Source organism: Arthrobacter sp. UYEF20, from assembly GCF_040546335.1.
Taxonomy (GTDB): Bacteria; Actinomycetota; Actinomycetes; order Actinomycetales; family Micrococcaceae; genus Arthrobacter.
The window spans coordinates 171,678-226,751 of sequence record NZ_JBEPNP010000004.1; the positions used below are offsets into that span (position 1 = coordinate 171,678).

A 55,074-nucleotide genomic window follows, 5' to 3' on the forward strand; every position below is an offset into this window, starting at 1 on the left:
CGCGTTTCCGGTCTGAAGGCTCTCGAAGGCGACCCGGTGTGGGTCAAGTCCGTCGAGGACCTCATGGAAGCTGTCGACAACTCCGTGCCGGACCCGGTACGTGACCGTGACAAGCCGTTCCTGATGCCGATCGAAGATGTCTTCACGATCACCGGCCGTGGCACCGTTGTAACGGGCCGCGCCGAGCGTGGAACCCTCGCCATCAACTCGGAGGTCGAGATCGTCGGCATCCGCCCGGTCCAGAAGACCACGGTTACCGGTATCGAGATGTTCCACAAGCAGCTCGACGAAGCATGGGCCGGCGAGAACTGTGGCCTCCTGCTCCGCGGCCTGAAGCGCGATGACGTAGAGCGTGGCCAGGTTGTCGTCAAGCCGGGTTCCATTACCCCGCACACCGACTTCGAGGCCAACGTCTACATCCTGTCCAAGGACGAAGGCGGGCGTCACAACCCGTTCTACTCCAACTACCGCCCGCAGTTCTACTTCCGCACCACGGACGTAACCGGCGTTATCACCCTGCCGGAAGGCACGGAAATGGTTATGCCTGGCGACAACACTGAGATGACCGTTGCGCTCATCCAGCCCATCGCCATGGAAGAGGGCCTCGGCTTCGCTATCCGCGAAGGCGGCCGCACCGTTGGTTCGGGACGCGTTACCAAGATCCTCAAGTAACAACTTGCTGATCTGTGTTTAGATCTCCGATCGGTTTGGCCGCCAGACGGTCGCCGTGAAGTGTGGAACAGCCCCGCTGCATTGCAGCGGGGCTGTTCTTTTTTCGTTGTGCCCATGCCGGTTCATTCTTGGCTGTATTTTCTTGTTACGGTTGCAAGATCAGCCGTGTTCGAGATGGAAGGGAGTCCGGCATGGAATGGCTAATTTTCCTCGTGCTGGCGGTGGCCGTCGTCGCAGGTGTCTTCTGGGCAAGAAAGCATTTCCGCAAGGAAATTGAGCGTGCCAAGCGCATCAACCGCGCGAATAAGAACCAGTAGCCCCGCGCGTCCGGCGGCCCACGGCTGCCGGCGCGTCAGGCCTGCCGGGCCCGGCTGAGCGCCTGGTACCAGTAGTACGAATCCTTGGGCGTGCGCTTGAGGGTCTCAAAATCGACGTGCACCAGGCCGAAGCGCTGCGAGTAGCCGGCCGCCCACTCGAAGTTGTCCATCAGGGTCCACACGTAGTAGCCCAGCAGTTCAACGTCCTCGGCGATCCCGCCCGGGCCGGTCGCTTCGAGGGCCTGGCTGAGGTGGGCCGCAATGTAGCTGATCCGCTGGGTGTCCGGGATGGGCCCCGTGACATGGTCCGGTTCCGGGAAGCTGGCGCCGCTTTCCGTGATGTACACCGGAGGCAGGGCCTCCTGGTACCGGTCTTTGAGTTCCCGCAGCAGAATCCCCAGGTGATGGGGGGCCACCGGCCAACCGAATCCGGTGGTTCCATTTTCAGGGTAGCCCACCTCGTGGAAGGGCAACCGCGCAACGTCCTTGTGGGTATTCGCCGGGATGGCAATGGCTCCGTGCCCCCAAGCGACCTTGACCGGGAAGTAGTAGTTGAGGCCGTAGAAGTCCAGGGGCTGGTGGATGGTCCTCAGGTCATCGTCGGAAATCCTGCCGAGTGTACGGAGCCACGGACGCGCCACTACGGGCAAGGAGGGATAGCGCCCCAGTAACACCGGATCCGCGTAGATCCTGTTCATGAGCAGGTCATAAAGCTTTGCCACGATCCTGTCCCGGGGCTTTCGGCTGGCCGGGCGGACGGGGGAGTGCAGGTTCGTAACCCCCACGGCACCCTTGACCCCTGCAGCACGCAGGGCCTGTACGGCCAGACCGTGGGCCAGGAGCTGATGGTGGACTGACGGGACGGCGTCGAACATCAGGGCCTTCCCCGGCGCGTGGGTTCCCAAGGCATAGCCGTTGAGGGTCACCGAGACAGGTTCGTTGAGAGTCACCCACTGGGCAACGCGGTCGCCGAAGCGTTTGCCGGCCGCCGCGCTGTACTCGGCGAAGCGTTCCGCCGTCGAGCGGTTCATCCAGCCGCCGCGGTGTTCCAGGGGGAGCGGCGTGTCCCAATGGTAGAGGGTGGCCATGGGGGAGATGCCCGCCGCGAGCAGCTGGTCAATCAGCCGGTCGTAGAAATCGAGCCCCTCCGGGTTGAACGGACCGGTACCATCCGGCTGGATCCGCGGCCAGGAGATGGAGAAACGGTAGGAGTCGATGCCGAGGTCACGCATCAGCTCGACGTCTTCCGGCGCACGGTTGTAGTGGTCGCAGGCCACCGCGGGGGAATGCCCGTCCACGATGCTGCCGGGCTTCTCGGCGAAGGCGTCCCAGCCGGAGGGGCCGCGGCCGCCTGCCGAGAGGGCGCCCTCGATCTGGAAGGCGGCGGAAGCCACTCCGAGCTTGAAGCCGGGGCTCAGGCGCGCGGCAAGGGCCTGCACTGCTACAGAATCCTGCACAGTCATCCCTCTATCATCCATTCGATAGTTGCTGAAGGCAATGAGCGGGCACTTTCGCCGCGCGATTCCCGCAGCGGCCCGGGGGCCGCCGAGGGCCTTCGTGCAGGCCCTGATTCGCTTCTGTCCGTTATTTCCGGCATACTAGATGAGTTGTTCAAGCGCTCCTTCGCGTCCCGATCCGGATAATGCCGGGTGTCAGGGTCCAGGTAGGAGACCAAACATAACCCTCCCCATGGAACTGCGGGCGAGTACGCGTGCAAAAGCGCGACACGCCCGACCGCGGGGGTCGGTTACGCCGGCAGGTTGAGGAACCCGGATTCTTCCGGATTCAGGTTGTGCGGCGGGTGGCAGTTACGACTTCAATTGCTTCGGCAGCCACATGCAACACGCAAGTAAACAGAGCAGCCCGAACTGGAGCGGCACTAACTGAAAGAGAGTCAGGCGACATGGCGGGACAAAAAATCCGCATCCGGCTGAAGTCATACGACCACGAGGTCATTGACTCTTCAGCACGGAAGATCGTTGAGACGGTCACGCGCGCAGGCGCCACGGTGGTTGGCCCTGTGCCGCTGCCGACGGAGAAGAACATCTACTGCGTCATCCGCTCTCCGCACAAGTACAAGGACAGCCGTGAGCACTTCGAAATGCGTACTCACAAGCGTCTGATCGACATCATCGACCCCACGCCCAAGGCTGTTGATTCGCTGATGCGTCTCGACCTGCCGGCCGACGTGAACATCGAAATCAAGCTGTAGGGAGGTGCTGAGAGACTATGACCGCAACCCGTAACGTAAAGGGCCTGCTGGGCACGAAGCTCGGCATGACCCAGGTCTGGGACGAGAACAACAAGCTCATCCCCGTCACTGTGGTCCAGGCTGACTCGAACGTCATCACGCAGCTGCGCAATGCAGAGACTGATGGCTATGTCGCCGTTCAGATCGGCTACGGCCAGATCGATCCCCGCAAGGTCACCAAGCCGCTGGCTGGTCACTTTGAAAAGGCAGGCGTCACGCCTCGCCGCCACGTCGTAGAGCTGCGCACTGCAGATGCTGACTCTTACGAGCTGGGCCAGGAGCTCTCCGTTGAGCTCTTCGAAGCCGGCCAGAAGATCGACGTCGTTGGCACCACCAAGGGTAAGGGCTTCGCCGGTGTTATGAAGCGTCACGGCTTCCACGGCGTTGGAGCTTCCCACGGTGCCCACAAGAACCACCGTAAGCCCGGTTCTATCGGTGGCGCATCCACCCCGAGCCGCGTCTTCAAGGGCATGAAAATGGCCGGCCGCATGGGCGCCGTTCGTCACACCACGCTGAACCTCACGGTCCACGCGGTTGACGTCGAGAAGTCGCTGCTCCTGATCAAGGGCGCCGTTCCCGGCGCCCGCGGCCAGGTCGTACTCGTACGCACCGCCGTGAAGGGAGCCTAGTTCAATGACTAGCACTGTCAAGGTTGACCTGCCTGCAGAGATCTTCGACGTACAGACCAACGTGCCGCTGCTGCACCAGGTCGTCGTCGCCCAGCTCGCTGCTGCTCGCCAGGGTACCCACAAGACCAAGACCCGCGCCGAGGTTTCCGGTGCAGGTCGCAAGCCGTTCAAGCAGAAGGGCACCGGCCGCGCCCGTCAGGGTTCAATCCGTGCTCCTCACATGACCGGTGGTGGCGTTGTCCACGGCCCCACGCCGCGTGACTACAGCCAGCGCACCCCCAAGAAGATGATTGCTGCTGCACTGCGCGGCGCTCTCTCTGACCGCGCACGCAACGGCCGCATCCACGTTATTGCTGAACTGGTCGCCGGCACCAAGCCGTCCTCCAGCGCCGCGCTGGCAACTCTGCGAGGTGTCTCCGAGCGCAAGAACCTGCTCGTCGTCATCGAGCGCGCCAACGATGTTGCTGCACTCTCCGTGCGCAACCTCACGGATGTTCACGTTCTGTACGCAGACCAGCTGAACACCTACGACGTACTCGTTTCGGATGACGTCGTCTTCACCAAGGCTGCCTACGAAGCATTCGTTGCTGACCGGGCAGTGGCAAAGAACGAGGAGGATGCCAAGTGAGTGCAGCCACCATCAAAGACCCGCGCGACGTCGTGCTTGCACCGGTCGTCTCGGAAAAGAGCTACGGCCTGATCGATGAGGGCAAGTACACCTTCCTGGTGGACCCCCGCTCGAACAAGACCGAGATCAAGCTGGCCGTGGAGAAGATTTTCTCCGTCAAGGTCGACTCGATCAACACCATCAACCGTGCCGGTAAGCGCAAGCGCACCAAATTCGGATGGGGTACCCGCAAGAACACCAAGCGTGCAATTGTGAGCCTCAAAGAAGGCACTATCGACATCTTCGGCGGTCCGCTCTCGTAGCGGAGACCACTTTAACGAGGAAATAAATTATGGGAATCCGTAAATATAAGCCGACTACCCCGGGCCGTCGCGGCTCGAGCGTAGCGGACTTCACTGAAATCACGCGGTCGACGCCGGAAAAGTCGTTGGTTCGTCCCCTCCCGAAAAAGGGTGGACGTAACAACACCGGTAAGATCACGACCCGTCACAAGGGTGGTGGCCACAAGCGCCAGTACCGTCTGATCGACTTCCGTCGCCACGACAAAGACGGCGTCAACGCCCGCGTTGCCGAAATTGAGTACGATCCGAACCGTACGGCTCGCATCGCCCTCCTGCACTACATTGATGGCACCAAGCGGTACATCATTGCCCCGAACAAGCTGGCCCAGGGTGACACGGTAGAGGCAGGTGCCGACGCTGACATCAAGCCCGGCAACAACCTTCCGCTGCGCAACATCCCGGTCGGTACCGTAATCCACGCAGTCGAACTGCGTCCGGGTGGCGGCGCCAAGATGGGCCGCTCCGCCGGCGCATCGATCCAGCTCGTGGCAAAGGAAGGCCGTTTCGCCCAGCTGCGTCTGCCTTCCGGCGAAATCCGCAACGTTGACGTGCGCTGCCGAGCAACCGTCGGCGAGGTCGGCAACGCCGAGCAGTCGAACATCAACTGGGGCAAGGCCGGCCGCATGCGCTGGAAGGGCGTCCGCCCGACCGTCCGTGGTGTCGCGATGAACCCGGTCGACCACCCCCACGGTGGTGGCGAGGGTAAGACGTCCGGTGGACGTCACCCCGTCAACCCGAACGGTAAGCGCGAAGGCCGCACCCGCCGTCCCAACAAAGAGAGCGACAAGCTTATTGTTCGTCGCCGTCGTACTGGCAAGAACAAGCGATAGGAGCCTGGACACATGCCACGCAGCCTGAAAAAAGGTCCTTTCGTTGACCAGCACCTCTTTGTAAAGGTAGCCAGGGAAAACGAAAAGGGCACCAAGAACGTCATCAAGACCTGGTCCCGCCGCTCGATGATCGTCCCCGACATGCTCGGCCACACGATCGCCGTGCACGACGGACGCAAGCACATCCCGGTGTTTGTCACCGAGTCAATGGTCGGGCACAAGCTCGGCGAATTCGCTCAAACGCGGACATTCCGCGGCCATGTCAAGGACGACCGTAAGGGCAAGCGCCGCTAGGCGCCTGCACTTACGTCATAGACGAGAGAAGGAAAGCAATGGAAGCCAAGGCAATTGCGCGTCATATCCGCGTAACGCCTATGAAGGCCCGGCGCGTCGTCAACCTTGTTCGTGGTAAGCAAGCGAATGAGGCTCTGGCAATTCTGAAGTTTGCCCCCCAGGCAGCTTCGGAGCCGGTATTCAAGGTAGTACAGTCAGCAATCTCCAACGCCCGGGTCCTCGCGGACCGCGACGGTGTGGCGTTTGACGAAGGTGACCTCATCATCAGCGAAATGTATGTTGATGAAGGCCCGACCATGAAGCGGTTCCAGCCGCGAGCCCAGGGTCGTGCATTTCAGATCAAGAAGCGCACGAGCCACATCACCGTGGTAGTTGCTACCCCGGAGAAAGAGGAGGCTCGCTAAGTGGGACAGAAAGTTAACCCGCACGGGTTCCGACTCGGCATCACCACCGATCACGTATCGCACTGGTTTGCCGACAGCACCAAGGCCGGCCAGCGGTACAAGGACTTCGTCCGCGAAGACATCCGTATCCGCCAGCTCATGTCCACGGGCATGGAGCGCGCCGGTATCGCCAAGGTTGAAATCGAGCGCACCCGCGACCGTGTCCGTGTGGATATCCACACGGCACGTCCGGGCATCGTGATCGGCCGCCGCGGTGCAGAAGCAGACCGCATCCGCGGCGAGCTCGAAAAGCTCACCGGCAAGCAGGTGCAGCTGAACATCCTCGAGGTCAAGAACCCCGAGATGGAAGCCCAGCTTGTTGCCCAGGGCGTTGCTGAGCAGCTGACTTCCCGCGTGGCTTTCCGCCGTGCGATGAAGAAGGCCATGCAGTCCGCACAGCGTGCCGGGGCCAAGGGCATCCGGATCGCTTGCTCGGGTCGACTGGGCGGCGCAGAAATGTCCCGCTCGGAGTTCTACCGCGAAGGCCGTGTGCCCCTGCACACCCTCCGCGCGAACATCGACTACGGCTTCTACGAGGCCAAGACCACCTTCGGCCGCATCGGCGTGAAGGTCTGGATCTACAAGGGTGATGTCACCGCCAAGGAACTGGCGCAGCAGCAAGCTGCTGCTCCGTCCCGCGGCCGTGGTGCCAGCGACCGCCCGGGCCGCCCCGGTGGCGCCGGCGCTGACCGTGGTGACCGCCGTCGTCGCACCGACCGCCCGGCCGAGGCTGCACCCGCTGCTGCCGAAGCTCCGGCTGTTGAAGCCGCTGCCGCAGGCACGGCGCAGTCAGTAGAAGGAGGACAGGCTTAAATGCTTATCCCACGTCGAGTCAAGCACCGTAAGCAGCACCACCCGGGCCGTTCCGGCGCTGCTACGGGCGGCACCAAGGTCTCCTTCGGTGAGTGGGGTATCCAGGCTCTGAGCCCGGCATACGTCACGAACCGTCAGATCGAATCTGCCCGTATTGCGATGACCCGCCACATCAAGCGTGGCGGCAAGGTCTGGATCAACATCTACCCGGACCGTCCGCTGACGAAGAAGCCTGCTGAAACCCGCATGGGTTCCGGTAAGGGTTCTCCGGAATGGTGGGTATCCAACGTCAAGCCGGGCCGGGTTCTCTTTGAGATCTCCGGCGTCGAGGAATCGGTAGCTCGCGAGGCCCTGCGCCTGGCAATCCACAAGCTCCCGTTGAAGGCACGCATTCTGCGTCGCGAAGGTGGTGAATAGAAATGGCAATAGGATCCAAGGAACTGGCATCCGCACAGCTGGACGGTTTCGACAACGAGCGACTCGTTGAAGAACTCCGCAAGGCCAAGGAAGAGCTGTTCAACCTGCGTTTCCAGTCCGCCACCGGCCAGCTGGAGAACCACGGTCGCCTGCGCGCGGTAAAGAAGGACATCGCACGCATCTACACCGTTCTCCGTGAGCGCGAGCTGGGCATTCGTGCCGAGGTTGCCGCACCGGTTGTGGAAGCCAAGGAAGAAAAGAAGTCCAAGAAGTCCGCAGCCAAGGCTGAGAAGGCTGAAAAGCCGGCCGAGGCTGAGACTGAGGAGGACGCCAAGTGAGTGAAAAGGACGAGAACGTGACGGAATCTGTTTCCGGCGCAGCTACGGCTGACGAGCGCGGTGACCGTAAGACGAAGCGCGGCTACGTGGTCTCGGACAAGATGGAAAAGACCATCGTTGTCCAGGTCGAGGACCGTGTGAAGCACGCCCTCTACGGCAAGGTCCTGCGCCGCAACACGAAGATCAAGGCTCACGACGAAGAGAACAGCGCCGGCATCGGCGACCTCGTTCTCCTCGCCGAGACCCGCCCGCTCTCCGCTACCAAGCGGTGGCGTCTGGTGGAGATCCTCGAGAAGGCCAAGTAACACCTGCGGCCCCGCTGTAAGCGGATGCTGTCCAGAGTCCCCCGTTCCCTTCTGGGAGCGGGGGTTTCTGCGTTCCTGGCGGAGCCAGAAGACTTCGGGCTGACCGCAAAGCCCACGCCCGACGGCGGCCGGCCGGCACCGCCGTCGTCCCGGGGCTGTGATATGGGACTGCGCCTAAAACGTGCTAGGATTTTGAGTTTGTATGGCGCCGTTTGTGCGCCGTCAGTAAACCTCGTAAACAATCGTGCCACGGCATAGTGCCCCCTCGCGCCCCGACTCGTCGGAACCGCCTGGGAAGCAAATGTTTTTGGCACGGGCGTTTAGGCCTGGTCTGGCAAAATCCAGGCAGGTCAAGAGACACCCCGATCAACCGTTCCGCAAGGCTCATTCCGTAGGAAGATTTTCGGTCTGAGAACCAGCGCGACGCAAGGAGTAAATAGTGATTCAGCAGGAGTCGCGACTCAAGATCGCCGACAACACGGGTGCTAAGGAAATTCTTACCATTCGCGTTCTCGGTGGATCTGGCCGTCGCTACGCAGGCATTGGCGACGTTATCGTCGCTACCGTCAAGGACGCAATTCCGGGCGGCAACGTAAAGAAGGGCGACGTCGTCAAGGCTGTCATCGTCCGTACCAAGAAGGAACGCCGCCGTGCGGATGGTTCCTATATCAAGTTTGACGAGAACGCAGCTGTGATCCTGAAGGCTGACGGTGACCCCCGCGGTACCCGTATCTTCGGACCGGTTGGTCGTGAACTTCGTGACAAGAAGTTCATGAAGATCGTTTCTCTGGCTCCGGAGGTGCTTTAGTCCATGGCTAAAATCAAAAAGGGTGACCTGGTTCAGGTCATCACTGGCGCCAAGGCTGAGCGCGGCGGCGACCGTGGCAAGCAGGGCAAGGTTCTGCGCGTTTTCCCGGAGACCAACCGCTTGCTGGTCGAAGGCATTAACCGCGTAACCAAGCACACCAAGGTCGGTCAGTCGCAGCGCGGCACCAAGACCGGCGGCATCGAGGTCGTTGAGGCTACGATCCACATCTCCAACGTGGCTCTGGTTGACCCGTCCACCAAGAAGCCCACCCGCGTCGGTTTCCGCACCGAGACCGTTGAGCGCGATGGCGTGAAGCGCGAAGTGCGTGTCCGCGTGGCCAAGAGCTCAGGGAAGGACATCTAATGACTGAGACTCTCGAGACTCCGGCAAGCAAGATCGTTCCTCGTCTGAAGACCAAGTACGCGGATTCCATCAAGGGCTCGCTCGTTGAGGAATTCAAGTACCAGAACGTCAACCAGGTTCCCCGCCTGGTGAAGGTCGTTGTGAACATGGGTGTTGGAGATGCCGCCAAGGACTCCAAACTGATCGACGGCGCTGTCCGCGATCTGACCCTGATCACCGGCCAGAAGCCGCAGGTAACCAAGGCCCGCAAGTCGATCGCACAGTTCAAGCTGCGCGAAGGCATGCCGATCGGTGCACACGCAACTCTGCGTGGGGACCGCATGTGGGAATTCCTGGACCGTCTGGTCACGCTGGCTCTGCCGCGTATCCGTGACTTCCGTGGCCTCAGCGGCAAGCAGTTCGACGGCAACGGCAACTACACCTTCGGTCTGACCGAGCAGGTTATGTTCCACGAGATCGACCAGGATTCCATCGACCGCGTACGCGGCATGGACATCACTGTCGTGACCACTGCCAAGACCGACGACGAAGGCCGCGCGCTGCTCAAGGCGCTTGGCTTCCCGTTCAAGACCGAAGATTAATCTAGCTACGTAAAAGGTCCGTCCGCGCTGAGCCCGAATTATTTTCGGGACAAGCAGCACGGCGGAAACCGTTATGAGGAAGGGCAAGAGCCCACCATGACAATGACAGATCCCGTCGCAGACATGCTTACGCGTCTGCGCAACGCAAACTCGGCATACCACGATTCCGTGTCTATGCCGTACAGCAAGCTCAAGGCACGCGTTGCCGACATCCTGAAGGCTGAAGGTTACATCGCCTCCTGGAAAGAAGAAGACGCTGAAGTCGGCAAGAAGCTGACTCTCGAGCTCAAGTTCGGTCCGAACCGCGAGCGTTCAATCGCTGGTGTTCGTCGTATTTCCAAGCCGGGACTGCGCGTTTACGCAAAGTCCACCAACCTGCCGCACGTGCTCGGTGGCCTGGGTGTCGCAATCCTGTCCACCTCTTCCGGCCTCTTGACTGACAAGCAGGCCGGCAAGAAGGGCGTGGGCGGCGAAGTCCTCGCTTACGTCTGGTAACGGGAAAGGAAGAGAATAATGTCACGTATTGGACGTCTCCCCATCACCGTTCCTGCCGGCGTTGAGGTCAAGGTTGACGGCTCTGTCGTCAGCGTCAAGGGTTCCAAAGGCGAGCTGAGCCACACTGTGCCCAGCCCGATCGAGGTATCCCTGGAAGAAGGCACCCTGACTGTCGCCCGCCCGAACGACGAGCGCGCCTCACGTTCGCTGCACGGCCTGACCCGCACCCTGATCGCGAACATGATCCAGGGTGTCACCGCAGGCTACGAGAAGAAGCTTGAAATCGTCGGTACCGGTTACCGCGTTCAGGCTAAGGGTTCTGACCTGGAGTTCGCTCTCGGCTACAGCCACCCGGTCAACGTCTCGGCACCGAACGGCATCACCTTTGCAGTTGAGACCCCGACCAAGCTCTCTGTTTCAGGTATCTCCAAGCAGCAGGTCGGCGAGGTTGCTGCCAACATTCGCAAGCTGCGGAAGCCGGACCCCTACAAGGGCAAGGGCATCCGTTACGCAGGCGAAGTCATCCGCCGCAAGGTCGGAAAGGCTGGTAAGTAACCATGGCGATCGCAATTAACAAGAAGCGTACGAACAAGAGCAAGTCTGCCCAGCGCAGCCGCCGCCAGCTTCGTATCCGCAAGCGCATCTCCGGAACGGCTGTACGTCCTCGTCTGGTCGTCAACCGTTCCGCACGCCACATCTTCGTCCAGGTTGTCGATGACACCAAGGGCCTGACTGTAGCGAGCGCCTCCACCTTGGAAGCCGACCTTCGTGCCTTCGACGGTGACAAGACCGCCAAGGCCAAGCGCGTTGGCGAACTGGTTGCCGGGCGTGCCAAGGCTGCCGGTATCGAAGCAGTTGTCTTCGACCGCGGTGGTAACAAGTACCACGGCCGGATCGCCGCCGTCGCTGACGGCGCCCGTGAAGGTGGGCTGTCACTGTGACCGAAAATAACGAAAAGGACATTCAGGTGACTGAAGCTGTAGCTGCTCCGGCGACTGAGACCGCTGCGCCTGCTACCACCGACGGCGCCCGTGGTGGCGCTGCTCGTCGTGGCGAGCGCGGCGACCGCGGCCAGGGCCGTGGCGACCGTGGTGGCCGTGGTGGCCGCGATGGCGGCCGCGAAGCCGAAAAGAGCCAGTTCGTAGAGCGCGTCGTAACCATCAACCGTGTTTCCAAGGTCGTCAAGGGTGGTCGTCGCTTCAGCTTCACCGCCCTCGTCGTCGTCGGTGACGGCAACGGTATGGTCGGCGTCGGCTACGGCAAGGCCAAGGAAGTTCCTGCCGCCATCGCGAAGGGCGTCGAAGAGGCCAAGAAGTCCTTCTTCCGCGTTCCCCGCATCGGCAGCACCATCCCGCACCGTGTCCAGGGTGAAGCCGCCGCAGGCGTCGTCATGCTGCGTCCGGCTTCCGCCGGTACCGGTGTTATTGCCGGCGGTCCGGTCCGTGCAGTCCTGGAGTGCGTGGGCATCCACGACATCCTCTCCAAGTCGCTCGGTTCCTCCAACGCCATCAACATCGTTCACGCGACCGTTGACGCGCTGAAGCGCCTCGAAGAGCCGGCAGCAGTGGCAGCACGCCGCGGCCTCCCGCTCGACGAGATCGCCCCGCCGGCAATGGTGAAGGCGCTTTTGAACCAGAAGGCAGGTGTCTGAGTTATGGCTAAGAACGTGCTTGTCTCCGACGCGCAGTTGGAGATCACTCAGATCAAGTCCGCCATTGGCGGCAAGCAGAACCAGCGCGACACCCTGCGGTCCCTCGGCCTGAAGCGGATCGGGCACACCGTTGTCCGCACCGCCGACGCCGTGACCGTCGGAATGCTCAACACGGTTCCGCACCTGACAAAGGTAGAGGAGGCGAAGTAAATGGCAGAGAAGAACACCGCCGAAAAGGCACAGGGCGCCGCTGCTGAGAAGCAGAACGCACTGAAGGTTCACCACCTGCGTCCCGCCCCGGGTGCCAAGACCGCCAAGACCCGTGTTGGTCGTGGTGAAGGTTCCAAGGGTAAGACCGCCGGTCGCGGTACCAAGGGCACGAAGGCCCGTTACCAGATCAAGGCTGGCTTTGCCGGCGGCCAACTGCCGCTGCACATGCGCCTGCCGAAGCTGCGCGGCTTCAAGAACCCATTCCGGGTTGAGTACCAGGTTGTAAACCTGGACAAGCTCAACGAGCTGTTCCCGGAAGGTGGCGCAGTCACCGTGGAGAACCTTGTCGAAAAGGGTGCCGTTCGCAAGAACCAGCCCGTCAAGGTGCTGGGCACCGGCGACATCACCGTCAAGGTTGACGTCACCGTCCACAAATTCTCGGCCAGTGCCGCAGAAAAGATTGAAGCAGCAGGCGGAACCACCACCGCCCTCTAACGAGGCGGCGGGGCAACTGCCCGTTGTTGAAACTCCCGGTACCAGGGGCCTAGGCCCCGGGGCCGGGAGTTTTTTTGATTTTCGGGCCCTGCCGATTGCCCGCAGGGCGCATCCACCCGTTAGACTCGGTTGTTGGCTTCATTTGACCTGTCTCACACGACTTTACTTATTCATCAGGAGGACGCTTGCTTAGCGCATTTGGCCGGGCCTTTCGCACGCCTGATCTGCGACGCAAGTTGTTGTTCACGCTGGCAATCATCACAATCTTCCGCTTGGGTGCCAAAATCCCCTCGCCTGGTGTGAACTACCAGAATGTCCAGCAATGCTTGCAGAACGGTCAGACCTCAGGCGGTATCTACCAGCTCGTCAACCTGTTCAGCGGCGGTGCGTTGCTGCAGGTCTCGATCTTCGCCCTCGGGATCATGCCGTACATCACGGCGAGCATCATCGTGCAGCTGCTCCGGGTGGTCATTCCCCGGTTCCAGATCCTCTATGAGGAAGGCGCTTCCGGTCAGTCAAAGCTGACGCAGTACACGCGCTACCTCACGATCGCACTGGGCCTCCTGAACGCCACCACGCTGGTGTCGTTGGCCCGTTCCGGGCAGTTGCTGCCGAACTGCCAGCTGCCGATCATCCCTGACACTTCCATCATCACCACGATCCTGATCATCATCACGCTGACGGCCGGCACCGGCCTGATCATGTGGATGGGCGAGCTCGTGACGGAGAAGGGCGTGGGCAACGGCATGTCGCTGCTCATCTTCACCGCCATCGCCGCAGGATTCCCGGGATCGCTCGGCGCCATCTGGACCTCGCAGGGTCCCGGCACCTTCTTTATGGTCCTTGTGATCGGCCTGCTCACCGTGGCCCTCGTGGTCTTCGTGGAGCAGTCCCAGCGCCGCATCCCGGTGCAGTACGCCAAGCGTATGATCGGCCGCCGCACGGTGGGCGGCACCAGCACCTACATCCCCATCAAGGTCAATATGGCCGGCGTCATTCCGGTCATCTTCGCCTCCTCCATGCTGTACCTGCCGGGCCTGATCTCCCAGTTCAACCAGCCGAAGCCCGGCGAGTCGATCGCGCCCTGGGTTGAGTGGATCAACAACAACCTGACCCGCGGCGACCACCCGATCTACATGGCGCTCTACTTCGCCATGATTGTGTTCTTTACTTACTTCTATGTTTCGATCACTTTCAACCCTGAAGAAGTTTCTGACAACATGAAGAAGTACGGCGGCTTCATTCCGGGTATCCGTGCCGGTAAGCCGACCGCGGACTACCTGCAGTATGTGCTTTCCAGGATCACCCTCCCCGGTGCCATGTACCTGGGCTTTGTGGCACTGATCCCGCTGGTCGCACTGGTGCTGATCAATGCCAACCAGAACTTCCCGTTCGGTGGCACCTCGATCCTGATCATGGTCGGCGTAGGTTTGGAGACCGTCAAGCAGATTGACGCGCAGCTACAGCAGCGTCACTACGAAGGGCTTTTGCGATGACGAGAATGTTGATTATCGGACCTCCCGGATCCGGCAAGGGAACGCAGGCGGAACGCATTTCGGAGCGCCTCGGCGTCGTTGCGATCTCCACCGGCGACATCTTCCGTGCCAACGTCAAAGGTGAGACGCCGTTGGGCCTCGAAGCCAAGAAGTACATGGACGCGGGCGACTTCGTTCCGGACAGCGTGACGAACAAGATGGTCCGCGACCGCCTCAGCGAGGACGACGTCGAAAACGGCTTTCTGCTGGACGGCTACCCCCGCACCACCGCGCAGGTGGACTACCTCGACGCGATCCTGGCCGACGGCGACCAGAAGCTCGACGTCGTCCTGCAGCTCACGGCCGATGACGAGGAACTCGTCGCCCGCCTCCTGGGCCGTGCCAAGGAAACCGGCCGCAGCGATGACAACGAGGCCGTCATCCGCCACCGCCTCGACCTGTACCACGGCCAGACGGAAGCCGTGGTCGCCAAGTACGCCGACCGCGGCATCCTGACCCGGGTCGACGGCATCGGCGGCATGGACGAGGTCACCGACCGCGTCATGCAGGCCATCAAAGAGGCCCAGTCGGCCTGAGCGAGGCATTCGACCTTTGAGGCCCCTCCCGGACCCCCGGGAGGGGCCTCAGCCATTTGGCCGCGCGCAGCCCCAGCCGGCAAGCAGCGCGGCCCCACTGAAAGTCCACTGAAAGGGAGCTGCAGATGGCCTTCGGCCAGCCCCGCATCGAATACAAGACCAACGCCCAGATGCGCACCATGCACGAGTCCGGGCTGGTGCTCAGCCGTGCCCTCGATGCCGCGGTGGCGGCAGCCGCGCCCGGAAAGACCACCCGGGACCTCGACGCCGTGTTCGCTGCCGTCCTCCAGGATGCCGGGGCCACGTCCAACTTCCTCGGCTACCACGGCTTTCCGGCCACCATCTGCACTTCGGTCAACGAGGAAGTGGTGCACGGCATACCGGGGGACCGGGTGTTGCGAGACGGTGACATCATCTCGATTGACGGCGGCGCCATCCTGGACGGCTGGCACTCCGACTCGGCCCGGACTGTGATCGTCGGGACCGCCGATCCGGAAGACCAGCGGCTCTCCGACGTTACGGAAGCGGCGATGTGGCACGGCATAGCCGCCCTCGCCACCGGCAAGTTCATCGGCGACATCGGCTGCGCCGTGGATGACTATGTCTCCTCCGTCCCGGGGAAGCCGCTGGGGATCCTGGAGGACTATGTGGGCCACGGGATCGGCTCGGAGATGCACATGGCCCCGGACGTGCCGAACTACCGGACCAGCCAGCGCGGACCGAAGATCCGGCCCGGCTTGTGCCTCGCGATCGAACCCATGCTGGTGCGCGGAAGCATCGACACGGCCGTCCTGGCTGATGACTGGACCGTGGTCACCACCGACGGCAAACGGTCGTGCCAGTGGGAGCACTCCGTGGCGGTCCACGAGAAGGGCATCTGGGTACTCTCGGCTCCGGACGGGGGAGCCGCGCGGCTGGCGCCCCTCGGCGTCGTGCCGGTCCCGGTTCCCTGACGGCGCGCCAGCCAGCCCAACTGGCTAGCAGTTGTTGTCGTTTCAAGGGCTCATAACGACAACAACTGCGGGTCAGTTGGGGGCTCCGGCAGTCAGATGGGGGATGCCGGCGGGCCGAAGGGCACAATGGAGCCATGACTGCGATTACCGATGTGCCGGGAGTACGGGTGGGGCATGCCACGAAAACCGGGGGCGGCTGGCAGAGCGGAGTGACCGTGGTGCTGCCCCCGCCCGGGACAGTCGGTTCCGTGGATGTGCGCGGCGGGGGTCCCGGAACACATGAGACCGACGCGCTGGACCCCACCACGCTGACGTCCCGCGTGGATGCCGTGGTGCTCACCGGCGGCAGCGCTTACGGACTGGTGGCAGCCCACGGCGCCCAGCGCTGGTGCGAGGAGGACGGCCGCGGCTTCCCCGTGAAGGGCGGCGTGGTCCCGATCGTGCCGGCCGCGGCGATCTTCGATCTCGGCCGCGGCGGGGACTTCGCGGCGCGTCCGGATGCGGCCATGGGCTACGCCGCCACCGCAGATGCCGCCGCGCGCGAGAACGGGCACGACGTCGAACGCGGCAACGTCGGTGCCGGCACCGGAGCGGCAATCGGCCGGGGGACGTACAAGGGGGGAGTGGGCACCGCCTCCATCACCCTCGAAAACATCTCCGGCGAGGGTCCTGTGGTTGTAGGGGCACTAGCAGTGGTCAACGCGCTGGGACTGCCGTTTGGCACATCGACGCAGCTGACGGAACCCGGCAGCGTGCGTCTAAGCGAGGCACGAGCGAGCACGCCGAGGGTTTCGGCCGCTGCGGCGGAAACCGCGGTCAGCGGCGGGGGACCGTCACAACCCCCGCCCCTCAACACAACCCTTGTCGTCGTCGCCACGAACGCCATCCTGGACAAGGCCGAATGCAAGCGGACGGCGTCGGCGGCGCACGCCGGGCTGGCCCGGGCGCTGAACCCGAGCCACACCCTGGCGGACGGGGACACGGTCTTCTGTCTGGCCACCGGAGACCTGGCCCTGGACCGCAGCAGCGAAGCCGCCCGGCAGGTGAGTCTCATCACCCTGCAGAGTGCGGCAGCCGACGTCGTCCGCCTGGCCATTCTCGACGGGATCGCCAGCGCGGAGGCTGTGAGCACTCCGGACGGCGATTTTCGTGCATACGGAGACGTTGTGCGCTAGCATTGCTGGATTTAACATTCGTCCCGAGATGGCGTAATGTTGCCTGTTGGTTGTCTGCCCTGTTGTGCCCTTTGTGGGCCGGGAGGCATCAGCCAATCAATCAAAAACGTCCGCGGTCATTTTCGGTGCAAGCCGGAGGGCTGTGGCAAACAACAGTTAGCGGAGGGTATGGCCAAGAAGGACGGGGTCATTGAGATCGAGGGCGTTGTGACTGAGGCGCTGCCCAACGCGATGTTTCGCGTTGAGCTCACCAACAAGCACGTCGTTCTGGCACACATCTCTGGAAAGATGCGCCAGCACTACATCAGGATTCTCCCTGAGGACCGGGTAGTGGTGGAGCTGAGCCCGTACGACCTGACACGTGGTCGTATCGTCTACCGCTACAAGTAAACGCTACAAGTAAACACTGGGCGGCCAGGGCAACAGCCGAAGGCCGGTCCAGCTGACCAACTGCAACACGCAAAGGAACGCCATGAAGGTCAAGCCGAGCGTCAAGCAGATCTGCGAAAAGTGCAAAGTGATCCGCCGTAATGGCCGGGTCATGGTGATCTGCGAGAACCCGCGCCACAAGCAGCGCCAGGGCTAATTTCCCTGCCGGGAAAACCCTGGGTTGCTAACCCACGCAAGTAAATAAAGGCAGCACAAGCTGATCTGGGACATATGGGCCCGTACAGCTAACCCCCGGTCGGAGGCTGGGGCCGCACGGAATGTGCGGGTGTACTGCCTACGACCTCCGGTTTATTCAAGGAGCACTGCCACTATGGCTCGTCTCGCTGGCGTAGACATTCCCCGCGAAAAGCGGTTGGAAATTGCGCTTACTTACATCTACGGCGTCGGCAAGACCCGTGCACACGAAACCCTGGCTGCCACCGGCATCAGCGCCGACGTTCGGGTCAAGGACCTGTCCGACGCCGAGCTGGTCCAGCTGCGTGACTACATTGAAGGCAACTACAAGGTTGAGGGTGACCTTCGCCGCGAGGTGGCCGCTGACATCCGCCGCAAGGTTGAGATCGGCAGCTACGAAGGCCTGCGCCACCGCAAGGGCCTCCCCGTACGCGGACAGCGTACGAAGACCAACGCACGTACCCGCAAGGGTCCGAAGCGTACCGTCGCCGGCAAGAAGAAGACTCGCTAAATCCCATTTGCCCCTTGAAATCGCTGGCGCGATTTCAAGGAACCCGGCAAATGAGGGAACAAGCGATCGCTTCCCCCGATAACTTTCTGTAGGAGAAAAAATGCCCCCGAAGACTCGTGGCGCGGTTCGCAAGCCGCGTAAGAAGGACAAAAAGAATATCGCGCTGGGCCAGGCGCACATCAAGAGCACCTTTAACAACACCATCGTTTCCATCACGGATCCGAACGGTGCTGTCATCTCCTGGGCTTCGTCCGGTGAGGTTGGCTTCAAGGGCTCGCGTAAGTCCACCCCGTTCGCTGCCCAGATGGCTGCCGAAGCCGCTGCAAAGCGTGCACAGGAGCACGGCATGCGCAAGGTTGACGTATTCGTCAAGGGACCGGGTTCCGGACGCGAAACCGCCATCCGTTCACTGCAGGCCGCTGGCCTCGAGGTTGGATCCATCCAGGATGTAACCCCCAGCGCCCACAACGGCTGCCGTCCGCCGAAGCGCCGCCGCGTCTAAGGCTTTCCAGCGCTCAGGAGCTTGCCCGGACCCTCACCGGTCCGGGCAGGCCCAGCCGCGTTAAGTCGTCAGACCGACTTTCCACCACCTGTGTTGCGTCATATAGCGGATGCTCGCCGAAAGGAAAACCTAAGTGCTCATTGCACAGCGCCCCACCCTCTCCGAAGAGGTCGTCTCCGATAACCGCTCCCGTTTCATTATTGAACCGCTGGAGCCGGGCTTCGGTTACACACTCGGAAACTCCCTCCGCCGTACCCTGCTCTCCTCCATCCCCGGTGCCTCTGTCACGAGCATCCGGATCGATGGCGTGCTGCACGAGTTCACCACGGTTCCCGGTGTCAAGGAAGATGTCACCGAGATCATCCTGAACATCAAGAGCCTGTCGGTTTCCTCCGAGCACGACGAGCCGGTTGTTGCGTACCTGCGCAAGCAGGGCCCGGGAGTCGTCACCGCCGCGGACATCGCTCCGCCGGCCGGCGTCGAATTCCACAACCCGGATCTGCACATTGCCACGCTGAACTCGAAGGGCAAGTTCGAACTCGAACTGACCATCGAGCGCGGCCGCGGCTACGTTTCGGCAGCTCAGAACAAGTCCGGCGATTCCGAGATCGGCCGTATTCCGGTCGACTCCATCTACTCGCCGGTGCTGAAGGTTACTTTCCGCGTGGAAGCGACCCGTGTTGAGCAGCGCACTGACTTCGACAAGCTGATTGTCGACGTCGAGACCAAGCAGGCCATCGCCCCGCGCGATGCCGTTGCTTCGGCAGGTACCACCCTGGTGGAACTGTTCGGTCTGGCCCGCGAGCTGAACACCGCAGCTGAAGGTATCGAGATTGGTCCGTCGCCGACGGATGCTGCCCTGGCAGCGGACATGGCACTGCCGATCGAGGACCTGGACCTCACGGTCCGTTCCTACAACTGCCTCAAGCGTGAGGGCATCCACTCCGTGGGTGAACTCGTTGCGCGCTCCGAGGCCGACCTCATGGACATCCGTAACTTCGGTGCGAAGTCCATTGATGAGGTCAAGGCAAAGCTGGTTGAACTGGGCCTGTCCCTCAAGGACTCGCCTCCCGGATTTGACCTCGCAGCACGCGCCGCAGCAATTGAAGAGGACGACGCCGCTTTCAGCGACGACGAACTCTAACAAACAGATCCTGGCTGGCGGGCTGATGCACCACGGTGTGCGCAGCCCACTGGCTTCCATATGAGGAGAAAATATTATGCCTACACCCGCTAAGGGTCCGCGCCTCGGAGGCGGAGCGGCCCACGAGCGTCTTATGCTCGCGAACCTGGCAGCCGCACTGTTCGAGCACAAGCGGATCACCACCACGGTGACCAAGGCCAAGCGACTGAAGCCGTACGCTGAGCGCCTGGTGACTTTCGCCAAGCGCGGCGACCTGTCTTCCCGCCGTCGTGTACTCGGCCTGATCAGCGACAAGGGCATCGTCCATGAGCTGTTCACCGACATTGCACAGGCAGTGGAGAACCGCAATGGCGGCTACACCCGCATCACCAAGATCGGCAACCGCAAGGGCGACAACGCTCCCATGGCTGTCATCGAACTGGTTCTTGAGCCGGTTTCCGCCAAGCAGGCTGTTGTAGCCGAGGCCACGAAGGCTGCCGCAAAGGCTGCCCCGGTTGCCGAGGAAGCTCCCGCCGAAGCTGAGGTTACAAAGACCGAAGCTGCTGAAGCCAAGTTCGCCGGCTCGCACCCCGCCACCGAGGACAACGAGGCTCCCGAGGGCTTCGAGGTCAAGGGCAACGAGGACTCCATGAAGTTCCACGTTCCCGGCTCGCGCTGGTACGACTCGACCATCGCTGAAGTCTGGTTCGACTCTGCTGAGTCTGCACAGGCCGCCGGCTTCGCACCTGCCGGCGGCGACGCTGCGCAGGAAGTTGAAGCCGAGTAGGTTTGGCTGTTTCGTCGCAGTAGACTTGTGTTTATGAGTGACCGAAAACCCGCTGCCCCCGTTAGAGGGGGCGGCGGGTTTTTGCGTATCCGGCTTGATCTTGCGTACGACGGCGGGGCGTTCAGCGGCTGGGCCGTCCAGCCCGGACGGCGCACCGTCCAGGGCACGCTGGAAGAGGCCCTGGCGATGCTGATCCGCCGCCCGGTCCGGGTCACGGTCGCGGGGCGGACGGACGCCGGTGTCCACGCCCGCGGCCAGGTGGTCCATCTGGGTCTCACTGAGACCGAGTGGATGGGCCTGAACCGTGGCGTTGAGCTGGATCCCGCTGTTGCCCTGCTGCGCCGCCTCCGCGGCGCCCTCAGCCGGGTGCTGGGGGAGCTTACCGGGGCGATCGAGGTCCACAACGTGGGTATGGCTCCGGAAGGCTTTGACGCCCGGTTCTCCGCACTCTGGCGCCGCTACAGCTACCGGATCGCGGACGGACCGGCCCTGTGGGATCCGCTGGGCCGCACCTCGACCCTCTGGCACCGGGAGCGGCTCGACGTCGAGCCGATGAATGAGGGAGCGTCCGAGCTGCTCGGGCTGCAGGATTTCCGCTCCTACTGCAAGCCCCGGGAGGGCGCCACCACCATCCGGGAGCTGCAGCGCTTTGAGTTTGCCCGCGGTTCCGACGGCGTCATCGTCGCCACCGTCCAGGCCGACGCGTTCTGCCACAACATGGTGCGCTCCCTGGTGGGTTCGGCGTTGTTCGTGGGCGAGGGCGTGGAAGCCCCGGGATGGCTGCTGCAGAGGCTGCTGGCGCGCCAGCGGGACGCCAAATCCGTGCTGGCTGCCCCGCACCCGCTGGTGCTGGAGGAAGTGGCCTACCCCTCCGAGGCCGGGCTGCTGGCGCGGGCCGAGCTGACCCGGGCGCGCCGCCTGTAAGGGCCGCGTAGGGGCCCTGTCGGGTCCTGCTAGGGGGCGGGCGGGCCAGCCTGCGCAGGAAGCTCCAGCGTGAACGTGCTCCCGCGGCCGGGGCGGGTGCTGCACGAAATGGTTCCGCCGTGACGCTCGACGATTGCCTTGGTGATCGAGAGCCCGAGTCCGGCCCCGGGAATGGAACCTTCCCGCACCGCCGGGCTCCGGTAGAAGCGGGTGAAGACCCTCTCGGCGTCGGCAACGGTCATGCCCATTCCGTCATCCTGAACCTGAAGGCGCACCCGGCCCCCCTCGGTGCTGGCGGAGACCCGCACGGTGCCCCCGCCCGGCGAGTACTTGATGGCGTTGGATACGAGGTTGTCCAGCGCCTGGCTGATCCGCAGCGGATCCACGTGTGCCCACAGCGGTTCCGGAACGTCCATGGACAGCACCACCTGCGAGGACTGGGCGTGGGCGTGGGCCGAGCCGAGGCTGGCTTCCACGAGGCCGGCCAGATCCGTCCGCCGGGGGTGGACGTGGACAGCAGTGTTGGCGGACATCAGCAGATCGGAGACGAGCGCCAGCAGCCGTTCAGCGTTCCGTTGCGCCACCTCGATGCGGCGCACCGCAGCCCCGGACAGCTCCTCCGAGTCACTGAGGGCCAGGTCCAGGTTGCCAATGATCGAGGTCAGCGGAGTACGGAACTCGTGCGAGACGGTGGAGACAACATCGTCCTTGGCGGCCAGTGCCTCCATCAGCCCCGTCACCTCGTTGAACAGGACCACCGCGCCGCCGGGACCGCCGTGGCCGTCCGTCAGCGGCCGGGCCCCGGTGGAGACCACCCTCCCCCCGAGCGGCCCGCCGAAGCACACGAGGTAGTCCGCAAAGGACTCCCCGGCTGCCGCGCGCCGGATGGGACGCCGGTCGACGGGGAGGGGTGCCGCCTGGGCGTGACCGGCGAGGAGCAGTTCCGCTTCCGGCACCGGCGAAGGACAGCCCTCGGGTGCCGCGGAGGCCTCCAGCTCCGACTGCCAGCTGTTCGTCAGGAGGCGGCGGCCGGTGGCGTCGAGGGCCACGATGCCGACGTCGATCGTGTCCAGGATCATGCTGAGCAGACGTTCGCGTTCCCGGCTGTCCGCGAGCAGCGACTCCAGCCCGGCTTCCCGGGCCTGGCTCCGTCTGCGCTGGCTGCGCAGCCGCCGCCGCATGACCAGCGCTGCGAGTGGCAGCACAGCCAGTGTCAGCGCGATCAGCAGAACCGCGGTTGAAATTAAGACGACGGGAAAAGCCGCCATCACATTGTCTGCGCCCTGAACCAGTTGTTGTTCACCCAATGAAGCAGCGCCCCTTCCTCGCTGTTTCATTTTTACACCGGATGTCACACGAACTTGACACAAAACTAAGTAATGTGGCTTCTGTTTCTGCGCCAGAGCCATATTTGCCCGCCGGGGTGGGTATTCTGACGATACCGATGCGGGCTGGCCGAGAAGTTGGGCCGATGCACCGGCATTGGGTAGCGAAGAGCACCAGACATGAGGGGGGCCATGACTGACCTGGGAGTCGCCGTCGTAGTAGAGGACGACGAAGACGTACGCAATCTTGTCGAAGCCGTGCTGAGCCAGGCGGGATTCGAAGTCCATTCTGCAGCCGGCGGGCGGGAAGGGGTCGACGTCGTCCGGAGCCGGGACGCCAGCGTGGTGACGCTGGATGTGGGCCTGCCCGACATTGACGGCTACGAAGTGCTCCGCCAGATCCGGCAGTTCAGCGACGCCTACGTCGTCATGCTGACCGCCCGGACCGATGAGCTCGATACCCTGACCGCGCTGCATACCGGCGCGGATGATTTTTTGACCAAGCCGTTCCGGCCGCGCGAGCTCCGTGCCCGGGTGGCCGCGATGATGCGTCGGCCACGCCAGGACACCACCGGCGCTGCGCCGGGCGGCCGGCTCGAGCCGGGCCCGGAAGCCGCCCTCAGCGCCGCGGCGGTGAACGATTCAGTGCTCCGGCACAACGGGCTGGCCTTGAATCCGGACAGCCGTTCGGTAACGGTGGACGGCTCGGCCGCGACGCTGACCCGCAGCGAATTCGACCTACTGCACGCCTTGCTGAAGGGTGCCGGTGCGGTCCGTTCCAAGACCGAACTGGTCCGGGTGGTGCGGGGTGACTACTACCGTGCGGACGCGTACATCAGCGAATCCGATGAACGGGCGGTGGAAGTCCATATCGGAAACCTCCGGCGGAAGCTGGGGGAGGACCCGCTGGACCCGCGTTGGCTGCAGACGGTCCGCGGTGTGGGTTACCGGCTGGCGCCGGAGCGGGTTCAGCTCTCCCAGAGCACGTAGCTGAACTGCAGTTCGTCCACGGTCTCGCTCCCGCGTTCCGCCACGTCCTGCAGGAGGGATCTGGCCCGGTCCATGCGGTCACCCCGGACGGCTTCCTCAAGTTCCCCGGCCAGCTGGGCCAGGCGGACACCGCCCACCATCACGGAGGACGTCTTCAGGCTCAGCACGGCATCGAGGGCCGCGGCCTGGTCGCCGCGGGCCAGGGCCGAGGACAGGGCACCGTAGCGGTGCTGCCACATTTTCGCGTAGTCCCGGGCGAAGCCCTTGGCGACGGCGGGGCTGTCCAGCTGGACACCCAGATCCTGGAGCGCCGACGGATCCACGAGCAGTGGCACCGCCGCGGGACCCTGCACCGTCGCGGGCCCCGCTGGAGCAGTAAGCCCCGCGCCGCCGGGAGAGGCCTCGGGGGAGAGGGCGGCGCTGGCGTCGCCGTCGTCTGGGGCACCTAAGAAGGACATGCGACCACGCTACTTCCTGTCCAGGATGATGCTTCGCGCCGCGGGCTTTCCTGCGGAAACCTTTCGGTTTTCCTTGTGGCAATCCGCGCAGGGCGGCCGGGGCGCCGGGCCGGGCGGCCCGGCCTACTGGCCACTGAAGGTGACGATGGCGTTGATCACGGCGGGGCCAAGGATGGCGATGAAGAGCACAGGGAAGATGAAGAAGCGCAGCGGGAACAAGATGGTGACTGGCAGCTTCGGCGCCTTTTCCTCGGCCCGTTGCCGGCGCTTGACCCGCATGACTTTGGCCTGGATCCAGAGGACCCGGCTGACGGCGATGCTGTAGGTGCCGCTGCCTTCCTTCACATGCCCGCGGTCATCTGGAGTCCGGGCAGCAGCTCCGGGTGTGCCGGGACGAAGAGCGCGAAGACGATCAGCGATGCTCCGGTGATCCTGCTGAAGGCGGGCCCGTGTTTCCATGTCTTCTCCAGGAAGATGACCACCGTGATCGCCGCCATCCAGGCCAGGTTCATCACACCGACGGCGATCAGCACGACCATGAGCCCCCAGCAGCAGCCGACGCAGTACACGCCGTGGTACATGCCAACGCGGACATCCCGTAGGCGGCCCTTGAATCCGGATACGTGCAGCAGGAATGCCACCGGCGACCGGCAGTGCCTGAGGCAGAAATCCTTAATCGGGGTCAGCTGGTAGACCCCGGCCGCCGCCAGCGCCCCCGCCCCCACCCAGGGTGCGAGATCCGCCGCGTTCCCAGCCAGGAGCGCCGACAGCGCTGCGGCCGCGAATGCAAGCACGCCGAACCCGACCCATGCCAAAAGGTAACCGCCGATCAGGGCAGCCGTCCGGGCGGTCCTGACACGGCTGCTGCGCACGGCACGGATGGACCGGAGATATGTCGACGTGAACGGAGCGAGTGCCGGCAACATCATTGCTGCCATCATCAGCGTCCACACCGCCAGGAACCGCAAGAGCCCGAGCCCCATCGTCCCCGGGCCCGCGGACATGCCCCCGAAGCCGGAGAAAGTGATGTACCACGCCAGTGCGGCGCACCCGATCAACGCCAGCTCTCCGGCATGGTGGCTAACGGTCAGGTAGCTCCGCCCGGGCACCTAAGCCGACCAGGCGAAGGGGGCCGAGAAGGAGTTCTTTCCCGCGTTATCCCAGGTCATCCCGAACACGTCCACCCGGGCGGTGCTGGCCGTGCCGGCCGCCAGGGTATCGGCCGGGAATCCGACCCCGCTGATTTTCACTCCACGGCCTGTGGCGTCCAGGGGCGACACGAAGTCCTCGACCGCCATGTCGACGGCACTGCCAATCCGGACCTGGTGCCTATGCCCGTCGTCGGCGTAGGCCATTTCCAGGGACTCCATTCCCGCCATTTCGCCGATCAGGGGGGCCAGGCCCTCCATCGGCCCGCCGAGCTGGCCGCCGAAGACTGCTCCGAGCGCCTCCGCCTGCTCGGCCGAGGCGGCGGCATCCATCAGGACAGCTATCTTCCACCCACCGTCGCCCATCAGGGCCGGTGTATCGGCCACGACGCAGACTGTCAGGCCACCGACGTCGACACCGTTGACGTCACCGGTGTCCAGATGGAAGGCCAAGGCCACGTTGCAGCGTTCGTTGTCGGCAGGTGCAGTCAGCCCCGAAGCCGTACACGGGCAGACCATGTTGCAATTGCAATTCTCAAAATAAGTACCCTCGACATGCCACGTCATTTTGGGGCTCCTTTCGAAGAGGCACCCCCCAAAGAAAAGTCTCCTCGCGGCCCTGAGCAGTGTCAACGGCAGGCGGTGACTGGCGGAACCGGTTCCGCGGCGGAACCGAACACGCAAACATCAGAGTAATCGGTATGCCAAGCCTGACCACCTGTAGTCAGCGACGAAGAGACTCTGGCAGGGTCCGCCACTGTGGCACCACGAGAAGGAACAGGATCGCCGCAGTCACGACACCAGCGCAAAAACTGTTCGCCACCGCCCTCATCCGCTATCGGCCCGGCGCATCCGACGTCCGGGTGATCGAGGGCACGGTGTTCTTCGACGGTAACCAGTATTCCGGAGCTGGCTGTGGAAACGCGCAGCCGCGGATCCGTCTCTAGATTTTTTCAACCCACTGCGAGCGCCACTGTGGTGCTTCGAATGCCTCACTCCAGTAGGCTGTTTCCTTGGCAATCTTGCCGCCCCGAAATTCAAAGATGAAAACCGTTTCATACTTTGGGCCGCCATAATCCAACGACGCCTCGGCGACGACCAGATCCCCGCCGCTGAGCAGCCGACGCGGCGTGATGGTCGGCAATTGCGGGAAAGCGCTGTAGATTCCCCTCCGGTTCTCGGCGCCGCGCACGAGTTCTCCGGATTGCGGCCAGTGCATTACCGCATCGTCGTGGAACAGCTCGTCCATGATCTCAATTTGACGGTCGTTAATACAACCGATCAGCCGGTTAACTACATTCTCGTTTGCAGCCGTATCATCCACGGTTTTGACCTGATTCCTGGAGGACCGTCCATAGTCGGCTCATACTCGGCGCGGGCTTTCGGAGCCATCGGTTTCCGGCACCGAAATTGAAACCAAGATCACCGCCACACTGAAGGTGGATCGATGCTACTCAGGAGCCTTCGCGTAGTTCGTGGCACCGAACCAATCGACCGTGACGACCGTTTCGTCGCCGACAACCCAGGCGTCATGCCCCTGAGGGAGACTGGTGACGTCGCCCGGCCCTGCGACGAACTCGGTTCCGTCGTCCATCCGGATGGCCAGCTGTCCGGAGACGTGGTACTGGAAATGCGGCGCTTCGCAGCTCTCCGTTCCGGCGATCGGTTTGACGTCATTCGACCAGCGCCACCCCGGCTCCAGGGTCAGCCGGCCTACGGTGCCATCACCCATGTTCAAGATCTCGGCCTTGCCGTGAGGAAAGGTGCGTGTCTCGCTGGGCCTCCCAAAGTTCTCGTGCTCCACGGTGTCCATGTTCTTCATTTCCTCTCGAACTGTGGTATGCACCACAGTATTTACCTACCAGGAAGTCAACGTCAAGGAAGCGCGTTGACGTTGAACCGCTACCGGCTCCATCTCCCGCTGCCCCTGGGGTCGCCGAGACCCCGACCTTGTCCCCGAACATCCTCCAGACCGTGGCGAACCACACCGTCAGCGTCGTACGGGTCTTCTCGAAGATCGTGCCCGCCGTAGCGAACACCTGGCGCTCGTGGAGCCGTGGACTGCTGACCAACCTACTCAACCCCAAGATCTCCGCGTTTAGCCTCGCGGTACTTCCATGGTTTATCCCCGCTCATCACCTGGCGATGGGCATCTTGCCCGGGCTCGTCCGCGACATCGAAGGAATGCCCTTTGCTCACGATGATCATCTTCGGTGCCCACTCAATCCGCGAACGGCTCGGCCGGCGCTCGACGAAGCGGACAGTCGACGGCATCATCGGCGCCGCGGGCACAGTGTTTCCCCCGGTCATGTGCTTTTTCCCCTCGAGAAGGGTGTGGACGCTGTCCACAGTTCGACTCAGACCTGGTTGCCAGAGTGTGAGTAAACAACTCGCTGTTGTGCCGGTGTTGCGGGCCAGGGGGTGTAGTTCGACTCGCCATGAAAATCGTGACGGTTAATCGGCAGTGCGGGCGGTCCGGCGACAGGCGGGATGCATCCGGACACCCCATTTTGCAGGGCCATATCAAAGTCGGCGACCCCTGACTCTCTGAAGACCAGCTGACCCACCGCCGGGCGTGGCGGCTTTTAATCACGAAGAACTCCTGTTAAACCTGTTATGTCGCAGGACATCGGTGACAGTTCTGTCTCAGGACATTGGTGACACTCCGGCGGGTTTTGGTGGTGACACTTCCCGAGGGTTAACACGGCTTTGACCGGCATGGCATCGGACTCCAAGAATGACTGGTGTGCCGCGGGCCCGCTGGAGCAGAAAGCCCCGCGCCGCCGGGAGAGGCCTCGGGGGAGAGGGCGGCGCTGGCGTCGCCGTCGTCTGGGGCACCTAAGAAGGGCATGCGACCACGCTACTTCCTGTCCAGGATGGTGCTTCGCGCCGCGGGCTTTCCTGCGGAAACCTTTCGGCTTTCCTTGTGGCAATCCGCGCAGGGCGGCTGGGCCTCCGGCCGCCCCGGCCTACTGGCCACTGAAGGTGGCGATTGCGTTGATCACGGCGGGGCCAAGGATGGCGATGAAGAGCACAGGGAAGATGAAGAAGAGCAGCGGGAACAAGATGGTGACGGGCAGCTTCATCGCCTTTTCCTCGGCCCGTTGCCGGCGCTTGACCCGCATGACTTTGGCCTGGATCCGGAGGACCCGGCTGATGGCGATGCCGTAGGTGTCCGCCTGGATCACCGCCTGGACGAAGCTGCGCAGCTCCGGGATGTTCGTCCGCTGGGACAGCGCCAGGTACGATTCGCGGCGGCTCCTGCCCACCTGCATGTCCTGCAGGGTCCGGACCAGTTCCTCCGCGAGGGGGCCCTTGCCGTTTTCGCCTGCCCTCGCCATCGCGCCTTCGAAGCCCAGGCCGGCCTCCACCGAGATGAGCATCTGGTCCAAGGTGTTGGCCAGCTCCAGCTGCATGATCTTTTGGCGCTCTTGGCCCTTGCTGTAGAGAAGGAGGTCAGGGATGAAGTAGCCCAGCAGTACTACAAAGACCCCCACCAGCTTGAGCATCGGCGTCTGAGAGCTGGCGCTGATGTAAAAGCCCAGCATTGCGCCGCTCATGCCAAGAAGCGGCTTGGCCGCGAGCACCCGTCCGAGCGGCAGCGACGCGGGGCGTCCGGCGAGGGACAGCAGCTTGTCGAGTTTGCGGACATACCCGGCGGGCGTCAGCCTATAGCCGATCCGCTCCAGCAGGTTGCTGCGTTTCCGCTCCCCGAGCCCGGCAGTGTCCGTGCCGAGCGCGAGCATCCCCCGGATGGCGCGCTGCGATTTCCGGTCCACGGACAGCAGGGACCATCCGAGATAGCCCAGCGGCAGGGACACCAGCAGGAGGGCAAGAAGCACCACAGGATCCATCACTGCCTCAGAACTTCAGGTCGATGATCTTGCGCATCCACAGACCGCCGATCGTCATGAGGACGACCGACGCCGCAATCATGCCCCACCCTAGGGGATGGGTGAACATGACGTTCATGTAGCCGGGATTGACCAGCATGAGCGTGGCGACGATGCCGATCGGCATGGCCATCAGGATGTAGGCGGAAAACTTGCCCTCGGCCGCGAGCGACTTGATGTGCCCCTTGATTTCACCGCGCTCGCGGATGGTCTCGTTGACCTGGTCCAGGACCTCGGCGAGGTTGCCGCCCACTTCCCGATTGATCTGGATGGCCTGCGCGATCCAGGTGAAGTCCTCATTCCGCATCCGCTCGGCCGTGTCCGTCAGCGATGCCAGCAGATCACGGCCCAGGCTGGTTTCGGTGACCACCCGGCGCATCTCTTCCGACGTCGGGCTTTGCGACTCGGTTGCCGCCGCGTCAATGGCGCGCAGTATGCTGTGCCCGGCCCGCAGGCCGCCGGCGAGCAGCTGGAGCGTGTCGCCGAGTTGCTCATCGAACTTGCTCCGCCGTTTGCCCGCCAGAAGGCCGAGCACGAGGTGGCCGGCAAGCGGTGCCAGCAGGACGAGGAGAAGCGACAGCAAGGGGCCGGCGACAACCAGGCCTGCCAGCGCCCCCACGAACGCCCCGGCCGCCACCAGCACGAAGAAATCGGCCTGGCTCAGACGCAGCCCTGCATTCTCGAGGGCTTCCCGGTTGAAGAGCCGGACCTTCCGTTGCGAGAAGAGTCCGTCCACCAGATGCACGGCAGAACCGGCGAACCGGGTGAGCTGCGAGTCGGACTGGTTCTGGACGGGCCTCCGCCGGTCCAGCGGCACACTGGCCCCGCCCGGGACAATCAACACGATCCCGAGCAGCAGCACCGCGGCGAAGAGCAGGCCTGTTCCAATCTGCAGGAGCGTCACGGCCGGCTCACGGCTTTCCGACCGCGGTGAGGGGAGCCGCGAACACGCTGGGGGAGACGTGGATGCCGAGGTCCTCGAAGCGGTCGATGAACCGGGGGCGGATCCCGGTGGGGACCGGCTTGCCGAGGAAACGTCCGTGGGCGTCAACGCCTGCGGAGTAGTCGAAGACGAAGGCGTCCTGGAGCGTGACGATGTCCCCTTCCATGCCCTGGACTTCCGTGACGTGGGTGATCCGGCGGGTTCCATCGCGGAGCCGGGAGATCTGGATGATCAGGTTCACCGCCGAGGCGATCTGCTCCCTGATGGCCCGCAAGGGCAGGTCCATACCCGCCATCAGGACCAGGGTCTCCAGGCGGGCGACGGCGTCGCGGGGTGAGTTCGAGTGCACCGTCGACAGCGAGCCGTCGTGGCCGGTATTCATAGCCTGCAGCATGTCCAGGGACTCTCCGCCGCGGACCTCACCCACCACAATCCGGTCCGGCCGCATGCGGAGGGAGTTCCGCAGGAGCTCGCGGATGGTGACCTCGCCTTTGCCCTCGGTGTTCGGGGGCCGGCTTTCCAGCCGGACAACGTGCTGCTGCTGGATCTGGAGTTCGACGGCGTCCTCGATCGTCACGATCCGCTCCGTGTCCGGCAGGAAGGACGAGAGCACGTTCAGCAGCGTCGTCTTTCCGGTTCCGGTACCGCCTGACACGATGATGTTCAACTTGGCCCGGACGCAGGCGTTCAGCAATTCGGCCATTTCCGGGGTCAGCGTGCCGAACTCGATCAGGTTCCGGACCGTCAGCGGCACCTTGCTGAACTTTCGGATGGTCAGGGAGGAACCACCAACGGCGAGCGGGGGAATGACGGCATTGACGCGGGAACCGTCCTCGAGCCGCGCGTCCACAAGCGGGGATGACTCATCGATCCGGCGCCCCACCTTGGAGACAATGCGCTCGATCACCTTGCGCAGGTGGTCTTCGGAGCTGAAACGTGAACCGGTCAGCGTCAGTTTGCCTTGCCGCTCCACATAGATCTGGTCCATCCGGTTGACCATGATCTCGGTGACCGCAGGATCGTCCAACAGCCGCTGCAGCGGGCCGTAGCCGAGCACGTCGTCGGCCACGTCGCGGACGAGGCGGGAACGCTCTTCGGCCGAGAGCGGGACCTGTTCGGCGTCGATAATCCGGGTGAGTTCCTCCCGGGCCGAGGAACGGAGTTCATCTTCCTTGACGGCGGAATCGTTGAAGCGCGCGCCCATGCGTTCAAACAGGGCAGTCGCCGCGCGTTGCTTCAGGGCGGCGAAGGCATCGACAGGCTGCTGCGTCTTTGACCGCGGCACATCCTGGGGGTCCGCGAAGCCGGCGTGGGGCACTGGAACGGCTGGTTCGACGACGACGACGGCGGCCGGCGGTGCCGCCGTCGGCCCGCCGCTACGGGACGTGGACACGGCCGGCGGGGCGTCGGCGGGAGCTCCTTCGGCGGACCGGAGTCGTTCGGAAAGCTTCACTTAGACCACCACCCGGCGGTGGAGCTTCTTCTGGGCCGTGGCGCGCCAGGCGGGGTCGAACCGTGCCACGAGCTGCCGGAGTCCTTTGACGGCGGGGTCCCTGCGTCCGTCCTGGAGCACCGGGATCCCGCGGTTGGTCGAGAACGCCACGGCTTTGGACCGGGCGATGCTGATGTCCACCGGCGCGCCAATGGTCGCTTCAACGTCCTGGACGCTCAGCCCGGATTTGGAGTCGGCCATGTTCAGCACGACGTGCCGGGTCTCCGGCAGCAGGTCCAGCCTGCGCAGGATATTGAGCCCGGACCGGAGCCCCCGGATGCTGGGAACGTCCATGGCGGTCACCCAGACCACGTCCGTGCATTGCTCCAGCGCTGCCAGCCCGATCTCCGGCAGCCCGGGTGCGGTGTCCACGATGACGTACTGGAACTGTTCCGCGAGCTGCTCGAGCAGCCGGCTGACCTGGTGCGGAGTGATGTCATCTGCTTCCTCCGGGGTCCCTGGAGCGCACAGGGCATAGATGCTCCCCGGGTGGACGGTCAGGAACGCCTTGAGGACCAAGGAGTCCTGGCTTGCCGAGGTGGATACGGCATCCGTCACGGTGTGCTCCGGGTCGAGGTAGAGCCCGGACGCCACGTCCCCGAACTGGAGGTCCAGATCCACGATGACCACACTCATCGGCGCCACTTTGCCCAGTCCGATGGCGATGTTGGTGGCAATCGTGGTCTTGCCGACGCCGCCCTTGGGGGAGAATACGCCGATGACCAGGCCTTTGCGGCCCTCCGGGTTCTTGTCTGCGCTGCTGGTGTTGGTGTTGCGGTTGCGGCTGGCAAAGGACTGGCAGGCGCGTTCCAGGAGCACCCGGATCTGCGCCGGGTCAGCGGCCGGGCTGAGGATGTCCCGGATGCCGGCACGCATGGCGAGCAGGACGAAGGCCGGATCCGCCTCGCCGACGAGGATGACGCTCAGCTCGGGCAGTTGCACGTCGAAGACTGTGGCGAGCCGCAGGGCGTCCTCCACCGGAATGTCAGGGCCCAGGATCAGCACCTCGGGACGTTCCTGGTTCAGGTTTGCGAACAGCTCGCCGGGGTCGGCGGGATTGACGAACGCAAAAGTCTGCAGACCGCCCGGGAGCCCGCCGGCCAGGGCTTGGCGGACCCGGGAATCGAAGTCGGTGTTGGGGGTGATGAGTACGAAGCGGCTCACTTGTAGACCTCCGGTTTCGTCATGATTCCAGGGCGTCCGGCGTCCGTCGCGTCGAGCGGCTCCTTGCTCAGCCAGATACTGGCGTATTCCGTGAATTCCGAGGCATAGACGATCTTCGTCGCGTCGACGTCGTTCACTGCGACCGTTAGCAGCAAGGTTCCGGTGGGGAGCGAGGTGTCCTCGGCGGGAGTAGCCGAGCCGCCGGCCGCTGAGGATTGGGGCGACGGTGTGGCCACGGGCGCGCGTTGTACCGCGGTCACCAAGACCTTGTGGATGGTCAGCTGGGTGGTTTCCTTATCGGCTTTGGCTTCAATGCCGCCGCTCTTCAAGGATATGAAGATGCCGATGTGGTCACCCGGTACCAGCCGGCCGCCGACTACGCGCTGCGGCTCGAGCTGGAAAGAGATTTCTTGCAGCCCCTTCGGCACCTCCACGGATCCGCTCGCCTTGAGGTCCTCCGGCGCGATCAGCCGTTCCGCCAGCAGTTGTTCGCCCGGCAGCAGTTCGACGGCGGTGACCTTGCCGGCCAGGCCGGCGAGGCTCTTCACCGCAGACTTTACCGCGGCAGTGCCCGGGAGCTTCTCGGTGGCGAGAAATGGCTGGAGACTCTCCACGGAGGTTCCAGCAGGCACGGCCTTGGCCACCACCAGGACGTCCACGGGTTCGAGGCCCTGCACCGCCCGGGTGTCTGCTCCTTGCGCATAGCTGACCACCAGGGCCGCCCCGAGGATAGCCAGTACGAGTGCGGCTATCCCTGCCAATAAGCGTGACTTCACGATGCGGGTTCTCCAATGCTGAGACGGACGACCGCTGTACCGTAGTCCGGTGCGCTGCCGAGTTCGAGGGCTTCGGACAAGGAAACGAATTTGACGAAATAGCCGCGGATGGACTTGTTGGCAATTGTCCCGCCGGATGTCCAGCTGTCACTGGCAAAGTGGTATCCGGTGACGTGAAAGGCTGCAAACCCTTTGACGTAATACTTACCGCCGGATCCCGTTCCCGTGGCCACGGCGTAGAGAGGAAGAAGGACGGTTTGATCTCTAAGGGCGCTAATGTCCGCGGAAGAGCAATCGGAGGGTCGGGGGGCGCCGGTATCGCTGCTGAACCAGATTCCTGGATCGCTTGATGCGCCGGCGCTGATCTTCACGCTGCACGTGCTGTCGGCTTCATCGGTGATCCAGCCAAAGCCACCCGGAATTCCGCCGCATCCCCCGAAAGCCATATTAAGGGTTTGAACAAAAGAGGGGTCAGGAGAAAACTTGCACTCAGCGATCGCCAACGGAACAATCACGGTGCCCTTGGACGGCGTGCCCCACTGAACATTCGAGGTGGCCGTGACTTCAGAGCTCGGAATGCCAAGTGCGCGCGCAATAAGAGTCGACACTGAGTTGGGCGCGCCACCCGTTTCTCTGGCACCCGTGGTGACCGTGGCCTTACGGTTTGGCTTGTCCAGGACAACGGACTTCACGTTGCTCATTCCGTCCACGGCGTTCTTATTTGCCAGATCAGCGGCCAGGGTCGAAGTGGTCGAGCAGTCCGAATCGTTCACATTCTTGGCGCACTTCTGGGCCAGCATCAGGGCCGCCGAGTCGGAGCCATTCTGCAGTTGCGCTTGCTCGGAGTAGAGCATTCCGACATCAACGGCGATGGCTGCGAAGCCGAGCAGGACCACCATGAGAAGGGCAACGATGACTGCGATTCCTCCGCGCTCACTGTCAACCGGCGCTGCTATCCGCCGCATTGCATCGTCCCTACGCCTTTCATGTCAAACGGCCCGGCGATTCCGGTTATCGTGGCGAGTTTGTAGTCAATTGTCACGGTAACTTGGCGCCCCGCGGCACAAGCCGTTGGTGCGGGTGTGGTTGCGGGCGTTGTCTGGAACTTGAATTGAATTTTTCCGTCCTGAACACCTGGGTTGAGGATGGCGGCGGCGCTCACAGCCGCGGCTTTGGCGTCCGACTGGATATTGTTGATGGCCATGACTCGCACGCCCTCTCGGGCAGCGTTTGAAAGCGTGATTTGCACGTTGTATGCGCGGCCGAACTCCATAATGCCGAGCAGCAGCATCACCAGGACAGGCGCGAGGAGAGCGAACTCAACCGCGACCGCGCCCCGTTCAGAGGTCTTGGACATGCGGAGCCGCCTTCCTGAATGTGCCAGTTGCCAGAGACGAGCGTGTGGTGGCGGCTCAGGGCCACCACCACACTTTTCACTTCCGGCACGGAGCCAGCGGTGCGGTTAGGCGCACTTGCCGCTTCCGGCGGTCGCGCCTGCGGTGTAAGTTTTGCCGCCGCCGCCGATGTCGCACTGGACCTTGGTGAACGTGTCGGTCAAAGTCCCGCCAAGAGCGGTGACTGCGATGATGATCACGACGGCGATGAGCGAAACCATGATGCCGTATTCGACGGCGGTGGCACCGCGCTGGTCACGGCGAAGACGGGCTGCGAGATTGGAGAAAAACGAACGCATGTGGACTCCTGAGCGAGTTCGGTGGCTGGCCCTGCACCAGCACTGAACGGAACTTAGCAATCACCGACACGCCGACGATTCGACTTTGGCGCATCCTGTGCTAAGGCTTTCCAAACTGCATATTTCCTGTGCGTTCCCTGCGCGGATCCTGCGCTGGGCGCCGCCTTTGTCCGGACACACAGGAGGACCCCCTCGGCTCTGGATCCGAGGGGGTCCGGTATTTGGGCTTACCTGGAGGGCAGGCAAGCGAGGGTGGGCTATTTCTTGGAGAAAACGTCCATGATGCTCAGCACCGTGGGTCCGAGGACCACGATGAACAGCGTGGGAAGAATTGCGCCAATGAGCGGAAAGAGCATCTTGACTGGCATTTTCATGGCGTGTTCTTCCGCCCGCTGGCGTCGCTTGACACGCATGTCTTTGGCCTGCGAGTTCAGCACGTTGGCGATGGCAATACCGTAGGTGTCGGCTTGGACCACGGCCCGCACGAAGGATCGGAGATCCGGCACATCAACTCGCTGTGCCATGGCCAGATATGCTTCCTTGCGGGATCGCCCCACCTGGATGTCCTGCAGGGTCCTGATGATCTCTTCAGCAAGGGGGCCCTTGCCGTTCTGTCCAGCCCGCGCCATGGCCGTTTCAAAGCCGAGGCCTGCCTGCACGGAAATCAGCATCTGGTCCAGCGTATTAGGGAGTGCAATCTTGATCGCAGCACGGCGCTTTTCTGCGTAGTTCCGGATGAGAATGTCCGGCAGGAAGTAGGCCAGGGATGCTATTCCGGCCATCAAGACAAACTTGATAGGTGAGGGATCAGCGGCAACAATCAGGATTCCCATCACGGCTCCGGCCAGGGCCAGCAGCGGCCTGAGCATGATCACGCGCGCCAGCGGCCATGCCTTGGGCCGGCCGGCACCCGCGAGCTGTCTGTCCAGCCAGGAGGCGTAGCCATGCGGCATCGCCTTGCTGGTCAGTGAGGCCAGCTGTTCATTGACACCGTCCGTTGATCCGCTCGAGTCGACGCGTTTCCCCAGATTTGCCTGAACGTTCCTAAAGCCGGCACGATCGCCCGTGAACGCGAACCATGTCATGACTGAGATTGGGGCGATGACCGCCAGGATGGCGGCGTAGGCAATAGTTTGCACGGTTATCTCCTTCTCAGAACTTCGGCTTGATGAGACGGCTGAGCCAGAATCCACCCACGGTCAGGAGGACCAATGCGGCGGCAACCATCAGGTAGCCCGGGACGGTGGTCAGGAAGACCTTGGAGTACAGCGGGTTGAACAAGGTCAACCCAATGAACATCACGACCGGGAGTCCCATCAGGACGATTGCAGACATTCGGCCCTCCGCGCTCAGCGCCCTGATTTGGCCACGGATCTGGTTCCGATCCCTGATGGTCTCGCCCACATGGTCGAGGACCTCGGCCAGGTCTCCGCCGACCTCGCGATGGATTTCAATGGCTCGCGCTATCGAGCCGAAATCCTCGTTGTCCGTCCGGCGGGCTACATCGTTGAGTGACTCGCCGAGATCCCTGCCGATCCTTGTCTCATTGACGACTCGGTTCAGTTCGTCCGCCATCGGAGCTTCGCTTTCCTGGGCGGCTGCGTCAACTGAGCGCAAGAGGCTATGCCCGGCCCGGAGTCCACCGGCGAGCATTTGCAGGGTATCGGGAACCTGCTCGTCAAACTTCTTCCGCCGCCGCGAGACAAGCACGTTAAGGAACAGCGCCAGGCAAACCGGAGTCAGGACCAGCATCGGCAGGGCGAAAAACGGTCCTCCCAGGAGGAATCCCAGGACGACAACGACAAAGGTGACAGAGCCGCCCATCAGCAGATAGTCGCCCGGCTGCTTCTTCAAGCCGGCGTCTTCGAGCTTTTCCCGGCTGAGCAAGCCGGTTCCGCGACTCCGGAGACCCTTGTTCAAGGTGTGGACTGCCTGGTCGGTGAGCTTGGTCAGGTTTGATGCCTTGACGGCCACTTCATCAGGCCGACGCCGAGATAGCGATACTTGCCTCGACTTGAAGACGACGGTGATTGTGATGGCCAAGGCGGCGTATACCAGAAGGAGGCCCGCAACGAAGGCGAGGGGCGAGAGTTCCGACAACACGGCTACCGCCCCGTGACCGGCTGGGCGCCGAACACCGTCGGCGAAATAGCGATGCCGAGCTCGACAAAGCGGTCAGTGAACCGTGGCCGGACTCCAGTGGGCACCGGTTTTCCGAGGTATTTTCCATTTGCGTCCAAGCCCGCCGAGTAATCGAAGACGAACGCGTCCTGCAGCGTGACGATGTCCCCTTCCATGCCCTGTACTTCAGTGATGTGGGTGACGCGGCGCGAGCCGTCGCGAAGCCTGGAGATGTGGACGATCAGGTTCACTGCCGACGCCACCTGTTCACGGACTGCCCGCAGCGGCAGATCCATGCCCGCCATCAGCACGAGGGTTTCCAGCCTCGCGATGGCATCCCGGGGGGAGTTCGCATGCACTGTCGAAATGGAACCATCGTGGCCGGTGTTCATTGCCTGGAGCATGTCGAGGCACTCCCCGCCACGGACCTCTCCGACCACAATCCGGTCCGGCCGCATGCGCAGCGAGTTGCGGACCAGATCCCGGATGGAGACTTCGCCCTTGCCCTCGATGTTTTGCGGACGGCTCTCCAAACGCACCACGTGATCCTGCTGCAGTTGGAGCTCCACGGCGTCCTCGATGGTGACGATCCTGTCCGAGGCGGGGATGAAGGACGAGAGCACGTTCAAGAGCGTGGTCTTTCCCGTGCCGGTGCCGCCGGAAACGATGATGTTCATCCTTGCGAGGACACAGGCCCGCAGCAGTTCTGCCATCTCCGGCGAAAGGCTGCCCATTGCGATCAGCTTGTCGACAGTGAGGGGTTCCCGCCCGAATTTCCGGATGGTCAGAGCCGGGCCGTTCACCGCCAGGGGCGGAATGATGGCGTTGACCCTGGAGCCGTCGGCAAGCCGGGCATCCACGAGGGGGGAAGACTCGTCGATTCGCCGGCCTACATTGGACACTATCCTTTCGATGACCCGGCGCAGGGCGTCATCCGAGGTGAACTTGGTGTCTGTCAGGGTGAGCTGCCCCTCCCTCTCGACATAGATCTGATCGAAGCGGTTGACCATGACCTCCGTGACCGAGGGATCGTCCAGGAAACGCTGGATGGGTCCGTGGCCCAGGACGTCATCCGTGATCTCCCGGATCAGGCGTTGGCGCTCGAGTGCCGAGAGCGGTATCTGCTCCTCCTCGAGGACAGCCTTCAGCTCGTCTTTGACGGACTGATGAAGTTCCGCCTCCTCGATCGACGAATCGGTGATCCTGGCGCCCAATCGCTCGAACAGTGCCTGGCTGGCGCGCTCTTTGAGCGCATTGAGTGCTTCACTGGCGACGGAAGCAGTCTGCTGGACCTCCACGATGCCGGACTGTGTCTCCGCCGCCGTCTTTGCCTCAAGGATCCGGCCCAGGGTCGCGGGCTGCGGCTGGAAGACATCGACGGGTGCCGGCTGCGCTTCTGTGGACTTCCCGGGCACGGCTTCCCCGCGCAATTGCAGGAATCGTTCTGTGAGGCTCACTGGAATACCGCCCTTCTGTGCAGTTGCTTGTGCGGTCTTGCTTCCCAATCGGGTTTGAAACGGTCCACGAGTTTGCGCAGCCCCTTGGAAACGGCGTCCCGGTTGCCCTCCTGAAGAACAGGAACGCCCTTATTCGTGGAGAACGGCAGAGTCTTGGAACGCGGTAGCACCACGTCCACGGGTGCGCCAATCGTTGCTTCCACGTCTTTCAGGCTGAGCCCGGCACGGCGGTCTGCCATATTGAGCACGATGTGCCGTTGTTCCGGGATCAGGTTCAGTTCCTCCAGGATCTGGAAACCGGTCCGCAGCCCCCGGATGCTGGGTACGTCCATGCCACAAATCCATACCGCGTCGCTTGCCTGCTCCAGGGTTGCCAGTACGTGTTCGCCCAAGCCGGGGGCGGTGTCCACCACGACGTAGCGGAACTCCTGCCTCAGCTGGTCTAAAAGGTGCGAGACGTTTGCGGCGGTGATTCGGTCCATTTCCACGGGAGTGCGAGGGGCGCACAGAGCATAGATGCCAGCCGGATGAACGGTGAGGTAGGTCTTGAGGACCATAGAGTCCTGGCTGGCAGCGCCCATCACAGCGTCGGTGATGGTGAACTCCGGCTCGAGCAGCAGACCGCTGGCTACGTCACCGAACTGGAGGTCAAGGTCGACAATCACCACGCCCATCGGAGTTGTTTTGCCGAGTCCTACGGCGATGTTGGTTGCCACCGTTGTCTTGCCAACACCGCCTTTAGGCGACATCACCGCGATGATCCGGCCGGCCCCGCCATGATCGGCGTGCTCGGAGGCCTGCGGCGCAAGCCCTCTCCGCCGTCCGGCTGCGGCAAGGCTTGCCCGCTCCAGCATGACGCGGATGGTATCAGGATCGGCACCAGGGTCCAGCAGATCCCGGACTCCGGCCCGCATCGCCTGAAGTACCGTCTCCGGTGTGTTCGGGGTTGCAAGAACCACGCTCACTTCCGGATACTGAAGGTCCATCACAGATGCCAGCTTGAGCGATCCCTCCACCGGCACGCCGGGGCCGAGGATCAGGACTTCTGGCGGTTCTCCCACCATCTGGCGCAGGATGTCTGCCGGTCCCGAGGGAAGGTAGTCAGCCTGGAAGACATGCAGCGAGCCGTGCATTCCGGCGATGGCCAGACGGACCAGCCGCTCAAAGTCGCCGTTCGGCGTGATCAATACAAAGCGGCTCATCGGAACAGCCTTGCCGTATCGACGAAGCCGGCGCTTGTTTCGACAGCATCGCCCGGTTCCTTGGACAGGTAGACCTTTCCGAACTCGGCTGCGAAGACAATCCGTTCGGCGTCGGCCGAGTTCCTGGCGACGGTGATCAGATACGTCCCGTCGCTCTGTGCCTTACTGCTGGATGTTGAGGAGGCTTGGCTCGTACCCGACTTCGAATCCGAGATGTCGGCCTGGGCGGCGGCACCGTCGCTGAACTGAGCGGCGGTCACGAGTACCTTGTGGAAGCTCAGCTGTGTTTTGCTCGACTTCGCTTGGCCATCGGCGCCTGTGGCGGCCTCTTCGAGGGAAATGAATACGCCCACGGTGTCGCCGGCCATCAACTTGCCGCCGACTACTCGTTCAATGGGCAGCTTCAGGGTGATTTCCTGGAGCCCTGCGGGTACCTGGACGCGTGAGGGGCCAAGGAATGCATTCTGCTCCACCATCCGCGTGGAAAGGAGCTGTTCGCCCGGCATCAGTGCCACGGCCGTGACCTTCGATCCGAGGGAACCAAGGTCGGTGACGTTGTTGTCGGCAAGCGCGAGCTGCGGGACCGCTTTCCGGGCCACCGATCCCGCAATCGCGTCTGCGGACGATCCGGCCGGTATGGACTTCTGGACGATGTAGACGTCTTCTGTTTCAGTGTTGGCTAGTGCGCGTTTATCGGCATTCTGAACATAGGAGACCAGCAATACGGTTCCGATTATCGCCACAACTAATGCGGCGATGCCCCCCAGCAGGCGTGTTTTCATTTCATTCCCCTTTAGAGCACTATTTAATGAGTTTGACGACGGAATTCAAGTAGTAGGGACCTCTCTCTGAGCCCCGGTCGGCCCAGGGAATGAACTCCTGGAACTGACCACAGATGCCCAGGTCGCTGCCCGTCTTGAAGAGCGCTGCGCATGCCGGGTCCGCCTTTGGAGCCGACAGGCCGTCAACGTCTTTCACGAATGACCAGCCGTGGATTTCAACTCTTGCAAAGCCGGACAGATGGAAGCGGCCGTCTTTTCCCCCTTTGTCTCCGTCATCGAAAATTGGGAAGAAGGCCGTTGCATACCGCTTTTTCGAGTGGTCAATCGCTGTCCGCCAGGCGTCCAAGGTGGCCGCACAGTCTGCCGGAAGCTTGCTATTTCCGGTATTGGATCCGACCCACCCATCAGCGCCAGCGCCGATATCGCAGACTCCGGCCTCGGCGAGCCAGCCAAATCCGCCCGGAATATGGTGCCCGGACGGGCTCCCCACGCAGGGGCTCTTGCCGTGCTCCTTGATGAGTACCGTTGTTGCCAGGGGCGCATACGCCGGTGTGATTTGGCATTGGTCGAATACGAGGGGAAACGCTCCTGCTGCAGTGGTGTCCTGCCAGATGGCAATGGCGCCTGCCCGGACCGTCACTGGTGGTGCGTTGAGCGCGCTGGCGAACATCTTGGTGAGAAATCCTGCACCGCTGGTGCCGTTGAGCGTTGAAGTGACCACCGTAACCTGGTGCGGGACAGACAGGTCCACCGAATCAACCGTCGTTGCGCCGTCGTTGGCGTTCGGCCCGGAGAGCTCCGTTGCCCAGGCCATGGCTTGCGGCACCGTGCAGCCGCCGGCCTTCTGGCAACGCCGAGCGACGGCCATGGCGCCGGCATCGGCGCCGTTCTGCAGCTGCGCGCGCTCGGCGTAGATCTGGCCCACGTCAACCGCCATGGCGCCGGCGCCCATGAGTACCAGCATCATGACGGCAACCAGGACCCCGGTCGCACCACGCTCGTTGTCGGGGCTGCGCATCAGCCGCCGCATCGCATGGCTCCTACGCCTTCGAGGGTGAGACTGCTACCCAACAGCCCCGTTAGGGTTTTGGCGGTGTAGGTGACAGTCACCGTGGCATTGACGCCGGTTGCGCAGGCGCCCGGCGAGATAGTGAAGCCAAAAGCCGCAGGATCCAGTCCTGGCGCACCAGCCACGGCGGCCGCCCGGGCCAAGCCCTGGTCATTCTCGATCGCCATGGTCCGGGCCGCCTCCCGGGCGGCCTGGGTGACAGAAATCTGCAGGTTGTAGGCATGTGAGAATTCGACGATGCCACCAACCAGGGCCAGCAAGATGGGTGCTACAAGAGCAAACTCGACGGCTGCCGCGCCACGCTCACGCCCTTGCCCCAGAGACCCGGGCGCTCTTGAACTGCTGCGTTTCATTTGATCCCCCCAGGGATAGATGCAGCTAAAGAAGGAAGAGTGTGCCGCGTCCGCGATACACGGACGCGGCACACCGGGTGTTGCTGAGACCTGACGAAATCTTCCCGAGTGCCGGCGAGGGGCTACTTGTTGGACCATCCCTTGACGGTGCCGCCGAGCGTTTCGAACCAGCTGCTCAGATCTTTGCCGAAGATGGTGGCGCCGCCGATGACCGCGAATGCGATGAAGGCCACGAGCAGCGAGTATTCCGTGGCGGTGGCGCCCTTTTCGGATTCGAACTTGTTCTTGACACCGGCGATGAAAGAGAGCATTGAGACCATGAGGCCAGTCATTTTATTTTCCTTTTCCAGAGTGTGAGTAAATTTACGAAATTCCAGCAAATCCCCGATTGCTTATTCGCTGGAGTTCCGTTGGGAAAACATTTGCACGGCCAGTTAGGGCGGCGCAATGAATCCGGATACTCGACTTTTGGAAGGAATATGGAGCTACCACTTGCCCGCATGCGGGAGGTGTACTCAGTTTCATGCGATGGCAGGCGCGTGAGTACTTGGTTTGATAAGCCGGCTTGCTATTGACGCCGTCGCGCGGGGCGCAGCCAGGCCTATGGAAGCAGCAGAATAGCGGCGAGGCCGGCCGCCAGCATGGACGGGCCGTAGGCGACTTCCCGTGGCTTGTTTCCGCGGTTTTTCAGCACGAGCACCACCGAGGCGATGCCGCCCGCCACGAAGCCCAGGGCCGCTCCGTAGAACAGCTGTGACCAGCCTAGGTAGCCTAAGTACAGCCCGAGGGGTGCCGCGAGCTTCACATCGCCCATTCCAAGACCGTTTCGGCTGGTCAGGGCCATGAAGAGGTACAAAACGAACAATATTGCGGCGCCAGCCACGCCCCGCAGCAGGTTTTCCGAAGCTCCGTGTGCTCCGGCGGAGACGGTCAGCAGGACCAATCCCGCCGCCAGCAGCGGCAGGACGAGCCGGTCGGGCAGCAGATGGTGGAACATATCGATCCGGGACAACTGCACGCCGGTGACTACCAGGACCAGATAAGCCGCCAGCTCCGGAGAAGCGCCGAAACGCCACCCGAGCAGGGCGGACAATACAAAGGTGAGGGCCGTCGTCGTGATTCTCAGCGGGGTGGAAGGTGCGCCGGCAAGCTGCGGCAGTATCCGGCGGACGAGCAGGTCGCTAAGCAGTCCGAGGCCCAGGCCGGCCAGCCCGGTTCCGGCAATGAACAGCAGGGATGCGGAGTCTGCAACGGCGGGATCGGACACGGTACCTCCAGGGATGCGGCGGGCCGGCGGCGGGCGGGATGCATCCGGACACCCCATTTTGACCGAGCCGCCCCACTTCCGCTATTCTTGGTAGTCGTTGTGCGTGTCCTTTCTCGATGATGCGTGTCCGCTTGGGAATCCGGTTGCAGGATAGCTACTCAACGTACACATTCGAGACCTCAGGATGACTGGTTAGATAGAGTCCTCACCTCTGTTCCGGTAGCGCATAGATAGTAGGTGCACCTCCGCGTGACGCCTAAAACAAGAACGCCAGAACAAGAACGAGGCAAACACCGTGCGTACGTACACCCCGAAGCCCGGCGATATCAACCGCCAGTGGCACGTCATTGACGCCACAGACGTTGTCCTTGGTCGTCTCGCGAGCCAGACCGCAATCCTGCTGCGCGGCAAGCACAAGGCCACCTTTGCGTCCCACATGGACATGGGCGACTTCGTCATCATCATCAACGCTGAAAAGGTTGCCCTCACCGGCGCCAAGCTGGAGCAGAAGCGCGCATACCGCCACTCCGGCTACCCGGGCGGCCTGACCTCCGTCAACTACGCAGAGCTGCTGGAATCCAATCCGGTCCGCGCTGTGGAGAAGGCCATCAAGGGCATGCTCCCCAAGAACTCCCTCGCTGCACAGCAGCTGGGCAAGCTGAAGGTCTACCGCGGTGCAGAGCACCCGCACGCCGCCCAGCAGCCCAAGACTTTTGAAATCACCCAGGTCGCCCAGTAGTCCTGGCCACCAACCAACTTTTAATCAAGGAGAATCGTGGCTCAGAACGAAGAACTGACCACCGAGGCCGTCGTGGCTGAGGAAAACCTGACCAGCTACACCTCGGAAAGCGGTCCTGCGGAAGCAGAAGCGCCCAAGAAGGAACGCCCGGCACTCACCGTCGCCGGCGCAGCAGTTGGCCGTCGTAAGGAAGCCGTCGCACGCGTTCGCATCGTGCCCGGCACCGGCAAGTGGACCATCAACGGCCGCGACCTGGCCAACTACTTCCCGAACAAGCTGCACCAGCAGGATGTCAACGAACCCTTCAAGATCCTTGATCTTGATGGCGCCTACGACGTCATGGCCCGCATCCACGGTGGCGGCATTTCCGGCCAGGCCGGTGCCCTGCGCCTCGGCATCGCCCGTTCACTGAACGAGATCGACACCGAGAACAACCGCGCCACCCTGAAGAAGGCCGGATACCTCCGCCGTGACGCACGCGTCATCGAGCGTAAGAAGGCTGGTCTCAAGAAGGCCCGCAAGGCTCAGCAGTACTCCAAGCGCTAATTCCGCTTCCAGGCACATAGTGTGCTTGCACGAAAGCCCGTTCCGCCCTTTGTGGCGGGGCGGGCTTTCGCCTTTTAAGCCGTCCACTTCGTCCCGCGAACGGACCCCGGGGCCAGAATTTCCGTCCCATCGTCTAAACTTGACCCGATGTCTAGATTATTTGGAACAGATGGTGTCCGAGGCTTGGCGAACGGCCTGCTGACCGCCGAGCTGGCGTTGCAGCTGGCTCAGGCGGCCGCCGTCGTGCTGGGCCATGACCGCAATACCACCGGGAAGCGGCCGCGCGCCGTGGTGGCCCGTGACCCCCGCGCCAGCGGCGAGTTCCTCGCGGCTGCCGTGGAAGCGGGACTCTCCAGCTCCGGGATCGACGTCTACGACGCCGGCGTGCTCCCCACCCCGGCAGCGGCCTACCTGGTGGCCGATCTGGACGCAGACTTCGGCGTGATGATCTCCGCCTCCCACAACCCCGCCCCCGACAACGGCATCAAGTTCTTCGCCCGCGGCGGCCAGAAACTTCCCGACGACGTCGAGAACGCCATCGAGGAGCAGCTGGGCAAGGATCCCATCCGGCCCGTCGGCGGCGACGTGGGCCGCATCCAGCGCTTCTCGGACGCCGAGGACCGGTATATCGTGCACCTGCTGGGCACCCTGCCGCACCGCCTGGATGGGCTCAAGGTGGTCCTGGACTGCGCCCACGGAGCAGCCAGCGGCTGTTCCCCGCACGTCTTCAAGGACGCGGGCGCTGATGTGATTGTGATCGGCGCCGAACCGGACGGCCTCAATATCAATGAGGGCGTCGGCTCAACCCACCTGGGGCCGCTGAAGCGCGCCGTCCTGGAACACGGGGCAGACCTGGGCATTGCGCACGACGGCGACGCGGACCGCTGCCTGGCAGTGGACCACGAGGGCAACGAAGTGGATGGCGACGAGATCATGGCCGTCCTCGCCGTTGCGCTGAAGGCTGCAGGGAAGCTCAAGGACGATGTCCTGGTGGCGACCGTGATGAGCAACCTCGGACTCAAGATCGCGCTCCGCGCGGCCGGAATCAGCCTCCGCGAAACCGGTGTGGGTGACCGCTACGTGCTGGAGGAAATGCGCGCAGGCGGCTTCAACCTCGGCGGCGAGCAGTCCGGCCATGTCATCTTTGCCGACCATGCCACCACCGGCGACGGCGTCCTCACGGGCCTGCAGCTTGCCGCCCAGGTGGCGCTCACGGGACGTCCGCTGAAGGACCTGGTTACAGTGATGACCAAGCTCCCGCAGGTCCTCATCAACGTCAAGGGCGTCGACCGCACCCGGGTGAACGGCGACCAGGCGGTGGCCGAGGCCGTGGCCCGCGCCGAAGCCGAACTCGGCGACACCGGACGCGTCCTCCTGCGTCCCTCCGGCACCGAACCGGTGGTGCGCGTCATGGTGGAGGCAGGGGATGAGGCGACCGCCCAGGCCGTGGCTGAACGTCTGGCGCAGGTGGTCCGGACCGAACTGGCCCTGGCCCTCGTTTCCGACTGAGCGGTCCGCTACAGGTAGGCTGGCGCAGCCTCGAGGCCGAAGTACTCCTCCAGCGTTTCGACGCCCCGGTTCTTCATCTCGATGACTGCCGCGGATCCGATGTAACGCAGATGCCAGGGCTCGTAGTAATAGCCGGTGATGCCTTGGCGCATCCAGGGGTAGCGCACCACGAATCCGAACAGGTGGGCATTGGCCTTCGCCCAGACTGCTGCCGGCTGATCGGCGAAGCACGGCTGGAAACTGCACGCCCCGCCGCCGTCGCCGATGTCGAAAGACCAGCCTGTCTGATGCTCGGAATGGCCCGGACGGGCGGAGGCGGTGTCCGCCGCGGCCTGTCCCTGCGATTTCACATAGCCGTTGTAGGTGGCCGCTTGCGTGGCATAGGAACGGTATCCGCTGGCGAGCGTCATGGTGACGCCGGCCCCGGCCGCGGCCGCAAACATCTTCTCCGCAGCTGCCGCCGTCGTGCTGTTGAGCTGTGCGGCTTCGCCGGAGACCGCGAGGCGAACGGCGGGCCGGACGAGGTCTGCCGGCTTGTAGGTGGAGGGCGAGAGCGGCCGGTGCTTGTTGACGACCACCCACGGACTCGCCGGATCACTGAGCGAATGCAGGGGCGCTGCCGCGTCCACCGGTGCGGTGGACTCCGGGACCGCCGGGGTGGACTCCGTGGTCGGGGTACTGCCCGGGACCGGCTCGCCGGCGCCGGCCGCCGCGGAGGCCGAGGCGGGCGGGGGCACGCTGGCACCGGGGACCGGCGTCGCCGTCGTGCCTGCCGTGCTGGAGGCCAGGCCGGAGGCAGACGCGGACGACGGCGGCTGGGGCGCTCCGGGGGCGCAGGCGGCGAGGGCCGTCAGGCCGGAACCGGCCAGGAACAAGCGGCTGAAGGCGCGCCGGCTGGGGATTGCCTGGCCGGAGTCCGGCACGGCTGCCGGGCCGCCGGCGGCGTCGTGGCACACCTGTGCTACACCTTCCTCAGAAGCATGCGCCGGATGGAATGGTCGGCGTCCTTGGTGAGGACCAGCTGGGCCCGACCCCGGGTGGGGAGGACGTTTTCCTCCAGGTTCGGCTCGTTGATGCGCTTCCAGATATCCCGGGCAGTCTGCTCGGCCTCGGCGTCCGAGAGCGTGGCGTAGCGGTGGAAGTAGGACTCCGGCTGCGCAAAGGCCGTGGTGCGCAACTTGCGGAAACGGTCCACGTACCACTCCTCGATGTAGCTCGTTTTGGCATCAACATAGATGGAAAAGTCGAAGAAGTCACTCAGCGCCAGGCCCTGCCGGCCGTCGTGCCGGGGCCGGGCCGGTGCCAGGACATTGAGTCCCTCCACGATCAGCACGTCGGGGCGCCGGACCACGACTTCCCTGCCCGGCACAATGTCATACGTCACGTGGGAGTACCACGGCGCCCGGACTTCCTCGGCGCCGCCTTTGATTTCGCTCACAAAGCGCAGCAGCGCCCGGCGGTCATAAGACTCGGGAAAGCCCTTGCGTTCCAGCAGTTGGCGGCGCTTGAGTTCGGCCAGCGGGTAGAGGAAACCGTCCGTGGTGATGAGTTCTACGTTGGGCGTGCCGGGCCAGCGCCGGAGCATTTCCCGGAGCACACGGGCGATGGTGGACTTGCCCACCGCAACCGAGCCGGCGACGCCGATCACGAAGGGCGTGCGCTGGGTCTGCTCGCCGAGGAAAGTGGTGGTCGCAGCGTGCAGCTGGCCGGCCGCCTCCACATACAGGTGCAGGAGCCGGGACAGGGGGAGGTAGACCTCGCGGACTTCCTTCATGTCGAGCGGATCGCCGAGGCCCCGCAGGCGCAGCACATCCTCTTCATTGAGGGGCTGCTCCATCTGGGCGGCGAGCCGGGACCAGGTCTGCCGGTCCAGCTCCACGAACGGGGAGACGCCGTCGCCGTTCGCTTCATTGCGTTGCAAAGTCACCCTAGAGATTCTGCCCTTCACCGGCCTGAGAGCGAAATGGACGGGTCCGCACCACCCGGCCGGAGCGAAGCGGGACGGCTGTCACACCGGCTCATCCTGCGCGGGCGGTACGGGAAACCGGCTAGGCTTGAGCCCATGTGTGGAATCGTTGGATATGTGGGCCACTCCGCTGGCCGGACAAATACTGGACACAATGCCCTGGACGTTGTCCTCGAGGGCTTGCGGCGCCTGGAGTACCGGGGCTACGACTCGGCGGGCATCGCCGTCGTGGCGGACGGTACCATTTCCTCGCGCAAGAAGTCGGGCAAACTGAGCAACTTGATCGCCGAGCTCGAGGCGAGCCCGCTGCCGGAATCCCTGACCGGCATCGGTCACACCCGCTGGGCCACCCACGGTGGCCCGACGGACCAGAACGCGCACCCGCACCTGGCCGACGGCGGGAAGCTGGCCGTGATCCACAACGGCATCATCGAAAACTTCGCCGAACTCAAGCTGGAGCTCGTGGCCAAGGGAGTGGAATTCCGCTCCGAGACGGACACGGAAGTCGCGGCCGCACTCCTGGGCGATATCTACCGGAACCAGCTGAAGGGCGATCCCGCCAACGGGGGCCTCACCAAGGCGATGCAGCTTGCCTGCCAGCGACTCGAAGGTGCCTTCACCCTGCTCGCCGTGCACGCCGACCAGCCCGACGTCGTCGTGGCGGCGCGCCGGAACTCACCGCTCGTGGTGGGCCTCGGCGAGGGGGAGAACTTCCTCGGCTCCGACGTCTCCGGTTTCATTGACTACACGCGGCGCGCCGTCGAGCTGGGCCAGGACCAGATCGTCACCATCACCGCCGACTCCGTGGAGATCACCGACTTCTACGGTGCACCGGCCGAAGGCAAGGAATACAAGGTCGACTGGGACCCGGCCTCGGCGGAAAAGGGCGGGTTCCCGTCCTTCATGGAAAAGGAAATCCACGACCAGCCGGACGCCGTGCTGCAGACCCTGCTGGGCCGCTCCGACCTCCACGGCAAGCTGACGCTGGACGAAGTCCGGATCGACCCGCAGCTGCTCAAGAGCGTCAACAAGATCATCGTCCTGGCCTGCGGCACTTCCGCCTACGCCGGGCAGGTGGCGAAGTACGCGATTGAGCACTGGTGCCGGATCCCCACCGAGGTGGAGCTCTCGCACGAATTCCGCTACCGGGATCCGATCGTCGACGAGAACACCCTGATCGTCTCCATCTCCCAGTCCGGCGAGACCATGGACACGCTCATGGCCGTCCGCTACGCCAAGGAACAAGGCGCCAAGACGGTCTCCATCTGCAACACCAACGGGTCCACCATCCCGCGTGAATCGGATGCCGTCCTCTACACGCACGCCGGCCCGGAAATCGCCGTCGCCTCCACCAAGTCGTTCCTTGCACAGATCACGGCCGCCTACCTGCTGGGCCTGTATCTGGCACAGTTGCGCGGCAACAAGTTCCAGGGCGAGATCAAGGACATCCTGGCCGACCTCCGAAAGATCCCGGCCAAGATCCAGCAAATCCTGGACAACGAAGGCCAGATCAAGGAACTCGGCCGCTCCATGGCCGACGCCAAGTCGGTGCTGTTCCTGGGCCGTCACGTCGGATTCCCGGTGGCCATGGAAGGTGCTCTCAAGCTCAAGGAGCTCGCCTACATCCACGCTGAAGGCTTCGCGGCCGGTGAACTCAAGCACGGTCCCATCGCCCTGATCGAAGAGGGCCAGCCGGTCTTCGTCGTGGTCCCGTCACCGCGTGGCCGGGATTCGCTGCATGCCAAGGTGGTCTCCAACATCCAGGAAGTCCGGGCGCGCGGCGCGAAAACCATCGTGATCGCCGAAGAGGGCGACGAGGCGGTCAAGGCGTACGCCGAGCATGTCTTCTACATCCCGGAGACTCCCACGCTGCTGGCGCCGCTGCTCAGCACGGTCCCGCTGCAGATCTTCGCGCTGGCTCTTGCCTCCGCCAAGGGCTATGACGTGGACCAGCCGCGCAACCTGGCCAAGAGCGTGACCGTAGAATAGCCGCATGATTGTTGGCATTGGCGTAGACGTCGTAGACATTGAACGGTTCGGCCGGCAGCTGGAGCGCACCCCCGGGCTGCGCGACAGGCTGTTCGTGCCGGCCGAGCGCGAACTGAACACGCGGTCCCTGGCCGCCCGGTTCGCCGCCAAGGAAGCCGTGGCCAAGGTCCTTGGGGCTCCGGCCGGGATGAACTGGCAGGACTGCTGGATAGGGCTGGACCAGAACGGGCCCACGGTCCAGGTCAAGGGCACCGTGCTGGCCGTGGCCGAGTCGAAGGGTGTCAAGCGCTGGCATCTCTCGATGAGCCACGACGGCGGGATCGCCACCGCAACGGTTCTCGCCGAAGGCTGACATAGAACCGGCTGAAGGACCAGGCACTTCCCAGCGACAGTGAATGGATTGAAATCATGATCAGCGCCTACACCGGAACCCAGATACGCGAGGCTGAACAGCGCCTCCTGGATAAAGGTGCGGGCGCTGTCCTGATGCAGCGGGCCGCCTACGGACTGGCCAACGCCGTGGTCCGTGAGCTGCAGCGTCGCGGGGAGCGGCTCTACGGCGCCGGCGTGACGGTGCTCGCGGGCAAGGGCAACAACGGCGGCGACGGACTGTTCGCCGCCGCGCTGCTGGCCGGCCGGGGAATGCGGACGACCGCGGTGCTCACCGCGGGCGACGCCCACGCGGAAGGCCTCGCGGCCTTCGAACGAGCCGGCGGGCGGGTGCTGCGCCTGACACCCGCAAACGTCGCGGAAGTGTCAGCGGCGGCCGCGCGTACCGGCGTCGTGATTGACGCGGTCCTCGGAACGGGCGCCCAAGGCGGGCTCAGGGGACCCGCGGCGGCGCTGATGCAGAAGCTGGGGCGTTCCCGCCCCGGGCTGGTGGTTGCCTGCGACATTCCCAGCGGCGTCGACGCCGACACCGGGGAAGCGCACGCGCCGGTGCTGGCCGCCGATGTCACGGTGACGTTCGGCGCCGCCAAGGCCGGCCTGCTGGCAGACCCCGGAGCGGACTTCGCCGGCCGCGTACAGGTCATTCCCATCGGCATCGAAGCAGGGCTCCCGTGGCCGGCCCTGCGACGGCTTGAGCCCGAGGATCTTTCCGCCCTGCTGCCACGCCCCGAACGGCGGGCGCACAAGTACTCCAGGGGAGTGCTCGGGGTGGTCGCAGGCTCCAGTGCTTATCCCGGCGCCGCCGTGCTGGCCTGCAAGGGCGCCCTGGCAGCCGGCGTCGGCATGGTGCGTTACCTTGGGCCGCAGGACGTCGCCGATCTCGTCCGCCAGGCGTGCCCTGAGATTGTGTGCAGCGCCGGAACCGTGGCCGATACGCACGTCCAGGCCTGGCTGGTGGGCTCCGGGCTGGATGACTCCGATGAGCAGCAGTTGCAGCGCGCCCGCGACGCCGCAGACTCGGGCCTGCCGACGATTGCCGACGCCGGCGCATTGCCGGCCCTGCCTGATGTGCTGGCCCCCCAGGTAATCCTGACACCCCACGCCGGCGAACTGGCGTCATTGCTCCAGCGACTCGGGGTTGCCCTGGACCGCTCGGCGGTAGAAGCTTCCACGCTCAGCGCGGTGCGGCGGGCCGCGGGTCTGACCGAAGCCACGGTGCTGCTCAAGGGAGCGACCACCCTCGTTGCCTCCCCCTTCCAGGACTTCTACAGCCAGGCCGAGGGCACACCCTGGCTCGCCACGGCAGGCAGCGGCGACGTCCTGGCCGGAGTCATCGGTGCCCTGCTTGCCCAACTGGGTGCCGACGTCGGGCGATTCGGTGAGCGTGGCATCGATCCCGACGAAAGATGGGCGGCGATTGCCGCCATGGCCGCGAGCCTGCACGGACGGGCGGGAAGCCGCGCCTCGGCCGGGGGACCCGTGACCGCCAGTGCCATCGCCCGGGCCCTGCCGGGGGTGCTGCGGGAGTGGTAATGAAGCGCCCCGACAAGCACCCCGACGGGGATGGTAACCCTACTTACCAGTAGTGTTGTCTAGAGATTGTCCGCACGGCACGAGGAGAACACATGGAAGTATGGCCCGGAACGGCTTATCCGCTGGGAGCCACTTTTGACGGCACAGGCACGAACTTTGCACTGTTCAGCGAACGCGCTGAACAGGTGGAGCTCTGTCTCCTGTCTGAGGACCTGACCGAGACCCGGTTCGAGCTGACCGAGGTGGACGGCTACGTCTGGCACTGCTACCTGCCGCAGGTCCAACCCGGCCAGAAGTACGGTTACCGGGTTCACGGCCCGTACGATCCGGCGAGCGGCAACCGCTTCAACTCGAACAAGCTGCTGTTGGACCCGTACGCCAAGGCCATCCAGGGCCAGATCGACTGGGACCCGGCGCTCTTCTCCTACGACTTCGGCGACCCCGACTCGCGCAATGACAGCGACTCGGCGCCGCACACCATGCACGGCGTGGTCATCAACCCGTTCTTCGACTGGGACGGGGACCGCCAGCTGCGCATCCCGTACCACGAGTCGGTCATTTATGAGGCCCACGTCAAGGGCCTGACCGAGCTGCACCCTGAGATCCCGGAAGACCAGCGCGGCACGTACGCCGGCGTCTCGCACCCCGCCGTGATCGAGCACCTCAAGAAGCTCGGGATCACCGCGATCGAGCTCATGCCCGTCCACCAGTTCATCAACGACGGCACCCTGGTGGAGAAGGGCCTCAACAACTACTGGGGCTACAACACCATCGGCTTCTTCGCGCCGCAGAACACCTACAGCTCCACCGGCGACGTCGGGCACCAGGTCCAGGAATTCAAGGCCATGGTCCGCGATCTGCACAAGGCCGGCATCGAGGTGATCCTGGACGTGGTGTACAACCACACCGCCGAGGGCAACCACCTGGGCCCCACCTTGTCCTTCAAGGGCATCGACAACGCGGCCTATTACCGGCTGGTCGACGGCGACCTGAAGCACTACATGGACTACACCGGCACCGGAAACTCGCTCAACGTCCGGCACCCGCATTCCCTGCAGCTGCTCATGGACTCCCTGCGCTACTGGGTAACGGAAATGCACGTCGATGGTTTCCGCTTCGACCTCGCGTCCACGCTGGCCCGCGAGTTTTACGACGTGGACAAGCTGTCCACCTTCTTCGAACTCATCCAGCAGGACCCGATCGTCTCCCAGGTCAAGCTGATCGCCGAGCCCTGGGACGTCGGTCCCGGCGGCTACCAGGTGGGCAACTTCCCGCCGCAGTGGACCGAGTGGAACGGCAAATACCGCGACACCGTCCGCGACTTCTGGCGCGGCGAACCCAAAACCCTGGGCGAATTCGCCTCCCGGCTCACCGGCTCGGCAGACCTCTACGAGAGCTCCGCGCGGCGCCCGGTGGCCTCCATCAACTTCGTGACCGCCCACGACGGCTTCACCATGCGCGACCTCGTGTCCTATAACGAGAAGCACAACGACGCCAACGGCGAAGGCAACAACGACGGCGAATCGCACAACCGGTCCTGGAACTGCGGCGCTGAAGGCGAGACCGAAGACGACACGGTGCTGACCCTCCGCGCCCGGCAGCAGCGCAACTTCATCGCCACCCTGCTGCTCTCGCAGGGCGTCCCGATGCTCCTGCACGGCGACGAGCTGGGCCGCACCCAGCAGGGCAACAACAACACCTACTGCCAGGACTCCGAACTGAGCTGGGTGCACTGGGACGCCGTGGACCAGCCCCTGGTGGAGTTCACTGCGGTGGTCAATAAGATCCGCCACGACCACCCCACGTTCCGGCGCAGCCGCTTCTTTGACGGCCGGCCGGTCCGCCGTGGCGAGGGCGAGAAGCTTCCAGACATCGTCTGGCTGAACACCGACGGCAAGGAAATGCTCCCCGAGGACTGGGACAGCGGCTTCGGCCGGACCATCGGAGTCTTCTACAACGGCCACGGCATCCAGGAACAGGACTCCCGCGGCCGCCGGATCACGGACGACAGCTTCCTGCTGACCTTCAACGCCCACGACGACAACGTGGACTTCCTGCTCCCGGCGGACGAGTACTCGCGGTTCTGGGACGTCCTGGTGGACACCTCGGACCAGGCCGACACCGATGAACCGCTCAAGGCCGGCTCCGTGCTGAAGCTGGCGGCCAAGTCCCTGGTGGTTCTGCGCGCCCACTCGGGCCCCGAGGTGGAGGTGGACTACTCCGCAGCCGCGTCCCTGGCCGCCCGGGCCGAGGCTTCGGAGGACGAGGCCGGTCAGGAGGGCGCCGATTCCGCGGAAGCGGCGCCAGCGGTGCCGGCGTCGGAAGCACCCGCCCCGGAGGCCCCGGCACCGGAGGCGGCCCCGGAGGCGGAAGCCGCACCGGAGGCGGCTTCTAAGGCCAGCGCTTCCACGCAGGGTTCCGCCAAGGGCTCCGCCTCGAAGAAGACGGAGGCGAAGAAGCCCAGGACCCGGAAGGGATCCGCTAAATGAGGACTCCCGCTTCCACCTACCGGCTGCAGATCCGCTCCGGTTTCACCCTTCAGGACGCCGCCGAAACGGTGCCGTACCTGAAGGCCTTGGGCGTGGACTGGATCTACCTTTCGCCGATTTTGACCGCGGAGAAGGGCTCGGACCACGGCTACGACGTCACCGACCCTTCCGCCGTCGACCCCGACCGCGGCGGCGCCGGGGGGCTCATCGCAGCTTCCCGGGCCGCCCG

General features: G+C 63.8%; 69 protein-coding genes and 1 pseudogene (2 of these 70 running past the window's edge). 42 read left to right on the forward strand and 28 right to left on the reverse strand.

From position 1 onward, the window contains the following. Positions 1–672: the 3' portion of an elongation factor Tu gene (tuf, locus tag ABIB26_RS06595; RefSeq protein ID WP_069949303.1), read on the forward strand. The gene continues 519 nt to the left of window position 1, outside the view; the window shows 672 of its 1,191 coding nt (coding positions 520–1,191); the start codon falls outside the window, past its left edge; the stop codon is at positions 670–672. Between the two features lie 191 nt (positions 673–863). Continuing rightward, a complete protein-coding gene (locus ABIB26_RS06600) occupies positions 864–989 on the forward strand; it encodes a hypothetical protein (protein WP_354240723.1) in 126 nt (41 codons plus the stop codon). Positions 990–1,024: 35 nt separating this feature from the next. On the opposite strand, the gene ABIB26_RS06605 is transcribed toward ABIB26_RS06600, so the two are convergent. Next, entirely contained in the window at positions 1,025–2,452 is a 1,428-nt protein-coding gene (locus tag ABIB26_RS06605; RefSeq protein WP_354240724.1) for a GH1 family beta-glucosidase, read from the reverse strand. Positions 2,453–2,892: 440 nt separating this feature from the next. Here ABIB26_RS06605 and rpsJ point away from each other — a divergent pair, with 440 nt between their 5' ends. From rpsJ to truA, 31 genes are all read left to right on the forward strand, one after another. Further along, a complete protein-coding gene (gene rpsJ, locus ABIB26_RS06610) occupies positions 2,893–3,201 on the forward strand; it encodes a 30S ribosomal protein S10 (protein WP_024366135.1) in 309 nt (102 codons plus the stop codon). A 17-nt stretch (positions 3,202–3,218) separates the two neighbouring features. Continuing rightward, positions 3,219–3,869 carry a 50S ribosomal protein L3 gene (rplC, locus tag ABIB26_RS06615; RefSeq protein WP_003803812.1) on the forward strand — a complete coding sequence of 217 codons (651 nt, stop codon included), beginning with the start codon at positions 3,219–3,221 and terminating at the stop codon, positions 3,867–3,869. A 4-nt stretch (positions 3,870–3,873) separates the two neighbouring features. After that, positions 3,874–4,497, forward strand: coding sequence for a 50S ribosomal protein L4 (gene rplD / locus ABIB26_RS06620; protein ID WP_354240725.1), 624 nt, complete (start codon positions 3,874–3,876; stop codon positions 4,495–4,497). Continuing rightward, positions 4,494–4,799, forward strand: coding sequence for a 50S ribosomal protein L23 (gene rplW / locus ABIB26_RS06625; protein ID WP_024366132.1), 306 nt, complete (start codon positions 4,494–4,496; stop codon positions 4,797–4,799). Before rplD ends, rplW begins: the two co-directional genes overlap by 4 nt. Positions 4,800–4,828: 29 nt before the next feature. Next, the gene (gene rplB / locus ABIB26_RS06630) at positions 4,829–5,668 is read left to right on the forward strand and encodes a 50S ribosomal protein L2 (RefSeq protein ID WP_211876677.1); all 840 of its coding nucleotides are present in this window, start codon (positions 4,829–4,831) and stop codon (positions 5,666–5,668) included. A 12-nt stretch (positions 5,669–5,680) separates the two neighbouring features. Next, positions 5,681–5,962: a 30S ribosomal protein S19 gene (rpsS, locus tag ABIB26_RS06635; protein WP_120951155.1), complete on the forward strand. Its 282-nt coding sequence runs from the start codon at positions 5,681–5,683 to the stop codon at positions 5,960–5,962. Between the two features lie 38 nt (positions 5,963–6,000). Further along, on the forward strand, positions 6,001–6,366 hold the full coding sequence (gene rplV / locus ABIB26_RS06640) for a 50S ribosomal protein L22 (RefSeq protein ID WP_069949298.1): 366 nt from the start codon (positions 6,001–6,003) through the stop codon (positions 6,364–6,366). Beyond that, a complete protein-coding gene (gene rpsC / locus ABIB26_RS06645) occupies positions 6,367–7,218 on the forward strand; it encodes a 30S ribosomal protein S3 (protein ID WP_354240726.1) in 852 nt (283 codons plus the stop codon). It begins immediately after the preceding gene. Then, positions 7,219–7,635, forward strand: a complete 417-nt coding sequence (rplP, locus tag ABIB26_RS06650; RefSeq protein WP_123257072.1) for a 50S ribosomal protein L16 — start codon at positions 7,219–7,221, stop codon at positions 7,633–7,635. Between the two features lie 2 nt (positions 7,636–7,637). Further along, positions 7,638–7,973: a 50S ribosomal protein L29 gene (gene rpmC / locus ABIB26_RS06655; RefSeq protein ID WP_354240727.1), complete on the forward strand. Its 336-nt coding sequence runs from the start codon at positions 7,638–7,640 to the stop codon at positions 7,971–7,973. After that, positions 7,970–8,278, forward strand: a complete 309-nt coding sequence (gene rpsQ / locus ABIB26_RS06660; protein WP_354240728.1) for a 30S ribosomal protein S17 — start codon at positions 7,970–7,972, stop codon at positions 8,276–8,278. The genes rpmC and rpsQ overlap by 4 nt, the downstream gene beginning before the upstream one ends. A 439-nt stretch (positions 8,279–8,717) precedes the next feature. Then, positions 8,718–9,086 (forward strand): 50S ribosomal protein L14, encoded by a 369-nt coding sequence (rplN, locus tag ABIB26_RS06665; protein ID WP_123257074.1) that lies wholly within the window; start codon positions 8,718–8,720, stop codon positions 9,084–9,086. A 3-nt stretch (positions 9,087–9,089) separates the two neighbouring features. Then, the gene (gene rplX, locus ABIB26_RS06670) at positions 9,090–9,449 is read left to right on the forward strand and encodes a 50S ribosomal protein L24 (protein ID WP_354240730.1); all 360 of its coding nucleotides are present in this window, start codon (positions 9,090–9,092) and stop codon (positions 9,447–9,449) included. Further along, positions 9,449–10,030, forward strand: coding sequence for a 50S ribosomal protein L5 (rplE, locus tag ABIB26_RS06675; protein ID WP_354240732.1), 582 nt, complete (start codon positions 9,449–9,451; stop codon positions 10,028–10,030). The genes rplX and rplE overlap by 1 nt, the downstream gene beginning before the upstream one ends. A 96-nt stretch (positions 10,031–10,126) precedes the next feature. Then, entirely contained in the window at positions 10,127–10,525 is a 399-nt protein-coding gene (rpsH, locus tag ABIB26_RS06680) for a 30S ribosomal protein S8 (RefSeq protein WP_056425243.1), read from the forward strand. An 18-nt stretch (positions 10,526–10,543) separates the two neighbouring features. Next, complete coding sequence (gene rplF, locus ABIB26_RS06685; RefSeq protein WP_120951143.1) at positions 10,544–11,080, forward strand: 50S ribosomal protein L6; 537 nt, start codon at positions 10,544–10,546, stop codon at positions 11,078–11,080. A 2-nt stretch (positions 11,081–11,082) separates the two neighbouring features. Further along, entirely contained in the window at positions 11,083–11,466 is a 384-nt protein-coding gene (gene rplR / locus ABIB26_RS06690) for a 50S ribosomal protein L18 (protein WP_136321881.1), read from the forward strand. A gap of 26 nt (positions 11,467–11,492) precedes the next feature. Beyond that, positions 11,493–12,176 carry a 30S ribosomal protein S5 gene (gene rpsE, locus ABIB26_RS06695; protein WP_301226746.1) on the forward strand — a complete coding sequence of 228 codons (684 nt, stop codon included), beginning with the start codon at positions 11,493–11,495 and terminating at the stop codon, positions 12,174–12,176. Positions 12,177–12,179: 3 nt separating this feature from the next. Next, positions 12,180–12,386: a 50S ribosomal protein L30 gene (gene rpmD, locus ABIB26_RS06700; RefSeq protein ID WP_354240735.1), complete on the forward strand. Its 207-nt coding sequence runs from the start codon at positions 12,180–12,182 to the stop codon at positions 12,384–12,386. Continuing rightward, the gene (gene rplO, locus ABIB26_RS06705; protein WP_354240737.1) at positions 12,387–12,881 is read left to right on the forward strand and encodes a 50S ribosomal protein L15; all 495 of its coding nucleotides are present in this window, start codon (positions 12,387–12,389) and stop codon (positions 12,879–12,881) included. Between the two features lie 185 nt (positions 12,882–13,066). Further along, entirely contained in the window at positions 13,067–14,377 is a 1,311-nt protein-coding gene (gene secY / locus ABIB26_RS06710) for a preprotein translocase subunit SecY (RefSeq protein ID WP_354240739.1), read from the forward strand. A gap of 5 nt (positions 14,378–14,382) precedes the next feature. Next, positions 14,383–14,952, forward strand: coding sequence for an adenylate kinase (locus ABIB26_RS06715; protein ID WP_354240943.1), 570 nt, complete (start codon positions 14,383–14,385; stop codon positions 14,950–14,952). A 125-nt stretch (positions 14,953–15,077) separates the two neighbouring features. Next, a complete protein-coding gene (gene map, locus ABIB26_RS06720; RefSeq protein WP_354240741.1) occupies positions 15,078–15,905 on the forward strand; it encodes a type I methionyl aminopeptidase in 828 nt (275 codons plus the stop codon). A 134-nt stretch (positions 15,906–16,039) separates the two neighbouring features. Continuing rightward, positions 16,040–17,080 carry a P1 family peptidase gene (locus ABIB26_RS06725; RefSeq protein ID WP_354240743.1) on the forward strand — a complete coding sequence of 347 codons (1,041 nt, stop codon included), beginning with the start codon at positions 16,040–16,042 and terminating at the stop codon, positions 17,078–17,080. Positions 17,081–17,248: 168 nt separating this feature from the next. After that, positions 17,249–17,470, forward strand: a complete 222-nt coding sequence (infA, locus tag ABIB26_RS06730) for a translation initiation factor IF-1 (RefSeq protein ID WP_011775571.1) — start codon at positions 17,249–17,251, stop codon at positions 17,468–17,470. An 82-nt stretch (positions 17,471–17,552) separates the two neighbouring features. Then, positions 17,553–17,666, forward strand: coding sequence for a 50S ribosomal protein L36 (gene rpmJ, locus ABIB26_RS06735; RefSeq protein ID WP_009358722.1), 114 nt, complete (start codon positions 17,553–17,555; stop codon positions 17,664–17,666). Between the two features lie 174 nt (positions 17,667–17,840). Beyond that, positions 17,841–18,215, forward strand: a complete 375-nt coding sequence (rpsM, locus tag ABIB26_RS06740) for a 30S ribosomal protein S13 (protein ID WP_264354696.1) — start codon at positions 17,841–17,843, stop codon at positions 18,213–18,215. Positions 18,216–18,315: 100 nt separating this feature from the next. Next, entirely contained in the window at positions 18,316–18,717 is a 402-nt protein-coding gene (rpsK, locus tag ABIB26_RS06745; RefSeq protein ID WP_018773682.1) for a 30S ribosomal protein S11, read from the forward strand. 133 nt (positions 18,718–18,850) lie between these two features. Beyond that, complete coding sequence (locus ABIB26_RS06750; protein ID WP_354240745.1) at positions 18,851–19,861, forward strand: DNA-directed RNA polymerase subunit alpha; 1,011 nt, start codon at positions 18,851–18,853, stop codon at positions 19,859–19,861. Between the two features lie 76 nt (positions 19,862–19,937). Further along, positions 19,938–20,627 carry a 50S ribosomal protein L17, sunset domain variant gene (gene rplQ / locus ABIB26_RS06755; RefSeq protein WP_354240747.1) on the forward strand — a complete coding sequence of 230 codons (690 nt, stop codon included), beginning with the start codon at positions 19,938–19,940 and terminating at the stop codon, positions 20,625–20,627. Between the two features lie 33 nt (positions 20,628–20,660). Continuing rightward, the gene (gene truA, locus ABIB26_RS06760; RefSeq protein WP_354240749.1) at positions 20,661–21,551 is read left to right on the forward strand and encodes a tRNA pseudouridine(38-40) synthase TruA; all 891 of its coding nucleotides are present in this window, start codon (positions 20,661–20,663) and stop codon (positions 21,549–21,551) included. A gap of 29 nt (positions 21,552–21,580) precedes the next feature. Here truA and ABIB26_RS06765 read toward each other — a convergent pair whose 3' ends face one another. After that, positions 21,581–22,858 carry a sensor histidine kinase gene (locus ABIB26_RS06765; RefSeq protein WP_354240751.1) on the reverse strand — a complete coding sequence of 426 codons (1,278 nt, stop codon included), beginning with the start codon at positions 22,856–22,858 and terminating at the stop codon, positions 21,581–21,583. 210 nt (positions 22,859–23,068) lie between these two features. Between ABIB26_RS06765 and ABIB26_RS06770 the strand changes: the two genes are divergently transcribed. After that, positions 23,069–23,866 carry a response regulator transcription factor gene (locus ABIB26_RS06770; RefSeq protein WP_354240753.1) on the forward strand — a complete coding sequence of 266 codons (798 nt, stop codon included), beginning with the start codon at positions 23,069–23,071 and terminating at the stop codon, positions 23,864–23,866. Here ABIB26_RS06770 and ABIB26_RS06775 read toward each other — a convergent pair. The 24 genes and pseudogenes from ABIB26_RS06775 to ABIB26_RS06895 all read right to left on the reverse strand — a co-directional run bounded on the left by ABIB26_RS06775 (position 23,845) and on the right by ABIB26_RS06895 (position 43,684). Next, complete coding sequence (locus ABIB26_RS06775; RefSeq protein ID WP_354240755.1) at positions 23,845–24,324, reverse strand: Hpt domain-containing protein; 480 nt, start codon at positions 24,322–24,324, stop codon at positions 23,845–23,847. The two genes, ABIB26_RS06770 and ABIB26_RS06775, sit on opposite strands and share 22 nt — an antisense overlap. A gap of 123 nt (positions 24,325–24,447) precedes the next feature. Further along, positions 24,448–24,651, reverse strand: a pseudogene (locus ABIB26_RS06780) (type II secretion system F family protein); the annotation flags it as partial. A gap of 14 nt (positions 24,652–24,665) precedes the next feature. Then, entirely contained in the window at positions 24,666–25,253 is a 588-nt protein-coding gene (locus ABIB26_RS06785) for a DUF2182 domain-containing protein (RefSeq protein WP_502913628.1), read from the reverse strand. Positions 25,254–25,433: 180 nt separating this feature from the next. Next, positions 25,434–26,039: a DUF1326 domain-containing protein gene (locus ABIB26_RS06790; protein WP_354240757.1), complete on the reverse strand. Its 606-nt coding sequence runs from the start codon at positions 26,037–26,039 to the stop codon at positions 25,434–25,436. Positions 26,040–26,415: 376 nt separating this feature from the next. Next, positions 26,416–26,796 (reverse strand): nuclear transport factor 2 family protein, encoded by a 381-nt coding sequence (locus tag ABIB26_RS06795; RefSeq protein ID WP_354240759.1) that lies wholly within the window; start codon positions 26,794–26,796, stop codon positions 26,416–26,418. 126 nt (positions 26,797–26,922) lie between these two features. After that, complete coding sequence (locus tag ABIB26_RS06800; RefSeq protein WP_354240761.1) at positions 26,923–27,321, reverse strand: cupin domain-containing protein; 399 nt, start codon at positions 27,319–27,321, stop codon at positions 26,923–26,925. Between the two features lie 224 nt (positions 27,322–27,545). Next, positions 27,546–27,821, reverse strand: coding sequence for a hypothetical protein (locus tag ABIB26_RS06810; protein WP_354240763.1), 276 nt, complete (start codon positions 27,819–27,821; stop codon positions 27,546–27,548). 620 nt (positions 27,822–28,441) lie between these two features. Continuing rightward, positions 28,442–29,326, reverse strand: coding sequence for a type II secretion system F family protein (locus ABIB26_RS06815; protein ID WP_354240947.1), 885 nt, complete (start codon positions 29,324–29,326; stop codon positions 28,442–28,444). Positions 29,327–29,333: 7 nt separating this feature from the next. Beyond that, on the reverse strand, positions 29,334–30,269 hold the full coding sequence (locus ABIB26_RS06820) for a type II secretion system F family protein (protein WP_354240765.1): 936 nt from the start codon (positions 30,267–30,269) through the stop codon (positions 29,334–29,336). Between the two features lie 7 nt (positions 30,270–30,276). Beyond that, positions 30,277–31,761, reverse strand: a complete 1,485-nt coding sequence (locus ABIB26_RS06825; protein ID WP_502913629.1) for a TadA family conjugal transfer-associated ATPase — start codon at positions 31,759–31,761, stop codon at positions 30,277–30,279. Then, positions 31,762–32,964 (reverse strand): CpaE/TadZ family protein, encoded by a 1,203-nt coding sequence (locus ABIB26_RS06830; RefSeq protein WP_354240767.1) that lies wholly within the window; start codon positions 32,962–32,964, stop codon positions 31,762–31,764. Continuing rightward, positions 32,961–33,740, reverse strand: a complete 780-nt coding sequence (cpaB, locus tag ABIB26_RS06835) for a Flp pilus assembly protein CpaB (protein ID WP_354240769.1) — start codon at positions 33,738–33,740, stop codon at positions 32,961–32,963. Before cpaB (ABIB26_RS06835) ends, ABIB26_RS06830 begins: the two co-directional genes overlap by 4 nt. Then, a complete protein-coding gene (locus tag ABIB26_RS06840) occupies positions 33,737–34,705 on the reverse strand; it encodes a pilus assembly protein TadG-related protein (protein WP_354240771.1) in 969 nt (322 codons plus the stop codon). Before ABIB26_RS06840 ends, cpaB (ABIB26_RS06835) begins: the two co-directional genes overlap by 4 nt. Continuing rightward, positions 34,693–35,097: a TadE/TadG family type IV pilus assembly protein gene (locus ABIB26_RS06845; RefSeq protein WP_354240773.1), complete on the reverse strand. Its 405-nt coding sequence runs from the start codon at positions 35,095–35,097 to the stop codon at positions 34,693–34,695. The genes ABIB26_RS06840 and ABIB26_RS06845 overlap by 13 nt, the downstream gene beginning before the upstream one ends. Positions 35,098–35,202: 105 nt before the next feature. Further along, complete coding sequence (locus tag ABIB26_RS06850; protein ID WP_354240775.1) at positions 35,203–35,433, reverse strand: Flp family type IVb pilin; 231 nt, start codon at positions 35,431–35,433, stop codon at positions 35,203–35,205. Positions 35,434–35,690: 257 nt separating this feature from the next. After that, complete coding sequence (locus ABIB26_RS06855; RefSeq protein ID WP_354240777.1) at positions 35,691–36,572, reverse strand: type II secretion system F family protein; 882 nt, start codon at positions 36,570–36,572, stop codon at positions 35,691–35,693. A gap of 13 nt (positions 36,573–36,585) precedes the next feature. Then, complete coding sequence (locus ABIB26_RS06860) at positions 36,586–37,476, reverse strand: type II secretion system F family protein (protein ID WP_354240779.1); 891 nt, start codon at positions 37,474–37,476, stop codon at positions 36,586–36,588. 62 nt (positions 37,477–37,538) lie between these two features. Continuing rightward, positions 37,539–39,011, reverse strand: a complete 1,473-nt coding sequence (locus ABIB26_RS06865) for a TadA family conjugal transfer-associated ATPase (protein ID WP_354240781.1) — start codon at positions 39,009–39,011, stop codon at positions 37,539–37,541. Continuing rightward, on the reverse strand, positions 39,008–40,213 hold the full coding sequence (locus tag ABIB26_RS06870; RefSeq protein ID WP_354240783.1) for a CpaE/TadZ family protein: 1,206 nt from the start codon (positions 40,211–40,213) through the stop codon (positions 39,008–39,010). Before ABIB26_RS06870 ends, ABIB26_RS06865 begins: the two co-directional genes overlap by 4 nt. Next, a complete protein-coding gene (gene cpaB, locus ABIB26_RS06875; protein WP_354240784.1) occupies positions 40,210–40,995 on the reverse strand; it encodes a Flp pilus assembly protein CpaB in 786 nt (261 codons plus the stop codon). Before cpaB (ABIB26_RS06875) ends, ABIB26_RS06870 begins: the two co-directional genes overlap by 4 nt. 19 nt (positions 40,996–41,014) lie before the next feature. After that, a complete protein-coding gene (locus ABIB26_RS06880; protein ID WP_354240786.1) occupies positions 41,015–42,025 on the reverse strand; it encodes a pilus assembly protein TadG-related protein in 1,011 nt (336 codons plus the stop codon). Beyond that, positions 42,013–42,417, reverse strand: a complete 405-nt coding sequence (locus ABIB26_RS06885) for a TadE/TadG family type IV pilus assembly protein (RefSeq protein WP_354240788.1) — start codon at positions 42,415–42,417, stop codon at positions 42,013–42,015. The genes ABIB26_RS06880 and ABIB26_RS06885 overlap by 13 nt, the downstream gene beginning before the upstream one ends. 122 nt (positions 42,418–42,539) lie before the next feature. Further along, complete coding sequence (locus ABIB26_RS06890; protein ID WP_354240790.1) at positions 42,540–42,749, reverse strand: Flp family type IVb pilin; 210 nt, start codon at positions 42,747–42,749, stop codon at positions 42,540–42,542. A 269-nt stretch (positions 42,750–43,018) separates the two neighbouring features. Beyond that, complete coding sequence (locus ABIB26_RS06895; protein ID WP_354240792.1) at positions 43,019–43,684, reverse strand: prepilin peptidase; 666 nt, start codon at positions 43,682–43,684, stop codon at positions 43,019–43,021. A gap of 295 nt (positions 43,685–43,979) precedes the next feature. Between ABIB26_RS06895 and rplM the strand changes: the two genes are divergently transcribed. From rplM to glmM, 3 genes are all read left to right on the forward strand, one after another. Next, entirely contained in the window at positions 43,980–44,423 is a 444-nt protein-coding gene (gene rplM / locus ABIB26_RS06900) for a 50S ribosomal protein L13 (protein ID WP_015937805.1), read from the forward strand. A 36-nt stretch (positions 44,424–44,459) separates the two neighbouring features. Then, positions 44,460–44,969, forward strand: coding sequence for a 30S ribosomal protein S9 (rpsI, locus tag ABIB26_RS06905; RefSeq protein WP_354240794.1), 510 nt, complete (start codon positions 44,460–44,462; stop codon positions 44,967–44,969). A gap of 147 nt (positions 44,970–45,116) precedes the next feature. Beyond that, the gene (gene glmM / locus ABIB26_RS06910) at positions 45,117–46,478 is read left to right on the forward strand and encodes a phosphoglucosamine mutase (protein WP_354240796.1); all 1,362 of its coding nucleotides are present in this window, start codon (positions 45,117–45,119) and stop codon (positions 46,476–46,478) included. Positions 46,479–46,486: 8 nt separating this feature from the next. On the opposite strand, the gene ABIB26_RS06915 is transcribed toward glmM, so the two are convergent. Together ABIB26_RS06915 and coaA are read right to left on the reverse strand one after the other, a co-directional pair. Beyond that, on the reverse strand, positions 46,487–47,434 hold the full coding sequence (locus ABIB26_RS06915) for a M15 family metallopeptidase (protein WP_354240797.1): 948 nt from the start codon (positions 47,432–47,434) through the stop codon (positions 46,487–46,489). 5 nt (positions 47,435–47,439) lie between these two features. After that, positions 47,440–48,405, reverse strand: a complete 966-nt coding sequence (gene coaA, locus ABIB26_RS06920) for a type I pantothenate kinase (RefSeq protein WP_354240799.1) — start codon at positions 48,403–48,405, stop codon at positions 47,440–47,442. Between the two features lie 135 nt (positions 48,406–48,540). Here coaA and glmS point away from each other — a divergent pair, with 135 nt between their 5' ends. The 5 genes from glmS to treY form a co-directional block, all read left to right on the forward strand. Next, complete coding sequence (gene glmS, locus ABIB26_RS06925) at positions 48,541–50,433, forward strand: glutamine--fructose-6-phosphate transaminase (isomerizing) (protein WP_354240801.1); 1,893 nt, start codon at positions 48,541–48,543, stop codon at positions 50,431–50,433. 4 nt (positions 50,434–50,437) lie between these two features. Next, positions 50,438–50,785 (forward strand): holo-ACP synthase, encoded by a 348-nt coding sequence (locus ABIB26_RS06930; protein ID WP_043482943.1) that lies wholly within the window; start codon positions 50,438–50,440, stop codon positions 50,783–50,785. Positions 50,786–50,841: 56 nt separating this feature from the next. After that, positions 50,842–52,356 (forward strand): NAD(P)H-hydrate epimerase, encoded by a 1,515-nt coding sequence (locus ABIB26_RS06935; protein ID WP_354240803.1) that lies wholly within the window; start codon positions 50,842–50,844, stop codon positions 52,354–52,356. A gap of 92 nt (positions 52,357–52,448) precedes the next feature. Further along, entirely contained in the window at positions 52,449–54,845 is a 2,397-nt protein-coding gene (glgX, locus tag ABIB26_RS06940) for a glycogen debranching protein GlgX (protein ID WP_354240804.1), read from the forward strand. Beyond that, positions 54,842–55,074 carry the start of a malto-oligosyltrehalose synthase gene (gene treY / locus ABIB26_RS06945; RefSeq protein WP_354240806.1) on the forward strand. It continues 2,092 nt past the right edge of the window, so 233 of the gene's 2,325 nt are visible here — the first part of the coding sequence; its start codon is at positions 54,842–54,844; its stop codon lies off the right edge, out of view. The genes glgX and treY overlap by 4 nt, the downstream gene beginning before the upstream one ends.

Excerpts from the sequence above, each read along its gene's own strand:
- ABIB26_RS06600 (WP_354240723.1), top strand. The coding sequence starts at position 864 with ATGGAATGGCTAATTTTCCTCGTGCTGGCGGTGGCCGTCGTCGCAGGT.
- ABIB26_RS06605 (WP_354240724.1), bottom strand. The coding sequence starts at position 2,452 with ATGACTGTGCAGGATTCTGTAGCAGTGCAGGCCCTTGCCGCGCGCCTG.
- rpsJ (WP_024366135.1), top strand. The coding sequence starts at position 2,893 with ATGGCGGGACAAAAAATCCGCATCCGGCTGAAGTCATACGACCACGAG.
- rplC (WP_003803812.1), top strand. The coding sequence starts at position 3,219 with ATGACCGCAACCCGTAACGTAAAGGGCCTGCTGGGCACGAAGCTCGGC.
- rplD (WP_354240725.1), top strand. The coding sequence starts at position 3,874 with ATGACTAGCACTGTCAAGGTTGACCTGCCTGCAGAGATCTTCGACGTA.
- rplB (WP_211876677.1), top strand. The coding sequence starts at position 4,829 with ATGGGAATCCGTAAATATAAGCCGACTACCCCGGGCCGTCGCGGCTCG.
- rpsS (WP_120951155.1), top strand. The coding sequence starts at position 5,681 with ATGCCACGCAGCCTGAAAAAAGGTCCTTTCGTTGACCAGCACCTCTTT.
- rplV (WP_069949298.1), top strand. The coding sequence starts at position 6,001 with ATGGAAGCCAAGGCAATTGCGCGTCATATCCGCGTAACGCCTATGAAG.
- rplP (WP_123257072.1), top strand. The coding sequence starts at position 7,219 with ATGCTTATCCCACGTCGAGTCAAGCACCGTAAGCAGCACCACCCGGGC.
- rpmC (WP_354240727.1), top strand. The coding sequence starts at position 7,638 with ATGGCAATAGGATCCAAGGAACTGGCATCCGCACAGCTGGACGGTTTC.
- rplX (WP_354240730.1), top strand. The coding sequence starts at position 9,090 with ATGGCTAAAATCAAAAAGGGTGACCTGGTTCAGGTCATCACTGGCGCC.
- rplE (WP_354240732.1), top strand. The coding sequence starts at position 9,449 with ATGACTGAGACTCTCGAGACTCCGGCAAGCAAGATCGTTCCTCGTCTG.
- rpsH (WP_056425243.1), top strand. The coding sequence starts at position 10,127 with ATGACAATGACAGATCCCGTCGCAGACATGCTTACGCGTCTGCGCAAC.
- rplF (WP_120951143.1), top strand. The coding sequence starts at position 10,544 with ATGTCACGTATTGGACGTCTCCCCATCACCGTTCCTGCCGGCGTTGAG.
- rplR (WP_136321881.1), top strand. The coding sequence starts at position 11,083 with ATGGCGATCGCAATTAACAAGAAGCGTACGAACAAGAGCAAGTCTGCC.
- rpmD (WP_354240735.1), top strand. The coding sequence starts at position 12,180 with ATGGCTAAGAACGTGCTTGTCTCCGACGCGCAGTTGGAGATCACTCAG.
- rplO (WP_354240737.1), top strand. The coding sequence starts at position 12,387 with ATGGCAGAGAAGAACACCGCCGAAAAGGCACAGGGCGCCGCTGCTGAG.
- ABIB26_RS06715 (WP_354240943.1), top strand. The coding sequence starts at position 14,383 with ATGTTGATTATCGGACCTCCCGGATCCGGCAAGGGAACGCAGGCGGAA.
- map (WP_354240741.1), top strand. The coding sequence starts at position 15,078 with ATGGCCTTCGGCCAGCCCCGCATCGAATACAAGACCAACGCCCAGATG.
- ABIB26_RS06725 (WP_354240743.1), top strand. The coding sequence starts at position 16,040 with ATGACTGCGATTACCGATGTGCCGGGAGTACGGGTGGGGCATGCCACG.
- infA (WP_011775571.1), top strand. The coding sequence starts at position 17,249 with ATGGCCAAGAAGGACGGGGTCATTGAGATCGAGGGCGTTGTGACTGAG.
- rpmJ (WP_009358722.1), top strand. The coding sequence starts at position 17,553 with ATGAAGGTCAAGCCGAGCGTCAAGCAGATCTGCGAAAAGTGCAAAGTG.
- rpsM (WP_264354696.1), top strand. The coding sequence starts at position 17,841 with ATGGCTCGTCTCGCTGGCGTAGACATTCCCCGCGAAAAGCGGTTGGAA.
- rpsK (WP_018773682.1), top strand. The coding sequence starts at position 18,316 with ATGCCCCCGAAGACTCGTGGCGCGGTTCGCAAGCCGCGTAAGAAGGAC.
- rplQ (WP_354240747.1), top strand. The coding sequence starts at position 19,938 with ATGCCTACACCCGCTAAGGGTCCGCGCCTCGGAGGCGGAGCGGCCCAC.
- truA (WP_354240749.1), top strand. The coding sequence starts at position 20,661 with ATGAGTGACCGAAAACCCGCTGCCCCCGTTAGAGGGGGCGGCGGGTTT.
- ABIB26_RS06770 (WP_354240753.1), top strand. The coding sequence starts at position 23,069 with ATGACTGACCTGGGAGTCGCCGTCGTAGTAGAGGACGACGAAGACGTA.
- ABIB26_RS06775 (WP_354240755.1), bottom strand. The coding sequence starts at position 24,324 with ATGTCCTTCTTAGGTGCCCCAGACGACGGCGACGCCAGCGCCGCCCTC.
- ABIB26_RS06785 (WP_502913628.1), bottom strand. The coding sequence starts at position 25,253 with ATGATGTTGCCGGCACTCGCTCCGTTCACGTCGACATATCTCCGGTCC.
- ABIB26_RS06790 (WP_354240757.1), bottom strand. The coding sequence starts at position 26,039 with ATGACGTGGCATGTCGAGGGTACTTATTTTGAGAATTGCAATTGCAAC.
- ABIB26_RS06815 (WP_354240947.1), bottom strand. The coding sequence starts at position 29,326 with ATGGATCCTGTGGTGCTTCTTGCCCTCCTGCTGGTGTCCCTGCCGCTG.
- ABIB26_RS06840 (WP_354240771.1), bottom strand. The coding sequence starts at position 34,705 with ATGCGGCGGATAGCAGCGCCGGTTGACAGTGAGCGCGGAGGAATCGCA.
- ABIB26_RS06845 (WP_354240773.1), bottom strand. The coding sequence starts at position 35,097 with ATGTCCAAGACCTCTGAACGGGGCGCGGTCGCGGTTGAGTTCGCTCTC.
- ABIB26_RS06850 (WP_354240775.1), bottom strand. The coding sequence starts at position 35,433 with ATGCGTTCGTTTTTCTCCAATCTCGCAGCCCGTCTTCGCCGTGACCAG.
- ABIB26_RS06870 (WP_354240783.1), bottom strand. The coding sequence starts at position 40,213 with ATGAGCCGCTTTGTATTGATCACGCCGAACGGCGACTTTGAGCGGCTG.
- cpaB (WP_354240784.1), bottom strand. The coding sequence starts at position 40,995 with ATGAAAACACGCCTGCTGGGGGGCATCGCCGCATTAGTTGTGGCGATA.
- ABIB26_RS06880 (WP_354240786.1), bottom strand. The coding sequence starts at position 42,025 with ATGCGGCGGCTGATGCGCAGCCCCGACAACGAGCGTGGTGCGACCGGG.
- ABIB26_RS06885 (WP_354240788.1), bottom strand. The coding sequence starts at position 42,417 with ATGAAACGCAGCAGTTCAAGAGCGCCCGGGTCTCTGGGGCAAGGGCGT.
- ABIB26_RS06890 (WP_354240790.1), bottom strand. The coding sequence starts at position 42,749 with ATGACTGGCCTCATGGTCTCAATGCTCTCTTTCATCGCCGGTGTCAAG.
- glmM (WP_354240796.1), top strand. The coding sequence starts at position 45,117 with ATGTCTAGATTATTTGGAACAGATGGTGTCCGAGGCTTGGCGAACGGC.
- glmS (WP_354240801.1), top strand. The coding sequence starts at position 48,541 with ATGTGTGGAATCGTTGGATATGTGGGCCACTCCGCTGGCCGGACAAAT.
- ABIB26_RS06930 (WP_043482943.1), top strand. The coding sequence starts at position 50,438 with ATGATTGTTGGCATTGGCGTAGACGTCGTAGACATTGAACGGTTCGGC.
- ABIB26_RS06935 (WP_354240803.1), top strand. The coding sequence starts at position 50,842 with ATGATCAGCGCCTACACCGGAACCCAGATACGCGAGGCTGAACAGCGC.
- glgX (WP_354240804.1), top strand. The coding sequence starts at position 52,449 with ATGGAAGTATGGCCCGGAACGGCTTATCCGCTGGGAGCCACTTTTGAC.